The sequence below is a fragment of the Fluviicoccus sp. genome, assembly GCF_030646115.1.
In the GTDB taxonomy this organism is placed as follows: domain Bacteria; phylum Pseudomonadota; class Gammaproteobacteria; order Pseudomonadales; family Moraxellaceae; genus Fluviicoccus.
Genome location: NZ_JAUSMX010000018.1, coordinates 287459 through 344058 on the forward strand (window position 1 = coordinate 287459; position 56600 = coordinate 344058).

53 protein-coding genes and 1 tRNA gene (2 of these 54 running past the window's edge) are annotated in these 56600 nt (G+C 58.2%); 27 read left to right on the top strand and 27 right to left on the bottom strand.

Features of this window, described 5'->3' with window-relative positions; translation table 11 throughout:
* Positions 1–3238, bottom strand: the 5' portion of a protein-coding gene (locus tag Q7T36_RS13235; RefSeq protein WP_304849318.1) for an alpha-2-macroglobulin. The gene continues 2561 nt to the left of window position 1, outside the view; the window shows 3238 of its 5799 coding nt (coding positions 1–3238); its start codon is at positions 3236–3238; its stop codon lies off the left edge, out of view.
* Between the two features lie 94 nt (positions 3239–3332).
* On the opposite strand from Q7T36_RS13235, the gene Q7T36_RS13240 reads away from it, so the two are divergent.
* Both Q7T36_RS13240 and Q7T36_RS13245 read left to right on the top strand, forming a co-directional pair.
* Positions 3333–3869, top strand: coding sequence for a phosphohydrolase (locus Q7T36_RS13240; protein WP_304849321.1), 537 nt, complete (start codon positions 3333–3335; stop codon positions 3867–3869).
* 58 nt (positions 3870–3927) lie between these two features.
* Entirely contained in the window at positions 3928–4929 is a 1002-nt protein-coding gene (locus tag Q7T36_RS13245; RefSeq protein WP_304849324.1) for a class 1 fructose-bisphosphatase, read from the top strand.
* A gap of 78 nt (positions 4930–5007) precedes the next feature.
* Here the strand turns inward: Q7T36_RS13245 and Q7T36_RS13250 are convergent, their stop codons facing one another.
* Positions 5008–7044, bottom strand: coding sequence for a hypothetical protein (locus Q7T36_RS13250; RefSeq protein ID WP_304849327.1), 2037 nt, complete (start codon positions 7042–7044; stop codon positions 5008–5010).
* Between the two features lie 93 nt (positions 7045–7137).
* Positions 7138–8148 (bottom strand): alpha/beta hydrolase, encoded by a 1011-nt coding sequence (locus Q7T36_RS13255; RefSeq protein ID WP_304849329.1) that lies wholly within the window; start codon positions 8146–8148, stop codon positions 7138–7140.
* Between the two features lie 112 nt (positions 8149–8260).
* Between Q7T36_RS13255 and Q7T36_RS13260 the strand changes: the two genes are divergently transcribed.
* Positions 8261–8926, top strand: a complete 666-nt coding sequence (locus Q7T36_RS13260; protein WP_304849332.1) for a sterol desaturase family protein — start codon at positions 8261–8263, stop codon at positions 8924–8926.
* Here Q7T36_RS13260 and Q7T36_RS13265 read toward each other — a convergent pair.
* Entirely contained in the window at positions 8923–9222 is a 300-nt protein-coding gene (locus Q7T36_RS13265) for a ComEA family DNA-binding protein (RefSeq protein ID WP_304849335.1), read from the bottom strand. The genes Q7T36_RS13260 and Q7T36_RS13265 overlap by 4 nt on opposite strands.
* 172 nt (positions 9223–9394) lie before the next feature.
* On the opposite strand from Q7T36_RS13265, the gene pilB reads away from it, so the two are divergent.
* Genes pilB through Q7T36_RS13290 form a run of 5 tightly spaced genes read left to right on the top strand, consistent with a single transcriptional unit; the run spans position 9395 to position 14047 of the window.
* Positions 9395–11125: a type IV-A pilus assembly ATPase PilB gene (pilB, locus tag Q7T36_RS13270; protein ID WP_370690123.1), complete on the top strand. Its 1731-nt coding sequence runs from the start codon at positions 9395–9397 to the stop codon at positions 11123–11125.
* Positions 11126–11140: 15 nt separating this feature from the next.
* Entirely contained in the window at positions 11141–12373 is a 1233-nt protein-coding gene (locus Q7T36_RS13275; RefSeq protein WP_304849338.1) for a type II secretion system F family protein, read from the top strand.
* Positions 12374–12381: 8 nt separating this feature from the next.
* The gene (locus tag Q7T36_RS13280) at positions 12382–13236 is read left to right on the top strand and encodes an A24 family peptidase (protein WP_304849341.1); all 855 of its coding nucleotides are present in this window, start codon (positions 12382–12384) and stop codon (positions 13234–13236) included.
* Between the two features lie 3 nt (positions 13237–13239).
* Entirely contained in the window at positions 13240–13848 is a 609-nt protein-coding gene (gene coaE / locus Q7T36_RS13285; RefSeq protein WP_304849343.1) for a dephospho-CoA kinase, read from the top strand.
* Positions 13841–14047: a DNA gyrase inhibitor YacG gene (locus Q7T36_RS13290; RefSeq protein ID WP_304849346.1), complete on the top strand. Its 207-nt coding sequence runs from the start codon at positions 13841–13843 to the stop codon at positions 14045–14047. The genes coaE and Q7T36_RS13290 overlap by 8 nt, the downstream gene beginning before the upstream one ends.
* Here the strand turns inward: Q7T36_RS13290 and Q7T36_RS13295 are convergent, their stop codons facing one another.
* Both Q7T36_RS13295 and Q7T36_RS13300 read right to left on the bottom strand, forming a co-directional pair.
* A complete protein-coding gene (locus Q7T36_RS13295; protein ID WP_304849349.1) occupies positions 14048–15496 on the bottom strand; it encodes a DUF4403 family protein in 1449 nt (482 codons plus the stop codon). It abuts the gene before it with no gap.
* A gap of 95 nt (positions 15497–15591) precedes the next feature.
* The gene (locus tag Q7T36_RS13300) at positions 15592–16236 is read right to left on the bottom strand and encodes a TetR/AcrR family transcriptional regulator (protein WP_304849351.1); all 645 of its coding nucleotides are present in this window, start codon (positions 16234–16236) and stop codon (positions 15592–15594) included.
* A gap of 287 nt (positions 16237–16523) precedes the next feature.
* Here Q7T36_RS13300 and Q7T36_RS13305 point away from each other — a divergent pair, with 287 nt between their 5' ends.
* Both Q7T36_RS13305 and Q7T36_RS13310 read left to right on the top strand, forming a co-directional pair.
* Complete coding sequence (locus Q7T36_RS13305) at positions 16524–17372, top strand: alpha/beta fold hydrolase (protein ID WP_304849354.1); 849 nt, start codon at positions 16524–16526, stop codon at positions 17370–17372.
* A gap of 72 nt (positions 17373–17444) precedes the next feature.
* Positions 17445–18305 carry a cation diffusion facilitator family transporter gene (locus tag Q7T36_RS13310; protein WP_304849359.1) on the top strand — a complete coding sequence of 287 codons (861 nt, stop codon included), beginning with the start codon at positions 17445–17447 and terminating at the stop codon, positions 18303–18305.
* A gap of 27 nt (positions 18306–18332) precedes the next feature.
* Here the strand turns inward: Q7T36_RS13310 and Q7T36_RS13315 are convergent, their stop codons facing one another.
* Positions 18333–19232 (bottom strand): metal-dependent hydrolase, encoded by a 900-nt coding sequence (locus tag Q7T36_RS13315; RefSeq protein WP_304849362.1) that lies wholly within the window; start codon positions 19230–19232, stop codon positions 18333–18335.
* A gap of 117 nt (positions 19233–19349) precedes the next feature.
* Here Q7T36_RS13315 and Q7T36_RS13320 point away from each other — a divergent pair, with 117 nt between their 5' ends.
* Positions 19350–19994: a TetR/AcrR family transcriptional regulator gene (locus Q7T36_RS13320; protein ID WP_304849365.1), complete on the top strand. Its 645-nt coding sequence runs from the start codon at positions 19350–19352 to the stop codon at positions 19992–19994.
* A gap of 6 nt (positions 19995–20000) precedes the next feature.
* Here Q7T36_RS13320 and Q7T36_RS13325 read toward each other — a convergent pair whose 3' ends face one another.
* Together Q7T36_RS13325 and Q7T36_RS13330 are read right to left on the bottom strand one after the other, a co-directional pair.
* Positions 20001–21023: an NAD-dependent epimerase/dehydratase family protein gene (locus Q7T36_RS13325; RefSeq protein ID WP_304849368.1), complete on the bottom strand. Its 1023-nt coding sequence runs from the start codon at positions 21021–21023 to the stop codon at positions 20001–20003.
* Positions 21024–21139: 116 nt separating this feature from the next.
* On the bottom strand, positions 21140–22156 hold the full coding sequence (locus Q7T36_RS13330) for an alpha/beta hydrolase (RefSeq protein WP_304849371.1): 1017 nt from the start codon (positions 22154–22156) through the stop codon (positions 21140–21142).
* A 280-nt stretch (positions 22157–22436) separates the two neighbouring features.
* Between Q7T36_RS13330 and Q7T36_RS13335 the strand changes: the two genes are divergently transcribed.
* On the top strand, positions 22437–23003 hold the full coding sequence (locus Q7T36_RS13335) for a hypothetical protein (RefSeq protein ID WP_304849375.1): 567 nt from the start codon (positions 22437–22439) through the stop codon (positions 23001–23003).
* Here the strand turns inward: Q7T36_RS13335 and Q7T36_RS13340 are convergent.
* A complete protein-coding gene (locus tag Q7T36_RS13340) occupies positions 23000–23647 on the bottom strand; it encodes an MBL fold metallo-hydrolase (protein WP_304849378.1) in 648 nt (215 codons plus the stop codon). The genes Q7T36_RS13335 and Q7T36_RS13340 overlap by 4 nt on opposite strands.
* Before the next feature lie 121 nt (positions 23648–23768).
* The gene (locus tag Q7T36_RS13345; RefSeq protein WP_304849381.1) at positions 23769–26027 is read right to left on the bottom strand and encodes an alpha-glucosidase; all 2259 of its coding nucleotides are present in this window, start codon (positions 26025–26027) and stop codon (positions 23769–23771) included.
* A 240-nt stretch (positions 26028–26267) separates the two neighbouring features.
* Here Q7T36_RS13345 and Q7T36_RS13350 point away from each other — a divergent pair, with 240 nt between their 5' ends.
* Both Q7T36_RS13350 and Q7T36_RS13355 read left to right on the top strand, forming a co-directional pair.
* A complete protein-coding gene (locus Q7T36_RS13350; RefSeq protein WP_304849384.1) occupies positions 26268–26756 on the top strand; it encodes a YajQ family cyclic di-GMP-binding protein in 489 nt (162 codons plus the stop codon).
* A gap of 42 nt (positions 26757–26798) precedes the next feature.
* Complete coding sequence (locus Q7T36_RS13355) at positions 26799–27284, top strand: DUF4442 domain-containing protein (RefSeq protein WP_304849387.1); 486 nt, start codon at positions 26799–26801, stop codon at positions 27282–27284.
* Positions 27285–27326: 42 nt separating this feature from the next.
* Here Q7T36_RS13355 and Q7T36_RS13360 read toward each other — a convergent pair whose 3' ends face one another.
* On the bottom strand, positions 27327–29081 hold the full coding sequence (locus tag Q7T36_RS13360; RefSeq protein WP_304849390.1) for a cation:proton antiporter: 1755 nt from the start codon (positions 29079–29081) through the stop codon (positions 27327–27329).
* Between the two features lie 12 nt (positions 29082–29093).
* Positions 29094–29303 (bottom strand): SlyX family protein, encoded by a 210-nt coding sequence (locus Q7T36_RS13365; protein ID WP_304849393.1) that lies wholly within the window; start codon positions 29301–29303, stop codon positions 29094–29096.
* Between the two features lie 131 nt (positions 29304–29434).
* Here Q7T36_RS13365 and Q7T36_RS13370 point away from each other — a divergent pair, with 131 nt between their 5' ends.
* From Q7T36_RS13370 to Q7T36_RS13390, 5 genes are all read left to right on the top strand, one after another.
* Positions 29435–31336: an ATP-binding cassette domain-containing protein gene (locus Q7T36_RS13370; RefSeq protein ID WP_304849396.1), complete on the top strand. Its 1902-nt coding sequence runs from the start codon at positions 29435–29437 to the stop codon at positions 31334–31336.
* A 40-nt stretch (positions 31337–31376) separates the two neighbouring features.
* Positions 31377–32087, top strand: coding sequence for a hypothetical protein (locus Q7T36_RS13375; protein ID WP_304849399.1), 711 nt, complete (start codon positions 31377–31379; stop codon positions 32085–32087).
* Between the two features lie 52 nt (positions 32088–32139).
* Positions 32140–32781, top strand: coding sequence for a hypothetical protein (locus Q7T36_RS13380; protein ID WP_304849401.1), 642 nt, complete (start codon positions 32140–32142; stop codon positions 32779–32781).
* Positions 32782–32796: 15 nt separating this feature from the next.
* On the top strand, positions 32797–33741 hold the full coding sequence (locus Q7T36_RS13385) for an alpha/beta fold hydrolase (protein WP_304849404.1): 945 nt from the start codon (positions 32797–32799) through the stop codon (positions 33739–33741).
* A 168-nt stretch (positions 33742–33909) separates the two neighbouring features.
* Positions 33910–34644, top strand: coding sequence for a hypothetical protein (locus Q7T36_RS13390; RefSeq protein ID WP_304849407.1), 735 nt, complete (start codon positions 33910–33912; stop codon positions 34642–34644).
* Positions 34645–34688: 44 nt separating this feature from the next.
* On the opposite strand, the gene hemE is transcribed toward Q7T36_RS13390, so the two are convergent.
* A complete protein-coding gene (gene hemE, locus Q7T36_RS13395; protein WP_304849410.1) occupies positions 34689–35753 on the bottom strand; it encodes a uroporphyrinogen decarboxylase in 1065 nt (354 codons plus the stop codon).
* A 169-nt stretch (positions 35754–35922) separates the two neighbouring features.
* Here hemE and Q7T36_RS13400 point away from each other — a divergent pair, with 169 nt between their 5' ends.
* The gene (locus Q7T36_RS13400; protein ID WP_304849413.1) at positions 35923–37311 is read left to right on the top strand and encodes a sensor domain-containing diguanylate cyclase; all 1389 of its coding nucleotides are present in this window, start codon (positions 35923–35925) and stop codon (positions 37309–37311) included.
* Positions 37312–37370: 59 nt separating this feature from the next.
* On the opposite strand, the gene Q7T36_RS13405 is transcribed toward Q7T36_RS13400, so the two are convergent.
* Genes Q7T36_RS13405 through Q7T36_RS13440 form a run of 8 tightly spaced genes read right to left on the bottom strand, consistent with a single transcriptional unit; the run spans position 37371 to position 44966 of the window.
* Positions 37371–38081, bottom strand: a complete 711-nt coding sequence (locus tag Q7T36_RS13405) for an SPOR domain-containing protein (protein WP_370690133.1) — start codon at positions 38079–38081, stop codon at positions 37371–37373.
* Positions 38081–39184 (bottom strand): 3-dehydroquinate synthase, encoded by a 1104-nt coding sequence (gene aroB, locus Q7T36_RS13410; protein ID WP_304849419.1) that lies wholly within the window; start codon positions 39182–39184, stop codon positions 38081–38083. Before aroB ends, Q7T36_RS13405 begins: the two co-directional genes overlap by 1 nt.
* A 26-nt stretch (positions 39185–39210) precedes the next feature.
* Positions 39211–39738 carry a shikimate kinase AroK gene (gene aroK, locus Q7T36_RS13415; protein ID WP_304849422.1) on the bottom strand — a complete coding sequence of 176 codons (528 nt, stop codon included), beginning with the start codon at positions 39736–39738 and terminating at the stop codon, positions 39211–39213.
* An 18-nt stretch (positions 39739–39756) separates the two neighbouring features.
* Positions 39757–41961, bottom strand: a complete 2205-nt coding sequence (gene pilQ, locus Q7T36_RS13420; RefSeq protein ID WP_304849425.1) for a type IV pilus secretin PilQ — start codon at positions 41959–41961, stop codon at positions 39757–39759.
* A gap of 23 nt (positions 41962–41984) precedes the next feature.
* Complete coding sequence (locus Q7T36_RS13425; protein ID WP_304849428.1) at positions 41985–42515, bottom strand: pilus assembly protein PilP; 531 nt, start codon at positions 42513–42515, stop codon at positions 41985–41987.
* Positions 42516–42517: 2 nt separating this feature from the next.
* Complete coding sequence (locus Q7T36_RS13430; protein WP_304849431.1) at positions 42518–43255, bottom strand: type 4a pilus biogenesis protein PilO; 738 nt, start codon at positions 43253–43255, stop codon at positions 42518–42520.
* A complete protein-coding gene (locus Q7T36_RS13435) occupies positions 43252–43905 on the bottom strand; it encodes a PilN domain-containing protein (RefSeq protein ID WP_304849434.1) in 654 nt (217 codons plus the stop codon). The genes Q7T36_RS13430 and Q7T36_RS13435 overlap by 4 nt, the downstream gene beginning before the upstream one ends.
* On the bottom strand, positions 43905–44966 hold the full coding sequence (locus Q7T36_RS13440; protein WP_370690124.1) for a pilus assembly protein PilM: 1062 nt from the start codon (positions 44964–44966) through the stop codon (positions 43905–43907). The genes Q7T36_RS13435 and Q7T36_RS13440 overlap by 1 nt, the downstream gene beginning before the upstream one ends.
* Positions 44967–45143: 177 nt before the next feature.
* Between Q7T36_RS13440 and Q7T36_RS13445 the strand changes: the two genes are divergently transcribed.
* Complete coding sequence (locus Q7T36_RS13445; RefSeq protein ID WP_304849437.1) at positions 45144–47573, top strand: penicillin-binding protein 1A; 2430 nt, start codon at positions 45144–45146, stop codon at positions 47571–47573.
* Between the two features lie 69 nt (positions 47574–47642).
* Here Q7T36_RS13445 and rpmE read toward each other — a convergent pair whose 3' ends face one another.
* Complete coding sequence (gene rpmE, locus Q7T36_RS13450) at positions 47643–47861, bottom strand: 50S ribosomal protein L31 (protein ID WP_304849440.1); 219 nt, start codon at positions 47859–47861, stop codon at positions 47643–47645.
* A 220-nt stretch (positions 47862–48081) separates the two neighbouring features.
* On the opposite strand from rpmE, the gene Q7T36_RS13455 reads away from it, so the two are divergent.
* A tRNA-Thr gene (locus Q7T36_RS13455) sits at positions 48082–48157 on the top strand.
* Positions 48158–48171: 14 nt separating this feature from the next.
* Positions 48172–48777 carry an RDD family protein gene (locus Q7T36_RS13460; RefSeq protein WP_304849443.1) on the top strand — a complete coding sequence of 202 codons (606 nt, stop codon included), beginning with the start codon at positions 48172–48174 and terminating at the stop codon, positions 48775–48777.
* A gap of 15 nt (positions 48778–48792) precedes the next feature.
* On the opposite strand, the gene Q7T36_RS13465 is transcribed toward Q7T36_RS13460, so the two are convergent.
* Complete coding sequence (locus Q7T36_RS13465) at positions 48793–50412, bottom strand: NAD+ synthase (protein ID WP_304849446.1); 1620 nt, start codon at positions 50410–50412, stop codon at positions 48793–48795.
* Between the two features lie 80 nt (positions 50413–50492).
* Between Q7T36_RS13465 and Q7T36_RS18010 the strand changes: the two genes are divergently transcribed.
* Genes Q7T36_RS18010 through Q7T36_RS13475 form a run of 3 tightly spaced genes read left to right on the top strand, consistent with a single transcriptional unit; the run spans position 50493 to position 53721 of the window.
* Positions 50493–50720: a PP0621 family protein gene (locus Q7T36_RS18010; RefSeq protein ID WP_370690125.1), complete on the top strand. Its 228-nt coding sequence runs from the start codon at positions 50493–50495 to the stop codon at positions 50718–50720.
* A complete protein-coding gene (locus Q7T36_RS13470) occupies positions 50717–52318 on the top strand; it encodes a PAS domain-containing sensor histidine kinase (protein ID WP_304849449.1) in 1602 nt (533 codons plus the stop codon). The genes Q7T36_RS18010 and Q7T36_RS13470 overlap by 4 nt, the downstream gene beginning before the upstream one ends.
* Before the next feature lie 2 nt (positions 52319–52320).
* Entirely contained in the window at positions 52321–53721 is a 1401-nt protein-coding gene (locus Q7T36_RS13475; protein WP_304849453.1) for a sigma-54 dependent transcriptional regulator, read from the top strand.
* On the opposite strand, the gene thiO is transcribed toward Q7T36_RS13475, so the two are convergent.
* Positions 53700–54812, bottom strand: a complete 1113-nt coding sequence (gene thiO, locus Q7T36_RS13480) for a glycine oxidase ThiO (protein WP_304849456.1) — start codon at positions 54810–54812, stop codon at positions 53700–53702. The two genes, Q7T36_RS13475 and thiO, sit on opposite strands and share 22 nt — an antisense overlap.
* Before the next feature lie 74 nt (positions 54813–54886).
* Here thiO and Q7T36_RS13485 point away from each other — a divergent pair, with 74 nt between their 5' ends.
* Positions 54887–55444 carry a GspH/FimT family pseudopilin gene (locus Q7T36_RS13485; RefSeq protein ID WP_304849459.1) on the top strand — a complete coding sequence of 186 codons (558 nt, stop codon included), beginning with the start codon at positions 54887–54889 and terminating at the stop codon, positions 55442–55444.
* A gap of 5 nt (positions 55445–55449) precedes the next feature.
* Here the strand turns inward: Q7T36_RS13485 and Q7T36_RS13490 are convergent, their stop codons facing one another.
* On the bottom strand, positions 55450–55896 hold the full coding sequence (locus Q7T36_RS13490; RefSeq protein ID WP_304849462.1) for a type IV pilin protein: 447 nt from the start codon (positions 55894–55896) through the stop codon (positions 55450–55452).
* Positions 55897–55967: 71 nt separating this feature from the next.
* Positions 55968–56600 carry the end of a pilus assembly protein gene (locus tag Q7T36_RS18015; RefSeq protein ID WP_370690134.1) on the bottom strand. 1680 nt of this gene lie beyond the right edge of the window, so the window shows 633 of its 2313 coding nt (coding positions 1681–2313); the start codon falls outside the window, past its right edge; it ends in the stop codon at positions 55968–55970.

The window sequence follows — 56600 nt, forward strand, 5'->3', positions numbered from 1 at the left end:
TGACGCCGTCACGGACCACAGTCACCAGCGCCGTCGCCTCGCGGAACGGCATGCGCACCTGCAGGCGCGCCGTGTCGCCAATGGCGTACTGCTTCTTCTCGGCAATCACGTCGATACGGTCGTCATTGCCTTGGTCGAACCACCAATCATCGGCCCCGGCCACCCACACGGTGCTTTCGGTGGCGGCGCGCCGACCGTCGCTGTCGGTCGTAATCACTTTCAGCTTCAGCTCCCCGGAACGCTTCAGCGGCAGCTTGCACAGCAGGCGGCCCTGGGCGTCAGTGCGGTTGCCGCACGGCACTTTCACCGCCTCTTCACGGCGAGTGGAATCGTAGGCGTAATAGCCGCCCAGCGTGCGCTTGCGGTGGGAGTCCGAATACATCAGCGCGCCCTGGATTTCCACGGGGGCATTCGCCACCGCCTTGCCGTTGCGGTCTACCACGATCGCTTCCACCACCACCGGACCGTCACCGCCCAACCACGATGAAAGCACGCGTAGACCCGGCAGCACGGCGGCTGGCCACAACTGGGTGCTCGCGCCCACGGTCTGGGTTTCGCCGCTGGGGTCGCGGAATTCCATCTCCATGCGCAAACGGCTGACACGGTCCACCTCTGGCAGCGTCGGCGACAGCGCGTTCAGGCCGCCGGCGTCATCCAGCGTCAGTGCGGTTTCGGGCAGGTCCTTGCTGCTCCAGTCATATTCGTCCGTGTTCTTCGGCGGCACCGCCGGCACCGAGTAGAAGCTGAATTCATCGAATCCGCTCACGGACGGATAGGCGTCCGTTTCAAATTTTCCGCGCAGCGTTACCGGCGCATTGCTGTAACCGCCGCCGTTCAGGTATTGCAGTTGTAATTGCAGCGGCAGGTTCGGCGCAGGCAGCACCGGCGCGGCGGGCAGACCCAGATCGGCCTTCAGCACCGGCAGGCGGAAGGCCGATACTTTGAAGCAACCGCCCTGTACGCTGTTGTCGTCCGGCAGTTGCAGGGAAACGCAATACTCACCCAGCTTGGCCGACTTGGGTATGGTCCAGTCGTTGCTGCCGTTGCCGATGGCGGTAAACGCGGCGGGCAGTTCAAAGCGGGTGTCGCTGGCTCGGTGTTCCACGACTACCGCCTTTACCTTCATCGACGCTTCCGGGGCGCTGATACCGCTCAGCTTGTTGCGGCGCAAAAGGTGACGCATATGCACCGTTTCGCCGGCGCGCAACAGCGTGCGGTCGAAGATGGTATGGGCGACATAATCGCCGGTGCGGGTTTCGCCATTACCGTAGCCGCCGCACTCCCATTCGCAAGCGTAATCATTCTCGCCATACAGATTGAAGCGCCAGGACTCGATGCCGCCGTTCCACTCCGACAAGGCAAAGCTGCGATCCGACCCGCTTGCCGCCATGATCACCCACGGTGATCCTTGGCAATTGCTCTTGTTCTCGATTTCGTTATAAGGCCGCTCGGTAAAAACGCCGCGATCGACACGCACCAATCCCTGCTCGTTGGTCAGGCCGCTCCACAGCAGGCGTTCGTCATAGCAGTCCCAGACGCTGACCGCCGCCGCCCCCACCGGCTTGCCCGCCGCCAGATCCGTCACCCACACCTGGCCGTTCACCTTGCCCATCTGTACATGCACGCCGAGGTTGGTGACCAGGCTGAGCGCATGCACATAGGCCGGTTGCGGTTTCTGCGAAATCCACTCACCCAGATAACGGCTTCCCACTTCATGCAGATACAGCCCCTGCGTCACCGGCAGCCCGATCACCTCGAATTCCTTGGCGGACAGACTGCGCGGCAGTTCCTGCGCGGTCACGCCAGGCTGGCGGGCAATCCACGGCTTGTCCAACAGGCCGTCATTACCGGCGCTGTAGCGCTTCAGCGCCTGGATGAAGGCCTGCTCGCTGTTGTCCATCTTCTGCGTATACAGCGTGACGCCGGTCTTGCCGGGCAACGTGCTTTCCAGATTGCGCACCGTCAGCGGCACCGCGCCGACGGCGGTTTCCACCACCCCGAAATCGGCGGCGAACTTGGCCAGCGGCGGCCAAGTGTCGGTGCGAACAGTCAGCGGGAAGCGGGCGGCGTTGGCCAACGGCCGGTTGAAGGGGTCGACCAGCCCGGCAGGTATCGTCAAAGTGAATGCGGCATTGGCCGGGAACGGCCCCTTGAAACGCACCAGGGTGCTGTCGCCTCCATCATATTCCTCCCGTTCCGACATCTCAGGTGACCAGTTGGTGGTTCCGGACTGCAGCCGGATCGCCGCCAGTTTTTCCGCCGGCACCACTTCAGAGAACCGCACCTGCATGTCGGCCAGCGGCACGCAGGGCGCGGTCGGGCTTTGCCGCGAGCAACTGAAGGCGGCGGTGAAAGGCTTGCGGATATAAAATGACAAGGCTTGATCGGAGCCGCGCTTCACCCCGGCCGTAGTCGCCACCTGCTTGCTGAAGACCAGCCGCAAGCCTTCGCCGCCGGTCAGGCGACGGCCGCAACTAACGGCCCGCCACTCCTTTACCGCTGCGCGACGGACCACCTTGGTGCTTTGATCCCACCAGTCGTGGCCGGTCTCGCGACGCCACCATTCGCGTACTTCCGGAATTTGCTGCTGCACGAAAGCCGTCGTCTCCGCCACGGTCAGGAATCGGGCGGGCAGCCTTTCCGGCAGGTTGCTGGTCAGGCACCAGACATTGCCCGGCAAGGATTTGACAGCGGTGGTCTTGTCCAGCTTCAGCAGGAATATCTGGTCTTCGATCACGGAGTTGTTGTGCTGAGGCCAGGAATCCACGATCCGCACACCGCGCTCGGCGGTGGTGTCATAACCCACCGTCGCAAAGAGACGGTTGAAGTGATACAAGGGGTACGCATTGAGCGGCTTGCCCTGTACGCTCTTGAGATTGGGCGCCAGCCGGAATTCGCAGCGCAACGCCGGCAGGTTGTCGTTGAATTGATAAATCCAGGTGCGCGTATCCAGCCAGCGACCTCGTCCGTAGTCCTTGCAGTTATTGCTGACGATGAACGGGTTACGGACAGCAGGGTCGCCGACCCGCACCATATCTTCCGAAAAGCGCGCCCGGGCCTGATTGACAACCCCCACATCGCCTTGCGGGGAAAAGGACTGCAAGGTCACCGTCTGCCCGACGGCGCGATACGCCGCCCCCTTGGCTTGTGAAACAAGCTCCTTGACAGTCACGGCATGGGTCAGGGAAGAAAGCAGGACAAGGCTCAGGCAGAACCACCTGACAGCAGAGGGTTGCATATCGCCTCCATGGCGAAGAATACTTGCGGTGGATTGTAAATCTTTTGGACGCAACCCGACGTTCCGCTTTTCCCTATTTTTACCGGAGGCCTCCATGGCGCTCATCACCTTCCACCCCAGCCTCGACACCCTGCTCACCGAATGGCGCGACGCCCTCAACCAGGACTTTACCGCCTACCACAACCACTGCTACCGCGTGCTGAATTACTTCGCCGCACTCAGCAACCGGGATGATGCCGAGTCCCTGGACATGGCCGCGATTGCCGTGGTCTTCCATGACATAGGCATCTGGAGCCACAACACCTTCGACTATCTGGAACCCTCCAGCCGTCTGGCCACAGCCTGGTTACTGGATCACGGGCTGGAAGACCGGATTCCCGAAGTCAACGCCATGATCCTCAATCATCACAAGGTCACCGCCTGCCCCGACGACCCCATGGCCGAAGCCTTCCGCCGCGCAGACTGGACAGACGTCACCCAAGGCCTCCGCCGTTTCGGGCTGCCGCTGAAATTCGTGCTGGAAGTGATGCGCACCTTCCCCAATGCCGGATTCCACCTGTTCCTGGTGAAGCAATCGGCGAAACAGCTGCGCGCACATCCGCTGCATCCGCTGCCTATGTTTCGCTGGTGAAGCCGGCCGTTCTTGGCGATAATCCGCCCCCAAGACTGAACACGCGCCCGGAGCCGACATGACCACCCTCACCCTGAGCCGCTACCTGCAACAGAAGCTGGACCTGCCCGGCGTCACCCCCGAACTCTGCGAGCTGATCCGCCAGACCTGCGATGCCTGCCACCGCATCAGCGACGCCATCGGCAAAGGCGCGCTGGCAGGTGTGCTGGGTCAGGCCGGTTCCGAAAACATCCAGGGCGAAGAACAGAAGAAACTGGACATCATCACCAACGACCTGATGATTGCGGCAACGCTGGGCGGCGGCTGTGTCGCCGGGCTGGCCTCCGAGGAAATGGACGAAATCCTGCCGGTGCCGGATGGCATGAAGGAAGGCCGCTACCTGCTGCTGTTCGACCCGCTGGACGGCTCTTCCAACATTGATGTCAACATCTCGGTTGGCACCATTTTTTCCATCCTGGAGCGTCCGGAAGGCAACAGCCCGGTGACGGAACAGGACTTCCTGCAACCGGGCAACAAGCAGGTGGCGGCGGGCTACATCGTTTACGGTCCCTCCACGCTGCTGGTGCTGACGCTGGGCCACGGCTCCGACGGTTTCACCCTTGACCGCGAACAGGGCGTGTTCTACCTGACCGCGCCGGACCTGCAAGTGCCGAAGGACACCAAGGAGTTCGCCATCAACATGTCGAACATGCGCCATTGGGAACTGAACATGCAGCGTTATGTGCGTGAACTGCTGGAAGGCATTACCGGTGTGCGCGAAAAGGACTTCAACATGCGCTGGGTGGCCTCGATGGTGGCTGACGTACACCGCATCATGACGCGCGGCGGCATCTTTATGTACCCCTACGACGTCAAGGACCCCGGCAAGCCGGGCAAGCTGCGCCTGATGTATGAAGCCAACCCGATGAGCTTCATCATCGAACAGGCCGGCGGCGCTTCCACCACCGGCCGCTTGCGGATTCTGGATGTGGAACCGACCAGCCTGCACCAGCGGGTGCCGGTGGTGCTGGGCTCGGCCAATGAAGTGGAACGGGTGACGGGGTATCATCTGGAGGATTGAACCGCTCTAACACAGGCAGACTCCCTCCCTGAACCGGATTCACGACTGACAGACAGCCGTGGATCCGGTCGCCCGTTGTTACAACTCCTTCAGGCTGCGCTGCGCTCCTTTGGGCAACTCAGCCAGCGCCGTCAACGAGGCTCCGAAAGGAATACTCAGCTTGGCCTTGGTGTTCACGGCCCAGCCGTTGGCGTCCAGAATCGGGGCCAGATTGCGCTGGCGCAGCTTGAACCAGGCAATCACCATCGACGGACCGGAAATCAGCAGCAACAAGCCGGCTACCGCAATCGGCATCTGCCACCAGACCAAACTCAGGAAACTGGCAATGAAGGTCGCCAAGGCCGTACCAATGGCCCCCAGCGCCAGTCCGACCATCGCAAACACACCGGCAAAACGGGCGACATCAAACGGCGCCGGCGGGGTCTTCGGTGCATCTTTCGGAGCCGCCGCCGCTTCTTCAAGCTTGCCTTTACCGGCCGTAATGTGCTCGCCGGCCTTGCTTTCAATGGCTTTGTCCTTGTCGGCCGCCATTTTTTGCAGCTGCTCTGACACCATGCGGCCAACCTTGCGATACGGACTCCAGAAGGCCTCGCGCACGGAAATGGCGTTCTCCACCAGCTTCACGACGGTCGCATCCCAGTCATTACCGGCGCGGTCATAGAAAATCCCGTTCCGTCCCACCATCATGTGGCCGGATTCTCCGGCAGTCACCGCCGCGACAATGGTCATTTTTTCCGGACTGCCCCGCCGTGTGCAATCCGCATAAACCAGATAGGTGCCGCTCTGGCCCGCCATTGCGGCATGACGCCCCATATCCTGAACCTTGACGCAGAGGTCACAGCTGCGACCGTCAATGTAAAGCCTTCCGGCCTGGAAGACCGCTTTTGCCCGATGCGAATAAAAATCCGTCATCGACACAAAGTTGTTCAACACCACGCGCAGGTAACGCTGGTATCGCAGCAGCTTGTCCAGATCGACCAAGCTGTCGGCGGCTTCAGCCACGCCCAGGTCGGTCTTCACCAGATCCAGCAGTTCATTTTGCAGGCCCGCATCATCCAGTTCGGCAATACGGTCATCAGCCAGCGCAATCTGCGTCACCGACGGCTTTGCGGCCAGCCACTCCCGGTAAGGCTGGAACCGGGTTTTGATGTCCTGCCACAGGGTCGGATCCAGCCATTGGGCATCCAGCCCCAGCAGCGGGTCCGCCACCAGCGCCTTGAAGGCGGCCAAGCGGTCCTGCCAGGCCGGGTTAATCCCGGAAACCATCGACAGGGACTGGTTGGCAGCCACCTGCATCAACGGCAAGGCCGCCATTTCCGGACTGGACAGGGACAACTGCTGCCCGCCCAAGCGGGTGAAGTCATCTTCAGAGCCGTTCATGGCGCTTAAAGCGCGACTATCAAAAGCAGACAGGCGGGCTCGGGAAAAATAATCATCAATCTTAGCTTCCACGGCGGCCAGAGCATCAAACGCGGCCGGAGTCGCCTCACCCAGCGGCTCGTTAACGCGGGAATTCCGCCAGCCGGTCACAATGGCGAGGTCAGCGTAAAACTGGCGGATATGGTGTTCGGAAACACCGGCTTCGCCGCTGCGGTCAGGCCCGGAGCCCGTGCAGCTGATAATGTCGAGGATGGCATCCGCTTGCGCCTGCGTGGCCGCCATGGTCGCCGGAACCAGCCCGTCGCCGTTGGGTATGGCGGGCGGAAACACTGTCGACAGGTCATCCGTATCCGCAATGGTCAGGCTGGTTTCCTGCGGCTTGCCCAGACGGGTCAGCAACTCACCCGCACCGGCCACCAGCTTGCGGCCGGCATCGGTCGAAGCATTGATGGCCAGCAATGGCAGCGCCTCCCCGGACAACAGCACAGAGGGGTCCTTCAGGTGATCCAGCGCCCAGCGCACGGCGGCCAACACCTCCGGCACGCGGATGCGGCCGTCCTTGTCGGTATCAATGTAGTCGAGAGTGCGGCTGTCCAGCTCCAGCCCGCGCGTCGGGCATGCCAGCGCTGCCCACAGCTTTTGGTCCAGTTCAGGCAGGTTTTCCAGATCCTCGACCCGGTTCAACAGCACCTGATCGAAATCGCCATACCTCATGAAACGCCAGTTATGAGCCATAATCACTCCATTACCCTTGAAAAAATAAGAAAACCGGGGCCTTGCAGCAGTCCGGCGACGAAGCGGAAGCCATATTGCCATCCAATAAATGCATTAACGCAAAAAATCCGTTAACAAGCCGTCAACCGGAGCCCGCACATCGTCCCGCTCATTGGCCAATTGGTGCGAAGCTTCCGCCAGCTTCAGGCTGACCCGTACATCAAAGCGGCGGCGCAGGAAGCGGATGTTATAGGGTCCGTTGACAGTTGTGTCACGCTCACCCTGCACCACCCAGACCGGAAAACCGGACGGCGGATAACGATGGACACGCGTCACCCAATGCTTCATCGCCGTCACCCAGTCCAGTGGAATCCAGCGGGCCTGCAACGGGTCTTCCCGACGGATGAAATTCAGGAAGGCATCATCACTGCTGTTGCGGCGGAAACTGCGCGGCATCACGCTGCGCAAGGAACCGTACAACCAGAAAGCGCTGCGGATCTGCCACCACTGCAAGCGTGTGGGCAACACCAGTGGCGCCAGCAGCAGCAGCCGGTCAAAGACGGGCTTGCGGCCCGACTGAACATCGGCCAGCACCTGCTCCATCAGGATCGCACCGCCGGTGCTTTGCCCCAACCCCAACCACGGCGCAGGCAAGCTCTGGCTCTGCGCCTGAACCGCCCGCAATACCTGCTGGTATTCCTCAAAATCACGGATGCTGACCCGGGCGCCGGATGACAGGCCGTGGCCGGGCAGGTCGTGCATCACAACCGCATAACCCGCCCGCAAAATCTGCGGCAACAACTTGGGGTAGAGACCGCTGTGCTCCAGATAGCCATGGACAATAAAGAGCGTGCCGCGACAGTTCCGGGGAATGAATACCTGCATCAGCACCCGGTATCCGGCCGCTTCGATCCACCCACCGGCGTGGCGCAGGCCCGGAAACCGGCGCTCCTGATCCAGGGCGTAATACCGGCTGTACCCGTCCAGGGGGCCGGAAGCGGGCCAGACGGAATCCATCCGGAAATCCGGGATCGCGGCAATGACGGCTTCCGGCTGGAACATGGGGCGACCTCGACAGGCATCTCCGGAAATCCAGAGGGAAGGCAGGTGGGTTTTTTGGCGCATCAAGTCAAGTCAGTACGCCAGCCGGTGCTATTCTGAAATCAGTACGAACGTACCCGATTTCGGCGACACTGGAGCGTCCGGTTTCCGCAAGTATAGTCACACAGGTGAAGTTATGATTGGAATCCCCTTGGGTCTTCTCGCCTCCAACGCCACAGAATGGTATCTCCATAAGTATGCCCTGCACGGCATTCCGCAACCGGAAGGCGGCCGCAAGTCCATATCCGAAGCGTTCATGAAGCGGCACTGGGGACACCACCGCCGTGTGCGCCTGCAAAAATACCGCGATGACGACCTCTACGCGGACTTTGACAACAGCCCCGACGCCAAGGCCGAAGTGGCTGCACTGCTAAAGCTTTGCGCCGCAACAGGCGTGGTGTTCCCGGTCGCTCCCTTCTTTACACTGACCACTTGGTATTGCGCCTGGAACTACTGGCATGTGCACAGCCAGTCCCATCTGGACACCGAATGGGGCAAGAAGAAAATCCCCTGGCACTATGACCATCACATGAACACCAATCAGGATGCCAACTGGTGTGTGACCAAGCCTTGGTTTGACTACATCATGGGCACCCGGGTCATTTCATCGGAAGACCTGCAGGAGTCCAATCCGCTGGGTATCGCCTTGCCCCGGTTCATTGAGGACAGGCTCAACACCCTGGCCCGCAAGTATGCACCCCGCGCCTTCGAGAAGCTGGACGCCAACCTCGCCGAAGAAGCCCGTAAACGCGCCGTTGGTCTTGAAGAAGCGATGCCGGACTTTGTCCGCGAAGTCGCCTAGTCCTTGAAGACAATGCGGTCCCGGTTCTTTTCCAGAATACCGGGGCCGATACCTTTGACTTCATCCAGTTGTTGCAACGACGAAAACTTCCCTTTGGCCTGACGCATGGCCACTATGGCCTCCGCCTTACGAAGCCCAACCCCCTTCAGTTTATCAGCCAAGGTCGCCGCATCCGCCGTATTGATATTGACCCGGGCGTCGCCGGCAACTGCCGCAACCGTGCAAACCGGCTCTCCGGCCAGCGCAAAATCCCCGAAGCAAACGATAAAAATGACAATAACGCACATTCTGGACATCTGGCTCTCCATGCCGTTGGCTCTTTCCGTCTACAATAATACTTCACGCATCCCGGCGTCCCGGTGATAATTACCGGCTAACGCTTGGCGGGTATGCAGGATTTGATTTATATTCCAGAATCTTAGCATTGTTTCCTCACCAAGAAATACAACAACGGCAGCAGGTACCCGCATGGCAGTGACACCCTCCTCTTCCGCCCCCTCATTCGGCGGCCTGGCCAAACGCCTGGTCCTGGAGGGTGTTGTTGAAGCCAGCACCATGCAAAAGGCGCTGACCGAATCACAGCGTGAACAGGTTTCGCTGGTGTCCTATCTGGTCGCCAACAAGATTGCCAAGGCTTCCCAGGTCGCCTGGATGATGGCTGACGAATTCGGCGATCCGCTGATCGACCTGGACATGATCGATACCGACCACATCCCCAAGGATGTGCTGGACGAGAAAATCATCCGCAAGCACAACGTGTTGCCCATATTCAAACGCGGCAAGCGGCTGTTTGTGGCAATGAGCGATCCGACCCGGGTGGAAGTGATCGACGCCATCCGTTTCAACACCGGTATGACGGTGGAAACCATAGTCGTCGAGGAAGACCGGCTGCTGAAGCTGGTTGAGCGCATTCTGGAAAGCACCAGCAACGCCAGTTTCGACGGTCTGGATGACGATCTGGAAAACCTGGACATTTCCTCCGGCGATGAGGCGGCTGCCCGGGACTCTGGCAGTTCCTCCATGGGTGAAGACGACGCCCCCATCGTCAAGTACATCAACAAGATCCTGCTCGACGCCATCAAGATGGGCGCCTCCGACTTGCACTTCGAGCCCTACGAAAAATCCTACCGCATCCGCTTTCGTGTGGACGGCGTACTGCGCGAAATCACCAGGCCGCCGGTGCAACTGGCCACCAAGCTTTCCGCCCGCCTGAAAGTCATGTCGCAAATGGATATTTCCGAACGGCGGGTGCCTCAGGACGGCCGGATCAAGCTCAAACTTTCAAAAACCCGGGCCATCGACTTCCGGGTCAACTCCATGCCCACGCTGTTCGGCGAAAAACTCTGTCTGCGTATCCTGGATCCCTCCAGCGCCTCTCTGGGCATTGACATGCTGGGTTACGAGGCAGATCAGAAGGCGCTGTTCATGGGTGCCCTGGACAAGCCCCAGGGCATGCTGCTGATCACCGGCCCCACCGGCTCCGGCAAAACAGTGTCGCTGTATACCGGGCTCAATATCCTCAACACGGTTGAAAACAATATTTCCACCGCCGAAGACCCGGTGGAAATCAACCTCGAAGGCATCAACCAGGTCAACGTCAACGCCAAAGTCGGCCTGACCTTCGCCTCGGCGCTGAAAGCCTTCCTGCGTCAGGATCCGGAAATCATCATGATTGGTGAAATCCGGGATCTGGAAACGGCGGAAATTGCCGTCAAGGCCGCGCAGACCGGTCACATGGTAATGTCCACCCTGCACACCAACAGCGCCCCGGAAACCCTGACCCGCTTGCGCAACATGGGGGTCCCCTCTTTCAATATCGCCACCTCGGTGAATCTGGTCATCGCCCAGCGTCTGGCACGGCGGCTGTGCAGCGCCTGCAAGAAGCCCATGGATGTACCTCGCGCCAGCCTGCTGGAGTTGGGGTTCACCGATGCTGACCTGGCCACCGGATTCACCATCTATGAGCCGGTGGGCTGTGATCAGTGCCGGGATGGCTATAAGGGCCGGGTCGGCATTTACGAAGTCATGAAAGTAACCCCGAAAATTGCACGCATTATCATGGAAGAAGGCAATTCCATCGAGATTGCCGAGGCTGCCAAGGCCGAGGGCTTTCCGGATTTGCGACGCTCCGGGCTGAAAAAAGCTATGGCTGGCGTTACCAGCCTGACCGAAATCAACCGGGTGACCGGTGTTGACTAATCGAGTGTGACGGAAATGGCAACCAACAAAGCGGAAGTACAGCTCAACTTTGCCTACGAAGGCACGGACAAGCGCGGCCAGAAAACAAAAGGCGAAATCTCCGGCAAGAATATCGCATTGGCCAAGGCACAGTTGCGCAAGCAAGGCATCAATGTCGCCAAAATTCATAAAAAGAGCAGCGGCTTGTTAGGCGGCGGTGCCCGAAAGAAAAAAATCAGCCCCATGGACATCGCCTTGTTCACGCGTCAGCTGGCCACCATGATGAAAGCCGGCGTTCCGCTGGTGCAATCCTTCGAAATTGTCGCCGAGGGCCTGGACAACCCCTCCATGCGTGACGTGGTGCTCGGCATCAAGGCCGAAGTCGAAGGCGGCAGCAATTTTGCATCATCACTGCGCAAGTACCCCCTGCTGTTTGACGATCTGTTTTGCAGCCTGGTCAATTCCGGTGAGCAATCCGGTGCCTTGGAAACCATGCTTGACCGTGTGGCCGAGTACAAGGAAAAGAGCGAATTGCTCAAGATGAAAATTAAAAAGGCCATGAAATACCCCATTTCCGTGGTCGTAGTCGCTGTGATTGTGACCGTAATCCTTTTGCTGAAAGTGGTTCCGGTATTTCAATCCCTGTTCTCCGGCTTCGGCGCCGAGCTGCCTGCTTTCACCATGATGGTGGTGCATATGTCGGAATGGATGCAGAAATGGTGGTTCATCCTGCTGATCATCATAGTCGGCACAGTCGGGGGGTTTGGCGAGGCCAAGAAACGATCCGTGGCCTTTAATAACTTTCTGGACAGAATGTCACTGAAGCTGCCCATTTTCGGCGACCTGGTTTTCAAGTCCACTATTGCCCGCTTTGCCCGCACCCTGTCCACGACTTTCTCGGCCGGGGTGCCCTTGATTGACGCACTGGTGTCCTGCGCCGGTGCTTCCGGCAATGTGGTTTACCGCGAAGCCATCCTCCGTATCCGCGACGACGTCGCGACCGGCCAGCAATTGGGCTTCGCCATGCGGCAATCGGGCATTTTCCCTTCCATGGCCCTGCAAATGGTTGCCATCGGCGAAGAGTCCGGCGCGCTGGACTCCATGCTGGACAAGGTTGCCAGCTATTATGAGAGCGAAGTGGACAATGCCGTTGACGGCCTTACCTCAATGATGGAACCCATTATCATGGCCATTCTGGGCGTCCTGATCGGCGGCTTGGTCATCGCCATGTACCTGCCAATCTTCCAGATGGGTGCGGTGGTAGGCTGATAAGACCCATGATTGAACTATTGGCAACCAGCCCCCTGTTCGCAGGGGGCATGATATTCCTGCTCGGGCTCTGTATCGGCAGTTTCCTGAACGTGGTCATTTACCGCGTACCGGTGATGCTGAACCATGAATGGCGCATTCAGGCCTCGGAAATCCTGGAGTTGCCGCGTCCGGAGTTTCCCCGGTTCAACCTGGTGCTGCCGCACTCCCGATGCCCTCACTGCGGGCATCGGATTACCGCCATCGAAAACATCCCGGTGCTGAGCTGGCTGTTCCTGCGAGGCAAATGCAGCGCCTGCCGGGCTCCGATATCACCCCGCTATCCCAGTGTCGAATTGGCCACCGCACTATTGTCGCTGCTGGTGTTCGCCATCTTCGGCCCCACCGGCAAGATGGTGGCCGCTCTTGGTCTGACCTGGGCGCTGATCGCCCTGACCATGATTGATTTTGACACCCAGTACCTGCCCGATGTCATCACCCTGCCGTTGATGTGGGCGGGACTGATAGTCAACATGCAAGGGCTTTGGGTTCCACTGGATCAAGCCGTTCTGGGAGCAGCCTTCGGTTACTTGTCCCTATGGAGCGTTTACTGGCTGTTCAAGCTGGTGACCGGCAAGGAAGGCATGGGTTATGGTGACTTCAAGCTGCTGGCGGCCTTGGGGGCCTGGCTGGGGCCATCCCAATTGCCGCTGATCATCCTTCTGTCCTCGTTTGTCGGTGCTGTTATCGGTGGCATCTACATAGCCGTCCGCAAGCAAAACGCCCCTTTCGCCTTCGGCCCTTATCTGGCCATCGCGGGGTTCATTGCCATGCTGGGCGGACCGGAGATCGTCAACTGGTATCTGGGCACCTGGAAGCACTGAACCATGCTGATTGTTGGATTAACGGGCGGTATCGGCAGCGGCAAGACGGTGGCCAGTGACTGGCTGGCCGAACAAGGCATTGAAGTGGTGGATGCCGACCAGGTTGCGCGGGAAATTGTAGCTCCCGGTGAACCGGCCCTGAACGCCATCAGCCGCCACTTTGGCCCCGGCATCCTGCTGTCGGACGGGTCGCTGAATCGCGCCGCCCTGAGACAACGCGTATTTTCAGATCCTGCCGAACGCGCCGTGCTGGAGTCCATTACACACCCCGCCATCCGTGAACGCATTCTCCGGCATCTTCAGGCCGCCGCCTCCGCTTACACTGTGCTGGTTTCTCCCTTGCTGTTTGAAACCGGCCAAGCCGGTTTTTGCGGTCGCACCATCGTCATCGATGTAGAGGAGGCCACCCAGAAGGCCCGTGCATCAACGCGCGACGGCGTCAGCGAGGCGCAGATTGCCAGCATCATGGCTGTACAAATGTCACGGGAAGAACGGCTGAAGCGGGCTGATGACATTATCGTCAACCAAGGTGACCGCGAGGACCTGTACCTGCAACTGGAGCACCTGCACCGCCAATATCTGGCGCTGGCCGACGAGATGAATCATGGCTGAAAACACCCCTGCGTCCACGCCCGCCTTCCCCTGCCCCCGCTGCGGCAAACCATCCCGGTGGAGCGGCAACCCCAGCCGTCCTTTCTGCAGCGAGCGCTGCAAGCTGATTGATCTGGGGGCATGGGCCGCCGAAGAATACCGGGTCCCGCTGAAGCAGGGCCGGGACTTCACGGATGAAGCCCCGGATTACGAGGACTGACTAGAGTGTTCCCGCCGGGGACACGGCGCGGGAAGCCGCAGGCACGGTTCCCTGCACCTTATCGGGAGTCGTTTCCAGCGCAAGCTTGCCATCCACCAGCACCAGCGCCTTGAGGTCGGTTGGCGTAAAGAACACCCCTTGCGGCTTCACCGACGCCACCTGCACCCGCAAGCTCATGCCATATCCCAGATCCTGCCGGTAATCCCTGAAGTCCTTCAACGTCTCCGCCAGATCCTTGTCGAAGTTGAAGCGGGCGTTCTGCTGGATCGCGTCCTTGAACGTACCATGCAACATCCAGTTGGCGGTCCGCGCCAGAAAACTGCTGGTGGATAACTCAAACTCCACATCTTCCAGACGCATTTCATTGGCCGCCACATCCAGCACCGGGCGGCCCAGCATATAAACCTCGGCCACAATCGGCTTTTGCAGCTTCAATCCCAGCACCGCCTTGTCACCGCTGCCATAGAGGCGGATGGATTCAATCAGCACTTCCCGTCCACCGGCGACAAAAGGCTTGCCGGCCAGCCTCTCATTGAGCAGGGTATTGGCGGTGTCCAGGCCGATATCACCGCGCAGTGCCAGACTGAAACTGTCAACGGGAGCGGTCAGCCGCTGCGGCTTCGGCAAGGGTGGCGCCGGACGAACCGGCTTGGGTCCGGTAACGATTTGCGGGCGCGCCATGACACTGACCGCCGTTGAAACGGACCGGCCGGAGCCCTTGATGTCGGCTAACCCCACCCCTTCCGGCTGCATCAGCAGCCAGACGCCCGGCTGGATTTCCCTCGGCTCGTTCAGTTCGGGCCATGCCTTGGCCAGCATGGACTTCAAGTTGAACTGCTTCAGATTGTCCGTTATCGCCTGTGTCACCAGCCCTTGCACCTTGTCGCGAACAATCGGCAGGTTCAGCAGTTTTTCCACCGGCAGGTTAAGCTTGGTAATATTACAGGGCTTCAACCACTTCAATTGCCATGGGTCCGGTTGCAGCGCCAGATCTCCGTCTTTGGTCCAGTAGAGGCTGCCGGGCAGGATGAATTCGATCCTCGGCATTTCCTCGCCATTCATGCCGCAACTGACGCCGCCCATGCTGAAACCGGCGCTGCTGATTTTTGAGTCCAGCGCGAAATCCAGTTGCGTGGTCGCCAGAAACTGAGTACCGGCAATAGCCAGCTTGACGTCACGCAGAAAAACCTGATGCGTGACATCGGCCTTGCCGATGCCAATGGATTGCGTCGAAGTGGAGGCCGACAACGGCTTGGGCGACTGGCGCAGCATTTCCGCCCGCAAGGCCTCCAGATCCAGCGTCACCGGCAGGTTGATCACGGACTGGCTGACGGGGGGCATGATATAAGGCAGAGGGTTATTCGGCGGCGGCTGGATCTGCGGCGCCGAGCAACCGGCTGCCAGCGCGAAACTGGCAGCAAGGACAGGCCATACGGTTACGGTACGCATAGGAATTCTCTGGGAATGGGGTGGATCTTCAAGCCGGGATTTTGCCACAACCGGGATGCCGGTGTCCTCCCGGTGTCCAACAGGGACCAGCCTTTTCAGGGTTTGCCGAAAGCCGGTTTCATCAGGTCCAGAATGTGGCCCGCCAGGATATCGGCCTGCACTTCCGGTTCGGCGCCGTGCCGGCCGAAGGCATGGGTAAAATTCCCCTCCAACCACAAATGGGCGAAGCCATGCACCACGCTCCAGGCCAGCATGCTGTAGAGAAAGACCTGATCCTGCCGCTCAGGCGGGGTCAAATTACCCACCACATCCGCCAGCAATGCAAAACATTCGTCACCCGCTTCCTTCAGCATCGGATTTTCCTTGTCCAGGGCCTCACAACGGAAAACCAGTCGGAAAGCCCCCGGACGCCGGATGGCGAAGTCTATGTAGGACAAACCCACCGCCTTCAAACGTGCATAAGGGCTGGCGCCTGCCGCCTCAATACGGACGCGACCTTGGGCGGTCATGTCGCGGAATACACTGCCGGCATAAGCGGAGAGTAAACCGGCGCGGTCTCGAAAGTGATGGGCGGGCGCGGCATGCGAAACCCCCGCACGACGGGCGCAGGCGCGCAGGGTGAAGGACTCCAGCCCCTCCTCCTCAATGAGGTCTCCGGCAGCCTGCAACAAGGCGCGCGCCAGATCACCGTGATGATAGGGCGGGCGCGGCTCCGGAACTGCCTGAATTTTCACTGTCATGTCGATACCTTACCGGACAAAGGGCCAAACGTCTTTACAGTGTAAAGTTTAGCCTGTTTTCCGGTCAAATGCACGAGGCTTCACACACCTAACGTGGCGCAAAACATAGCCCCCTGCTCCTGATGAAGCATTGTATTCGATCATGGCCTGCGTCATTATCGGCGCATTGCCCCCAACCGGTCTTGGGGGTGAAAACCCGCCTTTGGCCGGGCATTATCCTGCCCTTTAATAATGACAACACGCTTCGAAGACAGACCTGCTTCTCACCCGGGTCACAAGGAGAAACCATGCCCCGCTCCGGCACTTGGCACGTACAGCATGTGCAGACTTCCGCCGGCCACCTTTTTGTCCGCCGCCGTGACGGCGCCGGTATTCCGCTGCTGCTATGGCCATCCATTTTTTTTGACCACTCCCTGTATTTGGGGCTCTGTGAATGGCTCGATAATCCGGTGATCCTGCTGGACGGCCCCGGCCACGGCCGGAGCGAAGGCTGCCCGAGTCCATTGACACTGGAATTATGCGCCAAAGCCCAGGACGACATCCTGACTACACTGGGAGTCCGTGAGGCGGTGCTGGTCGGCACTTCGTGGGGTGGACTGGTGGATGTGGTGCACGGCCTTAATGATCCTTCCGGGCGCATCCGCGGCCTGATCCTGGCCAACACCCCTTTCGCCATGGAGTCCCGGCCCAAACTGTCCACCTTGGCCGTAGTGGCCATGAGCCGTTTCATTCCCACCCTGAAAGTGTTCCGTGAAGGCATCGCCAAGGCCTTCTTTTCACCCCAGACCCGCCTCCGCCACCCGGAAGTTTTGCAGAATTTCCTGGAGCAAAGCGACACCTTCGCCCATCCTGAACTGTATCCGGTCATCCGCTCGGTGTTGCTGGACCGTCCGTCACTGCTGCCACGGCTGTGCAGCCTGACGCAACCGGTGCTGGTCATTGCCGGTGAAGATGACGCCAATTGCCCCGTGGCGGACATGAAAGCTGCCGCTGCAGCCATTCCCGACCACACACTGGAAGTGATTCCCGGCAGCGGCCATATCTCACTGGCCGAACGCCCCCATGAATCCGCCATGCGCATCCGGAAATGGCTTGCGGAGCATTTTGACTCGCCGGCACCGGCTTCTGACAGCTAAGCCCGGCTTAAGCCGGGGCCGATGCGGATTGTGCTACGATGCCGCATCAGCCCTTATCAACCGTACATGTCCATGACGCTGCCTTCACTGACCCGCTTTGCCTGGCTGTCGATTGCCGCCGCACTCATCACGCTCAGCCTGAAAATGCTGGCCTACGCCCTCACCGGCTCGGTCGGCCTGCTGTCGGATGCGTTGGAGTCGCTGGTCAACCTGGCCGCCGCCATCATGGCGCTGGCCATGCTGCATGTCGCCGCACAACCCCCCGATGACGACCACGCCTACGGCCACAGCAAGGCGGAATACTTCTCCAGCGCTCTGGAAGGCCTGCTAATCCTGGTGGCGGCGGGCGGCATAGCCTGGACCGCTTTTCCCCGCTTGTTCGACCCGCAGCCGATTGAGCAGGTAGGGTTGGGCATGGCGATTTCAGTGGGTGCGTCGCTGGTGAACCTGTGGGTGTCGCGGGTGTTGTTCAAGGCGGGCAAGCAATACCACTCGATTACCCTGGAAGCCGATGCCCATCACCTGATGACTGACGTCTGGACCTCCGCCGGGGTTCTGGCGGCGGTGGCGCTGGTGGCGCTCTCCGGCTGGTATATTCTGGACCCGATCATTGCCATGCTCGTGGCAGCCAATATCGTCTGGACCGGCATCCACCTCATGTACCGCTCGGTAACCGGACTGATGGACACCGCCCTGCCCCCGGAGGAACTGGCGGTGATCCGCAAGATACTGGACAGTTACAGCAGCAAGGGCGCCCGTTATACGGAACTGCGCACCCGGCAATCCGGGGCCAGCAAATTCATTTCCGTGCATGTGCAAGTGCCCGGCGAATGGTCTGTGCAGGCCGGGCATGACCTGCTGGACGCCATGGAAGCCGAGATCGACCAAGCCCTGCCCAACACCCATACCCTGACACATCTGGAGCCGCTATAGCTGGTTGAGACCGGCCACGGCATGGCTTCAGGCCGCCAACGCTTCGCGGTTGCGGAACGCCGCATTCAGCATGCCGTTTTCCCCGAACAGCTTTTCCCGCCACTCTTTTTCCAGGGCGGCGGTGTGATGGCGGTCAGGATGGAAATCCTTGCGGGCAAACAGCCCCATGCGCGGCAGGATGCGTGTTACGAAACCCTTGCGCCCCAGCAGCAGCGTCAGCCCGCGGCGGTTTTCCTTCCAGTTCAGGGCCTGCCCGTCCTTCGCCACCATCCACAGCCAACTGCCCAGAATCGGCGGCAGCAAAGCCGCCACCACTAGCGGATAGCTCAGCAAACGTTCGGTCCGGCTGTTGCCGATCAGCTCATAGACCTCATAAGCCACTGACTTGTGCTCCAGCTCCTCCAGCGCATGCCATTGCCATAACCCGATCATTTCCGGATCGGCCTTGGCCCGGAACCCCTCATCAATCAACAGGCGTTCACCCAGCAAGGCGGTGAAATGCTCCATGAATGCCGTGCATGCCAGTTGCTGGCTGGGTGGCAGCTTCGACAATAGCTTCAATCCCCGCTCCACCCCTTTTTGCGCCACCATCACATCAAAGCCCCGCGCTGCCAGCAATTCGTTCAGCCGTTCATGTTCACGGGTATGAATGGCCTCCTGGCCGATGAATCCGGAAATTTTGGCCTTCAGTACCGGGTCAGTGACCCGGTCACGGTAATGCCGCACCGTGTCCATGAAGAACAATTCTCCCGGCGGAAAAATGGCCGACAGCATGGCGAAGAACAAAGTGGCGGTGGCGTTGTTGTCGTAAAAATAGCGGGCGCCCTCCGCAGAAAGCCTGAAATCCATCTGGCGTGGCGGAATGCCGACCGTGGCTCCGGCGAGTTTGCGGGGCTTGGTGGAAATCGGGGTGGCGGGCATGTTCATGGCATGTGGCTCCGGTGGCATCGGGTTGGAGGTGGTTTTTCAGTCTACCATTGACTGTTACATCCATTGATGACACATTAATCCGAATCATTGTTCGGATTCAATTCGGAAATCATCATGCCCAGAAAGCCCCGCCAGCAACGCTCCCGCGCCACGGTTGACGCCATCATCGAGGCCGGGTTCATATGTGTCGCCGAATTCGGGATGACGGGTACGACGACACGGCACATCGCCGAACGCGCCGGCATCAGCGTCGGTTCGCTTTACGAGTACTTCACCAATAAAGGCATGGTATATGAAGCCATGAACCAGCGGCTGGTGACCGATGTGGTGGCCATGATCCAGCCACTGCTGCCGCAATTAATGCGCATGGAACTGACCGAAGCCGTGCGCATTCTGCTGGCGCATTTCGGGGAATTCCTGAAGCGGAACGATGAGCGCTACCTGAAGTGCGCCCGGCAGGCGATGCGGGTGGATATCAAGGGCTATCTCGACCCGATCATGAAAATCCTGTCCGAACTGGTGATGAACCACCTGATGCATCATCCGGAAAACATGCGGCTGCGCAATATTCCGGCCATGAGCTACGTCTTCATCAACGGCGGGGTGTTTGCCGTGATCCGGCATTTGTCCGACCCCAATCCGCCGGTCAGCTTTGAGGAGCTGACGGAGGGACTGGCAAACATGGTGGGGCATTATGTGGCCTATGAACGGCTGCTGGCGGGGCTTGCCGCACCGCCGTCACCGCTTTCAGGAAGCTAACGACATTCACCGCGCGGGGATATAACCGTTCTCTGCAAACCATTTCACGGCATCGCGAATGCTGAGGTCCACCGGCCGCACCACCAGCCCCAGTTCCTGGCGGGCCTTGGATGCGTCGCACTTCAGCCCCTTGCGGGTTACCTCGACTTCAACAGGCGTAAAGAACGGCGCCTTGTGCGTCACATGGTCCGCCAACCAGGTAGCCAATACCGTCAACGGCTTCAGCGCCCTCAGTGACATCGGCACAATGCGCTTGTTCATGCCCGTCATCAGCGCCAGACGCATCATGATTTCATGATGATCGTAATTCTGTCCGCCCAGGATATAACTTTCGCCGGTGCGCCCCTTTTCCATCGCCAGCACATGGCCCATGGCGCAATCGCGCACATCAATGTAGCAGCCGGGACCGGTATCCATGGCGATCAGCAACGGTGACTTGAAGGCTTCGGTAATGATGCGACCGGTAGGCGTCGGGCCCACATCCCCCGGACCAATCGGCATCGCCGGGCAAACGATGACGACGTCCAGACCCAGCTTCACGTATTGGCGCGCCAGCACATGCGAGTCGTATTTCGACCGGCAATAGGCGCTCTCCCAGAACCGGAACGGCGACGCCTCGGTAGCGGAGTTTCCTGCTCCCTGCCCCGCAAACACCGCAATGGAGCTGGTGTGCACCACCCGCTTCACCCCGGCTTCAAGGCTGGCCTGCAACACCCGCCGCGTGCCCTCCACGTTCACCCGGTCCATCAGTGCCAGGTCGGGTAACCACAGCGCGTAGATGGCGGCCAGATGGAACACCACGTCGCACCCGGCCACGGCACGCACCACATCCGCCTGCCGGGTGACATCGCCCGCCATCAATTCAACGCCATCGACATCACGCAGGTTGAACAGGTTTTCCTTCGGCAAATGCAGCACGCGCAGCTTCGCCTGCGGATAACGCGTGCGCAGGGTTTTAACCACATGGGAACCGATGAAACCGGCGCCGCCGGTCACAAGAATCTGACGGGGATCCTGAACAGTCGTCATGACAACGCCCCTCCGTATATTGAGGCTGTTATTGTTTTTGAAAAGACTCTATAGCATGTCCCGGAGCCGTCCTGCCACCCCCCTGCCGTAGGGGGTGGCTCGTTACCGACAGCCGGTCAGTGATCAGAATAGCCGTCGGCGTGATACTTCTCCAGATCGTGCACAAACCGGGCGATGTGCTTGTAGGCGCGGCGTCCTTCCGGCAGGAAAAAGGCAAACAGCGGAAAGACATGCGGCATGGCCGCCCATTCCTCATACACCACCGGCACCCCGGACGCCCGGGCGCGGTCGGCCAGTCGCAAGGCATCATCACGCAGTACTTCAGTGCTGCCCACAATCAGCAGCAAGGGCGGCAAGCCGGTCAGATCGGAATGCAGCGGCGACACCCACGGATGCCAGGTGGACGCCCCCTTGGCGTAGTGCGCTCCCAGCGCCTCCACCGCCGCTGCCGCAAACAGCGGATCATGGTCACGGTTGGTGTGCATGGAATCGCCTTCGCAGGCAATATCGGTCCACGGCGAAATACAGATACAGCCGGAGGGAAGCGCAATGCCGGAAAATTTCAGCGCCTGCATCAGGATCAGCGTCAGGTTGCCGCCCGCCGAATCCCCGGCGACGATGATGTTCTCCGACTTGAACCCCATGTCCAGCAGGTAGGTATAACCGGTCACGGCATCATCCAGCCAGTGGTGGAACTGCCAGTCCGGAGCCTTGCGGTAGTTCATGGCGAACACCGGCCGGTGCAGGGAGCGCGACAAGCGCCAGGTGAGGGGACGATGCTGCTCAATCGAGGAAAAGAAATAACCGCCGCCATGCAGGTAGTAAATCACCTTTTCTTCCTTCAGTCGCTTGCCGGAGCGTATCCACTCCCCATAGCAGTTCTCGAAGGAAACCGGAGTGATTTTCACAAAATCAGGTACATGACTGGTGAACGGGCTGGTCAGCCGGTATATCTGGTTGACGACGTTCATGGTGTTGTTGGTGACGGCGGCGTATTGCAGCACCGGCTTCACAGTCAACTTGGTGACCAGATTGAACATCCGCGCCTGCCAGCTCAACGGGTAATCCACCTGGCGGTGAAACGACGGATGATGAAAATGCGGATCGGTGGCGAAGGCTAGTTGCTGGGTCATGGGGGAAACGGCTCCGCTCCGGTGCAGGCATGGATCTCGTTGACTGCCCGGTTTGTCTGGGGGACCGGAAATCCCGCCGGCCCGAATGTGGTTAGTGTTATATCCCCCGAGCTTATCGCCACTCCTGTCCGGTTGTCATCCCTTTATCCCGGCAATAATCCGGTAATTCACACCGTCCGGCGGGTTGTCGGCCCCACCCGCCCCTACCCGGCCCGATTCCACTCTCCGGCGCATTGAAGTCATTGTATGATGTCAGCCTGTGCCCGGATTCCGACCCATCATGTTCAGACTGTTGATGCTGTTTCTCGCCTGCCTGTGCTCCCTGCCGGTTATTGCTGGCGAAAACGACGCCAGGCTTCGTTTCAGCGCCTCCCTGATTGGCGAAGGACTGGTGCTCAGTGATGTGGATGAAGATGAACTGGTGCCGGACGCCTACCGCCAGTACGGCTTTTCGTCCGGCAGCGGTCATGAGGTCAAACTGACGTTTCCAACCGCAGCGGGGCTGTACCTTAATCTGGCGCAAATGCGCACCGTGACCGAAGGCGGGGCCATGACCAATCGTTTTCGTCACGCCTCGGTGGGAGCCTCGTTGCGCGGCAACCCCATGGCGTCCAATCCGGCGGTTTATGGCCTGGTGGAAGCCGGGGTAGGCGGCTGTGAGTTTGAGTCGCCGTCTCTGGACCGGCCCCGTCACTTCGGGCTGGCGGAACTGGGGCTGGAAATCGGGGTACAAACGGAGGCCGGGCCGTTTATAGGGGCCGGGGTGAAATGGGTGGTGATCGGCTACCCCACCGAAACCGTCGCCAACAGCCTGATCCCGAAACTGGTGATCGGCGTGGCGTTCTAGCCGAAACGACCGCCGACAAAGGGGTTGGTGGCTTTTTCCTGCCCGAAGGTGGACATGGGGCCATGGCCGGGAATGAAACGGAAGTCATCGGCCAATGTAAACAATTGGCTGCGAATCGACCGGATCAAGGTTTCATGATCACCGCGCGGGAAGTCGGTGCGACCAATGGAGCCTGCAAACAGCACATCGCCGACGATGGCCAGCTTTGACGCGTGGTGGATGAAGACAATATGTCCCGGCGTATGACCCGGACAAAACCGCACTTCCAGCTCCTGATTCCCCACTTGCACAGTATCGCCCGGCTCCAGCCAGCGGGTCGGCTCAAAGGCGCGGGCGGGCGGGAAGCGGAACATCATCGCCTGTTGCGGCAACATGTCCAGCCAGAATTTCTCCTCCCGCTGCGGCCCTTCAATCGGCAACTGCCGGTCTTCCGCCAGTTGCAGCACGCCACCGACATGATCCAGATGGCCATGCGTTACCAGCAGCTTCACCAGCTTGACCCCGGCCTTGTCCACCGCCGCCAGCAGCTTGGGCAGGTCACCCCCGGCATCCACCAGCGCCCCCTCCATGGTTTCATCGCACCAGAGCAAAGTGCAGTTCTGTTCATAGGGGGTCACAGGAATGATGCGGAATTGCAGGGCCATGGGGGACTCCGGGATGTCAGGTTGATTGGCGGGAATTATGCCCGAATTTCCCTCCCCGATTCGCCATAAAAAAGGGCCTGCATGCGCAGGCCCAAGAGCTACATCATTTTTTCAACCGGGCTTATTTCACACCCAGACTGCGCAGGTTGGCTTCAAACTGCGCACCCACGGTCGAACCTTGCTTATAAAACGCGGCCGGTGAGCCGAGGGGTGCGTACACCCATTGCCAGCTACCTGAAGCGGGGTTGGCAATGCGCAGCCACAGCGGCGCTTCCGGGGCATTGCTGTTCTTGCCATAGGTATAACCGGTAAAAGCATGCACCCAGGTTGTTCCGGCCTTGTTCGGGAAATACACCTTCTTCCAGCCATAGTTGTAGTCATTCTTGTTAACGACCGGCGCCATCAGGATTTCGCTGCCCAGCAGGAACTCATCGGTCAGGGTCGCCAGTTCCGCCTCATTCGGGTAGTGCAGCATCGGGTGCCGCACCAGCGGCCAGCCCTTGGCCGTCACATCCGCAAACAGCTGGGTCCGGTAGAAGGCCAGCGCCTTGTAGACCTTGGCGAATTTGTCAAAATGGCCATAAGTGGTCGCATTGTCGTAGAACTGGGCATTATCTTCCGGCTTCAGGCCTTCATGGGTGCGATAGGCGGAGGTGAACGCGGCAAACTCCATCCAGCGCTGCAGCAACTCTTGCTCACGGTTATAGCCAATACCGCTCCAGGAGGCATTGGTGTAGCCGCCAATGTCGCTGTGGCTGAGGGCAATGCCCGAGAAACCGCCGGTCATCGTGGCCAGGATCGCCGTCTTGAAACCGTCGTACTGGTCCCAAGTGACCAACTGGTCGCCTTGCCAGACCAGGGTGGAGTAGGCCGGGGTGCGGGCCGCACCGGAGCGATTGAAGAACACCACATCGTTGCCCAGCCCGGCTTCGTTGATAGCCTCGCGGGCAATACGCGCCCAATCGACCGGATACTGGTTGTGGTACCGTTCGGCGTTGACTCCGGACCAAAGCGCGGCATCCAGCGGCAGGGCTTCGGCAAAATCATGCATCCAGCCCCGGCAACGCCCTTCCCCAATCAATTGCGTCTTGATCACGCCTTTAATCCACGTCACCGCCAGCGGGTTGGTCAAATCCACCATACCGGCATCAAAGTCGGTATTGGTGACTTTGTAGATGCTGCCATCCGGATGCTTGACCAGATAGCCGTTCGCCACCGCTTCCAGGTAAAGGTTGCGGCGCACGTTGCCCTTGGCGGAAGCATCCACCAGAAACGGATTGATGTAGCAAAGCATGTGGCCCTTGCCCGCTTCCACCCGGTCTGCCAGCGCATTCCAGTTCGGGTAGCGGCTCTGGTCCAACTCCCAATTCCACCACAATTGCGAACCGAAACTGGTGGTGCGCTTACCCACCCAGTCCTGCAGCCAGACACCGGCCACAGGCGTTCCCCGGCGCTTCAGTTCATCCAGCACCGCCGTTACCTTGGCGGTGCCGCCCTGCATGCCGACAATGGCGCCCTGATTGAACCAGTCCGGAAGCGCGCGCATGCGACCGCTGTATTCAGTAAAACGGGTAATCAGGTCCAGCATGGAATTGCCCGCCAGGATGCGACCGGTCATGCGGCAGTTGAACAGGCGGACCCGCACCCGGGCGGCGTCCGTCAAATCAAAGACCGAATACTGGGTATCTTCCAGAAACAGCGACTTGGCCGTATTGGTGATGTATTGCGGCACCGCGTAATAGGTCGTCAACGGCCCGCCTGCGGAGCCGGGCGATCCCAGGCTCACCGCCCCGCTGATCGGCTGATGCCCCCGTCCCACCCCACCTTCCTGCGACAGCACAGGCACCGCCTGCCCTTTCAGATCCAGTAGGGAAAACTGCTCGCCAAAGCCATGAAAGCGTTCGCCCGCCACGGAGGCATAGGCCAACTCACTGTAATTGACGGCGGCATTGTCAAAGCTCAGGGTGAATTGCAGATGCCCGGCCAGCGGTTGGCGGAAGCTCAAGGTATAACCGCTGGCGCACAGTGCGTTACCCGTCAATCGCCCCTTGAAAACGACTTCAGAGGTGCTTTGCGTGAACGAGGTGATGGTCTGGTCGGTGCACTGGCTCTGGATATTTTCGGTAACCGTGAAGGATCCCCGATTCTCGGTAGCGAGCATGGCCTGGGTACCGGCGCGTACAAAACTTTCACCGGAATTGCTTTCCCAGACCACGCGCGCGCCACTCTTCACCTGCAGCTTGCTGCCCGTCCAGTACACGGTAAAACCGCCTACGGAACTGGTCGTCGCGCCCGGAGCACTCAGAACAGCATTGGCGGCCTGCGCCCCGCTACCCACCATCGCCAGTGCGATTACCGCACCCAGATACCCTTGCTTCATGGATGTCACCCGAAATTGAATCAGCCGGCCGGTCGGGAAGCGCCCTACCAAAACACCAAACTGTCGGACAATCCTACTTGTTTATTCCCGTCAGGGATTGCTGAAAGGCGTCATTATCGCTGTGAGAAACGGACAACCCGCACAGAAGCGAAAACCGTCTCAGGGGTCCTGGCCCGGGATGTTCCGGCCATCCCCCGTGCGTGCTAGACTTCGCGCCAATTTCGTATGCCGAGGTGCACCATGCCTTCTTTTGATGTCGTTTCCGAACTGGAAATGTTTGAAGTGAACCACGCGGTGGGTAACACCACCAAGGAAATCGCCACCCGCTTTGACTTTCGCGGCTCCAACGTCAAGGTGGAACTGAACGAGAAAAACAAGGAGATCAAGCTGACCGGGGAGTCCGACTTCCAGGTGGAGCAGGTTTTCGCCATTTTCGAAAACCACATGCTGAAGCGCAAGATGGATCCGCAATGCATGGACCCGCAAAAAATGACAGCGTCCGGCAAGGAAATGCACCAGATCATCAAGCTTAAGGACGGCTTGGACAGTGATACCGCCAAGAAGATCGCCAAGGCCATCAAGGAATCCGGCATCAAGGCGCAGGCCAGCATCCAGGGTGACAAGGTGCGTGTCAGCGACAAGAAAAAGGACACCCTGCAGGCGGTGATGAATTTGCTTCGCGAACAGTCATTCGGCCTTCCGCTGCAATTCAATAACTTCAAGGACTGAGTTAGCCTAGGTTTTCCAGCCTCACTCACAGGACTTTTCCACATGACCAACCAGATCCAGAAACTCGTCAACGCCACCCAGTGGCTGCCCGCCAACCTTCGAGCCAAGGCTATTTCCAAAATTTTCGGCTCGGTGGTGCCCCTGGTCGGTACGGCCGGTCTGGTTTATGAAGAGTTGACCCCCGAGCGTGTGGTAGTCAGCATCCGCAACCGCCGCAAGGTGCAGAATCACATCAAGAACGTGCATGCCGCCGCCATGGCGCTGCTCGCCGAAACCGCCACCGGTTTCTGCGTGGGCATGAACCTGCCGGACGACAAGCTGCCGCTGATCAAGAGTCTGAAGGTGGATTACCTGAAGCGTTCGCAGGGCGACATGGTGGCCGTGGCGCATTTGAAGCCGGAAGATATTGTCCGCATCCAGACCGAACCCAAGGGTGAGCTGCTGGTGTCGGTGACGGTGACGGATGAAAGCGGCAACGAGCCGATCAAGTGTGAGATGTTGTGGGCGTGGGTGCCGAAGCAGCGCTAAGGCAACACCGGCCTGACGGACGAAAACCGTCAGGCCTGAACCCTATTCCCCCTTCTCCTCCAGCGTCTCCATCAATGCAATCTGCAAACGCGAATGCAGGCGTACAAAGCGTTTCCACAGCAAGGGCAGCATCAGCCCCATGCCCGCCAGCACCGCCAGCAGCAACGGCGCGGGCGGCAAAATGCTGGCGCTCAAGGCCGCCACCAGCAACACCATCACCAGCATCGCCACGATCGGAATCAGTTCCGACACTACCTTGCGCGCCTGCACCGTATATTGCCCGGCCACTTCCGGCTTCACGCCCATCTCCGCCAGCAGCATGCTCAGTGCCTTCAGCTTGCGATACGCCGCAATCAGGAACGGCAGGGACAGGAACAAGGCTCCGGCCCATACCGCCGCCATTTCCAGACCTTCATGGCGAATCAATTGCGGCAAATACACCTTCACCCCGTCAAAAAAAGCTGCCGCCGAGACAAAGATGGCAATCACCAGCGCAAGATTGACAAAGGCATGCACCAGAATCCGGCGGATCATCTTTGCCAGCATTTGCTGGTCTTCGTCCTGCGGACTCAGGCTCTGCAGCCACAAGTCGTAGGTTTCCCACACCCGCACCAGCCGTTTCGGCATCACCTTCGCCAACCCGCGTGACAAGGGGTCGGCTCCGCGCATCATCCACGGGCCGAAAAACGCGGTCAGCGTGGACACTGCCACCGCAATCGGAAACAGGAAATCACTCGTCACCTTCAAGCTGACGCCCAGACTGGCAATAATGAAGGAAAACTCCCCGATCTGCGCCAAGCCGAAACCCGCCCGCAACGCGGTGGAACCATTCTGACCCGCCAGCAGCAGCCCGAAACTGGCGCCGGCCACTTTCCCCACAATCACCGCCAGCGTGATCACCAGCACCGGCAAGGCATAATCCACCAGCACCTGCGGATTCAGCAGCAAGCCCACCGCCACGAAGAAAATGGCGCTGAACGTATCGCGCAGCGGCTCAATCAAACGCTCAATCTGCCGCAACTGCCGGGACTCGGCAATGATCGCCCCCATCAGGAAGGCTCCCAGCGCCATGCTGTAATGCAGCTTGGTCACCAGCAGGCAAAACCCGAAACACAGCCCCAGCACCGCCACCAGCAGCGTTTCCTGACTGCGGAACCCCGCCACATAGGTCAGCAGGCGCGGCACCAGCAGGATGCCCACCACCAGCGTCACCACCATGAACAACGCCAGTTGCGCCAGCGTCTCCGCCACTGACCCAACGCTGATAGCGCCAGACCCGGCCACCCCGGACAGCAAGGCCAGAATGGCAATTGCCAGGATGTCCTCCACGATCAATATGCCGAAAATATATTGCGCAAATTTCTGGTTCTTCAGCCCCAACTCCCCCAGCGTTTTCACAATAACAGTGGTGGAGGAAATGGCGATCATCGCTCCCAGGAAAACCGCATCCATGGTTTGCCAGCCAAAGTACCGGCCGATCTGGTAGCCCACCCAGATCATCACCGAGGTTTCAATGGTCGCCGCCACCAGCGCCGACGCCCCCACCCGCGCCAGCTTCTTCAGGTTGAATTCCAGCCCCAGCGAAAACAACAGGAACACCACGCCCAACTCGGCCAGGGTATGGATGGTCTGCTGGTCATGGATCAGGGCGAAAGGCGGGGTATGCGGGCCGATAATCAACCCGGCCAGGATATAACCGGGCACCACCGGCAATTTCAGCCGGTGGAACAGCACCGTAACCACCCCCGCCACCATCATGATCATGGCGAGGTCCTGGATGAACAGGTCGGCATGCATGCGCGGCAATCCTCAATAATGGGGGGGAATATCGTCTTCCGGCGTGGAGGACGGCTCGCCTTCAGGCTTCAGGTCGCGGATCTGCCGATACAGGTAGCGCACTTGTTGCTGCAGCAAATCAATGTCCTGTTGCTGCCGCACCACGACGGTGTTCAGCGCCTCAACCAGTTCTTCCTGGAAGGCCATCTTGATTTCCAGTTCGTCCAGACGCTCGGAAGACATCGGCTTTCCTCGATTTTCAGGGGTTTTCGGCAAGTATAGCGGCAGTGGCGGCCACTCGTCCGACATTATCCCTCACGATCGGGGTCCGGCTTTGCTACTATGTCGGCCTTCATTTTCCCGGTACACCCGACATGGCCCTGCTGACCCTGCGTTCCCTCTCCCTTAGCTTTGGCGGCCCGCTGTTGCTGGACAAGGCCGACTTCAGCCTGGAACGGGGTGAACGGCTCTGTATCCTTGGTCGCAACGGCGAAGGCAAGTCCACGCTGATGAAGATCCTGGCGGGCGAATTGCAGCCGGACTCCGGGGAGGTGGTGCGCCAGCAGGGACTGACCATCGCCACCATGCCTCAGGAAGTACCTAAGGGGCTGGAAGGCGACGTCTTTGACATCGTCGCCAGCGGCCTGGGTGAACCGGCCAAGCTGCTGCAACGCTATCACCACCTCAGCCATGCCTGCGAGCACGGCGATGCCAAGGCCTGCGAGCTGATGCTCGATATCCAGTCCGACATGGACGACCATGACAGCTGGTCGCTGCAACAGCGCGTGGAAGAAGTGCTCAGCCGCATGGAGCTGGATGGCGACGCCCCGCTCGACAGCCTCTCCGGCGGCCGTAAACGCCGGGTGCTGCTGGCGCAGGCGCTGGTGCAGCAACCCGACATCCTGCTGCTGGACGAACCCACCAACCACTTGGATGTGGCCAGCATCCAGTGGCTGGAAAACTTCATGGGCAACTATAACGGCACCGTCGTCTTCATCAGCCACGACCGGGCCTTCCTCGACCGCGTCAGCACCCGCGTGGTGGAACTGGATCGCGGACGTTTGCGCAGTTTTACCGGCAGTTATTCGCAATATATGGCCGAAAAGCCGCAATTGCTTGAAGCTGAGGCCAAGCAGAACGCGCTCTTCGACAAGCGACTTGCCGAGGAAGAGGTCTGGATTCGCCAGGGCATCAAGGCCCGCCGCACCCGCAACGAAGGCCGGGTGCGCGCCCTGATCGAATTGCGCCGCGAGCGCGCCGACCGCCGCGAGCGCGTCGGCAACGCCAGCATCAGCATCCAGGAAGCCGAAAAGTCCGGAAAGCTGGTGCTGGATATCCACGACATTACCGTCAAGGCCGGTGACCGAGAACTGGTCAAAGGCTTCAGCGCTGCCGTGATGCGCGGCGACAAGATCGCCCTGCTCGGTGAAAACGGCGTCGGCAAGACCAGCCTGATCCGGGTATTGCTGGACGAAGCACCGGCTGCTGCCGGAGATATCCGTCGCGGCACCAAGCTGGAAGTCGCCTATTTCGACCAGTTGCGAAACCAACTGGATGAAGAAAAGTCCGTGCTGGACAACATTGCCGGCGGTTCCGACTTCATCGATATCAATGGTGAGCGCAAGCACGCCCTCAGTTACCTGCAGGACTTCCTGTTCACCCCGCAGCGCGCCCGGACCCCGGTCAAGGCCCTGTCTGGCGGTGAGCGCAACCGGGTGCTGCTGGCGCGGCTATTCAGCCGCCCGTCCAACCTGCTGGTCATGGACGAACCCACCAACGACCTCGACATCGAAACCCTGGAACTGCTGGAAGACAAGCTGGACGCCTATCAGGGCACCCTGCTGCTGATCAGCCACGACCGCGCCTTTGTAGACAACGTTGTGACCGGCTCCTGGGCATTCATGGGCAACGGTCAAGTAGAGGAATTCGTCGGGGGCTACACCGACTGGCTGCGTCAAACCGCCAGCCGGACCTCCGCCGTCGCCAGCGCCAAAGCCCCGGTGAAGGAAAATTCACCCGCACCACTTGCCGAAAACAAAGAAAAACTCTCAATTCCCAAAAAGAAATTGAGCTACAATGACCAGCGCGAATTAGCGGCGCTGCCCGAACAAGTGGCGGCGCTGGAAGGCGAACAGAGTTCCTTGCAGTCTCTTCTGGATGATGCCGGTATTTATACCCGTGACCCCGATGCAGCCCTGAAAGCCACTCAACGCCTGGCTGAAATAGAAGAAAAACTGCTGATGTTGCTTGAGCGCTGGACCGAACTGGAATCATAGGATTTGCCGGCGCGTGCTGACCCGTATTGAGGAGAAAACAATGATTCGTGGAAGTCTTGCTGCCGCTTGTCTGGTGCTGGCCGGTTTGGCCGGTTGTGCATCACACGGGCCCACCCCCCAATTGCAGGCCACCTACAATGCTCCGGGTGGTGCTTACTCGGTCAGCCTGAGCAGCCAGGCTTTTCAGGGCAAACCAGAACTCACAGAGCAATGCGAGCCCTACGGCGGCAGCCTGAATATCTGGGACAGCAAGAACCGCTTCTTCCGCATCGACTATCTCAATCTGATTGAACACCCCACCGTCCGCCCTCCTAACTTCGCCAGCGACCGCACCCTGAACGATATGGTGATGGGTTATTATCTGGGCGACGTGCTCGACAAGGAAAAATCCATCCTGGAACGGAAGATGCTGTTCAAGGACACGGTTAACAGCGCCGCCGGCGAAGGACTGCTGGCCATCATCAGCATGAAAATGGCCTTGGGCAGCCTGCCCCCGGAAGCATTGGATGATACGGTGTACTACGGTTTCTTCGTTATCCGTCGCGGCGACTTCTCCTATATCGTCCAGCACCGTCAGGAAATCTACCAGCCGGAACGCATGAAGGCGATGCTGGTGACCTTGGCTACGGACATGACTATTCCCGGCAAAGGCTACGAACAGCGCATCGTGGATAACATGGGGGTTGTCGATCAGGTATTCGGGTCCCAATCCGAAATCGATGCATGGAAAAAAGCCCAGAACTGCATCTGAACCGATGAAAATGATGCTCTGCCGGCGCACGCGATTGAACGCCTGTTCCATCATGTCATGCAGGCGTCGGCTGTGGATATTGATGGCTGTGCTGGGCATGACCTGCCTCAGTACGGCATCTGCAGCACTCTCCGCCAAATCTCCCGCCTATGCCGTCATGGGTGAGCGCCTGCAAACCCTGAATCACCAAATCCTTGCGGATCGCTCCCGTCTGTCCGGCGTCGCTGAACAATACCTGTCCAGCGGCGACCTTTCCGAAGAAGACTTCAACTGGCTGAAGATCACCGCTGAGAAATACGGCTTGCAACCCCGCCGCCGGGGTGATGAAAACTTCTTCAAAGCACTGTTGAGCCGCATCGATGCAGTCCCGCCTTCGCTGGCGCTGGCGCAAGGCTGGCTGGAGTACGGTTGGCTGCTGCCAAAGAACTCCGCCGAAGCCACCCCACGCTCAGGCGCTGCCCGGATGCTGCCTCCGGAGGACATGCATGCGTGGGTGCACGCCCTCAATACCGAAGACCGCTATGCCGCTTTCCGCCGCCTGCGGGAAGACTTGCGCCGCCGTCATAAACCGTTGACCGCGAAGGCCCTGGCCCCCGCGCTGGAGCCGATTACCAGTGAAGGCCCCCGCTACACCGCACGCATCAACACCGTCATCCACCGGCTCCGCCTGGATCGCTGGGACCCCAAGACCTAAATCCGAGCGCCCGCCATGCCAACATCCAACCACACCATCATCGTCTACAACCGGAATGTCCGGCTGAATGTCCGCATCTGGGGTGCGTTTTCGCCCGAGCGTCCGGTACTGGTTCTGGTGCACGGCTTTCCGGACAACAGCCTGGTATGGAGCGACATTGCCGAACGACTCATGGGACGTTACTGCATTGTTGCGCCGGATGTGCGCGGTGCCGGAGGCTCCGATATTCCGGTCCGCACCCGTGATTACCACCTGGAATATCTGGTCGAGGATCTGGCCGCCGTTATCAACACCGTCAGCCCGAACCAACCGGTGCATCTGGCCGGGCATGACTGGGGCTCCATCCAGTGCTGGGAAGCAGTCACCACGCCGCTGTTGCAAGGGCGCATTGCTTCATTTACATCCATTTCCGGCCCCAGCCTGGACCATGCCGCCTTCTGGATGCAGCAAACCTTCCAGGGTCCGCATGACCAGGCCCGCCGACAGCGGGTGCTGAACCAGTTACTGCACTCTTGGTACATTGCCTCTTTCCACCTGCCGCTGGTTCCGCGTCTGACCTGGCGGCTGGCTTTCAACAAATGGCCTGAAAGCGTGGCAACGCTTCACTCCGCTCTGCAGCGCGAACAATTTCCCACTCAGGCCAGTGACGGCTTGCACGGCATCAAACTGTATCGCGCCAATTTCCTGAAACGGCTGTTTCGTCCCGAAGGCCGCTGGACGGATGTCCCGGTGCAATTGGTGGTGCCGACTGAAGATATCTTTGTGACCCCCGGCCTGTTTGACGATCTGGCGGGTTGGGCGCCCAACCTGTGGCGGCGTGACGTCCGGGCCGGGCACTGGGTCCAGCTGAGCCACCCTGACCTGATTGCCGGTTACTTACGGGAATTCATCACTTTGCTGGAGTCCGGCGAGCCATCCGCCGGTTTGCTGAACGCACGCATCAAACCCGCAACGGACTGACCGGAAACCACCGTGCGCGATCTCTGGCGCAAACTACCGAGTCTCTGGCGCTGGATGGCGATATATTAGCCGACAACCCTGCTTAACTTGCCGTCCTGATTGGCACGGCCGTTCCTGATACATAACCGTCGCGCCATGACCCGACTTTGCATGTACAGGAGTTCCGCTATGCCCCGATTTCGCTTGATCATCACCCTGCTTTGTATGGGCTTCCTGTTCACCACCCTTCCGGCCCGCGCTGACAGCGACGATGACCTAGCCGAATTGCGGGGAAAACTGGGCAACGAATGGGTGGAAGTCCGCAACGACCGCAAGCGTAACATTCGCACCTGGATCAAACAGGAGGACCAGAAACGTTTCCGCTCGTTTAAGGTTGAGGCCACACTGGAAGGCTCACTGGAAAACTATGTCCACATCATGCTGGACTTTGACAATTACCATAAATGGTACTGGGAGGTGCTGGAGTCACGCCTGCTGAAAAAGGTATCGGCCACGGAGTACTACCTCTATTTCCGCCACCGGACACCGCATGGCGTCCCCCCGCGTGACGCCGTGCTGCATGCCACCGTGGAGCCCCAAAGCCGCTCCCGCAACAGCATTACCATGACCGTCAAGGCCGAACCGGAGTTCATTGCCCCCAAAGCCGGAACGGTGCGCATGGTTGCCGAGGACATGACGGTGCGTTTCACGCCTCTGCCGGGCAACCGCGTCAAGGTGGATGCCGAAGGCTATGTCGATCCGGGCGGCCTCATTCCGGCATGGGCAAACAATTACGTGCAGCGCGCCGCCCCATACAGCATCATGGTCGGCATGCAACGCATGCTGGAAAACCGTGACCCGGCCGCCAATCGCACCCCCCTGCCATTCCCGGTGCTGAACTACGGAGACCTGAGTTTCCGCTGAGGAACAGCCGGCTGGTCAACCACTCACATCCAGGCCAAGCCGGTTCAGCGATGGTACTGGCCGCTGAACTCATGCACCGCCTCAATAAAGGCCCCGGCATTGACCGGGTCCACATGCTGGTCAATGCCGTGACCCAGATTGAAGACATGCCCGTCACCCGGCCCGAAAGATGCCAGAATCCGCTGCACTTCCTGACGAATTTGCGCCGGTGAAGAGAACAGCACGGACGGGTCCATGTTGCCCTGCAAGGCCACACGACCACCCACCCGTTGCCGGGCCGAGCCAATGTCAATGGTCCAGTCCAGACCCAAGGCATCGGCGCCGGTATCCGCCAGGCTTTCAAGCCACAAACCGCCACCCTTGGTAAACAGGATCACGGGAACCCGACGGCCGTCGTGTTCGCGAATCAGGCCATTGACGATTTTGCGCATGTACGCCAGCGAGAACTCCTGATAAGCCGCCGCTGACAAGGCTCCGCCCCAACTGTCGAATATCTGCACAGCCTGTGCACCGGCGCGAATCTGGGCATTGAGATACAGCGTCACCGAGTCCGCCAGCTTGTCCAGCAGTTGGTGCATCAGTTGCGGCTCACGGTACAACATAGTCTTGGCGGCACGAAAATCACGGCTGCCGCCACCTTCCACCATGTAGGTCGCCAGCGTCCACGGGCTTCCGGAAAAACCGATCAGCGGCACACGACCGTTCAAAGCACCGCGAATCGTCTTGACGGCGTTGATCACATAATCCAGGTCTTTTTCCGGGTCAGGCACCGGCAGCGCCTGGATATCGGCCTCCGTCCGCACGACCTTGCGGAAACGCGGCCCCTCCCCCGTCTCAAAATACAACCCCAACCCCATCGCGTCTGGAATGGTCAGGATATCGGAAAAGAGGATGGCGGCATCCAGCGGGTAACGCTCCAACGGCTGCAAGGTAACTTCGCAAGCCAGATCGGCATTCTTGCAGAGCGCCATGAAATCACCGGCCTGTTGACGGGTAGCCCGATATTCCGGCAGATACCTCCCCGCTTGCCGCATCATCCACACGGGAGTGACATCAACAGGCTGGCGGGCCAGCGCACGCAGGAAACGATCATTTTTCAACGGGGTCATGGCGACTCTCACAAGCAGCAAGGCGGAAATGGGTAATATTGTACCTGCTTTTACCTTCCGGCGGATGGCGCGGCAATTTATCGTCCGCTACTGGATTTTTTCCGCCGGTAGTGCAAACTGAGAGTCAAAATCCGCCACAACAATTAAAAACAGCTTACGGCCCTTCTCCATGGACAGTCCCGCCACTATCGGTTTCCACCAAGCAGTCGCCACGACGCCGGACTGGGAGCGCTCAATGCTGCGCGCCTTGCCGTGGATGGCCATTGCCACCGATGTCAATGGCGTCATCCGGCATGCCAATCCCGCTGCCTGCCATCAATTGGGATTCACGGAGCAGGAGTTGCTTAACCGCACCACTATACTGTTGCTGCATGATCTGGGTCAGGTTCAACAACGCGCTGTCCAACTGACTGCCGAATGGGAGAAGCCCGTACGGCCTGGGCTAGAGGCCCTGACGATGGTGGCGCGGTCACGGGGCGGTGATCAATTTGATTGTGACTACCTGCGCAAGGATGGCAGCACCCTGCCGGTCCAATTGAACGTCACGCCGCTGATGGCTCCGGATGAGTCCTCGATGGGGTTTATGTTTACGGCCCGTGAAAGGGATCTTAAACCCGCCGCCCCTGCAGACCTACCGGAAAGCCCGGAAAACAGCTTCCGGGAGTTTCTCGACGGTACCCATGATCTGGTGCAAAGCATCACACCGGACGGGCACTTTCTCTATGTGAATCGCGCTTGGCTTCGCACCCTGGAATATCTAGTAGACGACCTACCGCAACTAACGCTGGTCGATGTCATCCATACCGCCAGCATGGGTCAACTGGCTTTCCTGTTCAAGCAAGCGCTGTCCGGGCATCGTCACAGCCGACAGGAACTGATCCTGCGCACCCGCAGTGGCGCAGAAATTATTGTCGAGAGCAGCAACAGCTTTTCCTATGAAAACGGCCGCCTTACCGCCATTCGCTCAATTTTTCACGACATCACCTCCCGCAAGCAGCAAGAGCAATTACTGGCCGACCACCAGCGCCAGCTTTCCAGCGCGAATGTCAAACTGGCGATGCTGGCCACCACCGATGCCCTGACCGGCCTCAAGAATCGCCGGGTGTTCGATGAGCGCATGGATTATGAATGTGAGCGCGCCATGCGCCAAAAGACGCCGCTGTCGCTGCTCATGCTGGATGTAGACCACTTCAAGGATTTCAACGACGAATTCGGCCATCCGGCCGGTGACCGCGTCTTGCAGCAGTTAAGCCTGCTAATGTTGCAGAACAGCCGCAGTATCGACTGTGTCGTGCGTTACGGGGGTGAGGAATTTGCCTTGATTCTGCCTAATACGCCGCTGGATGGAGCGCTGATCGTCGCCGAACGGTTCCGGGAAACGGTCATGAAACAAGACTGGAAAGGCAGCGGCATCACCGTCAGCGTTGGTGTCGCCAGCCTGCTTCCTCAAAGCGATGCCGATATCCAGACCTTGATTGACACGGCCGACCACTGTCTTTACGAGGCCAAACACGCAGGAAGGAATCGTATATTCCCGGCCATTGGCTCTGTATCCTGAAGTGAGCCTTCCCGAAAGCTCGCGACAAGGCTAGCCATACACAGATATACGGCACTGCGTCAAGGGCTTGGAGCAGCGAACGGATCAAATGCATCTGTTTTTCCCGTAGGCTGCTCAGACAGACCATCGGTGGCGGACACGCCCTCCGGTGCGGCTTCGGGCATTGACAGGTCAGGTTCGGGAGCCAACTCTGGTACATCGCCATACCGTGCCGGCGGCGGAGCATCAATGGCTGGCTCCAGAACTGGAACCTTGTCCACGTAATCAAATAACTTGGCGGGACCGGGCAATCCCTGCGGCAAGCTGAAGTCCTTGGTGGCGGCCTCCCCCATCGCCAACTCCCGGGTAACATAATTTCCAAATACCACAACGTATTGGGTCTTCCCGTCATTTCGCTGGGCAAAGTAGGCAAACAACTCTTTGTCCGGACGCTTGGCCAGATATTCCTTGACCACCTCCTCGTCGTCAGACTGCATGACTTGCAGGGTCCAAGCCATGCCGCCTTGGGCGCGAAGCCAGTCTGCCGTACGGTATTGGGGGCCATGCGACTCCGGCGTCGTCGCTACATAATCCGTGGGAGGGACCAGCGTCAACAATTGGCCAAGATCCGGCGTAAACTGCGGTTTTTCCTTGAGAAAAACATCCTGGATGGCCGGCTCTGCGGTTGTTTTCCGGCTTTTGAGGGCAATGGCTGAGATATCCAGCACCAACAGCAAAGCTAAGGCGGTGAGCGCCACGCCCCATGCCCTCGAATCGACGCCGGTATTCATCACGAGGGTCTTCCCAAATCAGCACCCGCCGCCAGTGTTTCCATTAACAACTCCGGAGAATAATCAGCGGATACTACGGCATGTCCCATCCCCATCATCAGGACAAGCCGTAATTGACCGGCCTGAACTTTTTTGTCTACCGACATCAACTCCAGAAACTGTCCGGGCGATATCTCCGCAGGCGGCACGACTGGCAAACCGGCGGATATCAGCAAATCCCGAATGCGTGCCACCTCAGGTTTGGACAGCCATCCCAAGCGGCAAGAAAGATCGGCGGCCATCAACATCCCGGTCGCCACCGCTTCGCCATGCAGCCACACCCCATAACCCATGGCGGTTTCAATGGCATGGCCGAAAGTATGCCCCAGATTCAGCAAGGCTCGCAGATCAAGACTTTCAAACTCGTCGGCTACCACCACTTCAGCCTTATGCCGGCAAGAACGGAAAACAGCTTCGGCCATCACGGATTTCTGACGCCCCTGCAACGCCGCCATGTTTGATTCCAGCCAACCAATAAATTCCTGATCCCGGATCAACCCATACTTGATAACTTCGGCCAGTCCTGCCGAATATTCCCGGTCACTCAGGGTGTCCAGCACCGTCATGTCAGCCAGCACAACTCGCGGTTGCTTGAACGCACCGATCATGTTCTTGCCCAGCGAATGGTTGACGCCTGTTTTGCCGCCCACTGACGAGTCCACCTGCGACAGCAAGGTGGTGGGTATCTGAATAAAATCCACTCCGCGCTGATAACAGGCAGACGCAAAACCCGTCATATCCCCCACCACTCCGCCGCCCAAGGCAATAATAGTGCAGTCCCGGTTAAACCGGTTTTCCAGCAGCGTCGTGAAAATGGCGTTGATTTGATCGAACGTTTTAAACTGCTCACCATCCGGAAGGATATGCTCACGGATTTGCTTGCCTGCCTTAGCCAGAGCCTCAGTGACCACCCGTAAATACAATGGAGCGACCGTGGTGTTGGAGACAATCAGAACCTGCAGGCCCCGGATAAAGGGAAGCAGGAGATTGTCTTTCTCCAGCAAATGCTCACCGATATAGATGGGATAACTGCGATCGCCAAGATCAACCAGAAGTGTTTGCATGATATGACGCGACAAGTGACGGAGATTTATTTTACCGGAGTCAGGCCAAGTGTCTGCAGAATTTTTAGTGCCAATTCCCGTGCAGAACCATCCGAAGTGGCAATAATCAGATCGGCAACCTGTCTGTAAAGCGGGTCGCGTTGCTCGAACAGTTCTTTCAACCGTTTTTCGGGATTCTGCGTTTGCAGCAAGGGGCGGTTTCGGTCGTGCGCTGTTCGCTCGATCTGCATGGAGACAGGGGTATACAAGTAAATGACGGTGCCACGGGACTGAAGAGCCTGACGATTGGGATGGCGCATGACGCTGCCGCCCCCGGTTGCCAAAACAATATTCCGGACTTGGGTTAATTCGGCAATCATCGCCTCCTCACGCCGCCGGAAACCTTCCTCACCTTCCTTGTCAAAAATCCAGGGAATGCTGGCTCCGGTCCTGACCTCGATCTCATGATCGCTGTCCACAAACCTCCACCCCAGCATTTCAGCCAGATAACGTCCAATGGTTGTCTTGCCGGCCCCCATGGGGCCGACAAGAAACAGGCTGGCTTCGGTACGCAAGCTGAACTCCGCTACTGCTTACTTGCCTGCAACCGTATCCGTCATCAAACGAGGTGTCACGAAGATCAACAACTCAACCTTGTCACTTCGCTTGATCTCCTGTTTGAACAAACGGCCCAGATAAGGAATATCGCCCAGCACCGGCGTCTTGATCACGCCTTTGTTCGACGACTCCTTGAAAATCCCGCCTAAAACCACGGTCTGACCATCATCCACCAGAATATTGGTAGTCACCCGATTGGTATTGATCGTTACGGCACCGTTGGCAAGTACTTCACCCAGACTGTCGTTATTGACAAAGAGTTCCATATTGATGCGACCGTCGGGTGTAATGCTGGGCGTTACTTCCAGCGACAGCTCGGCATTCACAAACTTGACCGATGTCGCACCACTCGATGTGGACTCCTGATAAGGGATTTGCTTACCCGTGGCTACACGGGCTTTTTGCTTGTCTGCCGTCAATACACGCGGTGTGGCGATTACCTCTCCGTGTCCATCGGATTGCAAGGCTGACAACTCCAGATCCAGCACAATATTGTCGGAGTCCATGATCCCCAGCGCCAGAGAGCTGGCACCAGCTTTATCAATCCCCAAGTCCACCGCTAAATCCTTGGGTTTAGTAATTTCATAAGTTCGGAGCCCAGTGGTTGTGTCGATGGCCACCTTGCGCAGATCATCCAGAGTCGTGGTTGACCCCCCTGCCATCAACCGCTTGTTGGAGCGGAAGTTGTCATGGGCGACCCCCCACTTGACACCCAGTTCCTTGGCAAAACTGCTGTCAGCCAAGACAATCCGAGCCTCAATCATCACTTGTTTGACCGGAACATCCAGTTTGGCGATCAGCTCACGGATTTCATCAATTTTCTTGGCCGTGTCCTGAACAACCAGCATATTGGTTCGGGCATCAACCGAAGCACTTCCCCGGGGGCTCAGCAAGGAATTGGTACCTGACTCCGAACCGGCACCCGCAGTGCCTGAAGAGATCAGCGACTGGATATCCGCCGCTTTGGCATAATTCACCTGGATAAATTCAGTTCGCAAAGGTGCAATTTGCTCGGATTGAGTCTGACTTTCAATTTCCAAGCGTTCACGGGCCGCAATTTCATCCGCAGGCGCCACCAGCATCACATTACCGACGGTGCGTTTATCCAGTCCTTTGGTCTTAAGTATCAGATCAAGCGCCTGATCCCAAGGCACGTTTTGCAAGCGCAAGGTAATACGACCCGATACGGTATCACTGGCCACCAGATTCAAAGAGGTGAAATCAGCGATCAACTGCAGAACCGACCGAACTTCAATATCCTGAAAATTCAGGGAAAGTTTTTCACCGGTATAGACAAATTCCTTCCGGCGGCGCTCTTCTTTAAGAACCGGTTTGACGCTGATGGTCATTTCGGTATCTGTCTGATAAGCCAGATACTCGAATTCGCCTTGCGGCTGGATAACCATGACGCCGTTATTGCCTTCGTTGTAGGACTCAATCAATTTAACCGGTGTGGCAAAATCCGTGACATCCAGCCGGCGGCGCAGTTTCTCAGGCACCTTGGCGCCCAGAAAACGCACAAAAATCTTATTGCCCTGTTGCATGACATCAACGGGTATCGAGGATTGCGACAAACCGATCAGCACTTGGCCGTCACCTTGCTCGCCTCGGCGGAAGTCCACATTCTCTACCTGCAGCGCGGCTGTCCTGGAGGCCTTTTGTGCGGCAACCGGAGCCTGTGCGGTGACAGGAGTAGAGGACGGAGATAAAGTCTGGTTACCAACTGCAAGAGCGGAAGCCCCTTGCTGCTCACCTTTCCCAATACGGACAACGAGATTGTTACCCTCGACGCGCGTTACGTATCCGCTTGTCTCACCCAAATTAACGACAAGGCGAGTTCTTTCCTGATTATCAATCACCGTCAGGCTGCGAGCATTACCATTTCCAAGAGAGAGATATCGAGAGGGCAGCCCGTTACGCGTATTGGGCAAATCAAATACCAGTCTCGCAGGCTTATCGATTTTGTAAGATTGCAACTGCGGCGGCGTCTGGTCAAAGGCCAGTTTAACTTCGATTTCGTCGCCGGGGAGCGTCACAAAATCAATCTGCTTGAGGAGCATACGCTCGGCGGCGGCGGCAAATTGCACCAGTGACATCAAACCAAGGCCCAACACCAAACGGCGTACCTTGAAGCCAGCCCCTGCAACCTTGTTATTGTTCATGTTGATCCGATTGATCATTTCATTCTCCTGGCCGAATTGGCTCATTTGTCGGCCATAACGATACTGCGAGGACGCTCGACCCAACCGTCGCGCCCATCCGGGACAATTTCCATCAGACTAATCTGACTTTGTGTAATCTCGGTAATGCGGCCATGATTTTTGCCAGCATAACTACCTACTTTTACACGCTGCACACCGCCATCACCGTCTTCGATCAAACCGTAGAGCAGAGAACCCGGTCGTTGCAAGGTTCCCCGCATCCGCAGTGACTCCAGATTGAATTTCTCCAGATACTCCTGCGGACGGGAGAAGTCAGGCACAACAGGCTTGTCGCCCTGCCTCACCTTGATCATCATCTCGGTTTCAGGAGGCGTAAACGGGCTTCGCAACTGGTGAGCCGCATAGGTAAAGGAAGGCATTGGCGTAAATTCAGGAGGAGGCTCAACCCGGCCGCGGGGCTGTTTGCGAATGGCGTCCATACGCGCCTTGACTTCATCAAACCCCGTAGAACAACCTGTCATTCCGGATGACGCCACTATCAACAGCAGGGCTGACACTAAAGTTTTCTGCATGATCACGCCCCCCCCTTAGCAGTGCCTTTGGCTCCGGCGTCCTTTTTACTTTTCGCACCGGAAGAATCATCCTCCGCACCAGCCTCTTTATATCGATAGGTTTTCGCCGTTATTTCCATCGCCAATACAGGAGCACCACTATCAGCCAACCGGTTTTGCAGCGTTGATATCTTGTAGTCATGGAGTGTGACAATTCGCGGCAAAGCAGACACACCACTGATAAACGCACCAAATGCATGGTAGTCGCCGTGAACCTTGATATTGATTGGCAGTTCAGCATAAAACTCTTTGGAGGCCTCGGTTCCCAAATCAATACCGTCAAACTCAAGCCCGCTGCCCAAGCCGGTGTGCGTAATGTCCTCCAGCAAACCAGGTACTTCGGTATCCTGAGGCAATTGACGGAGCAGGGAACCGAAAGAATCCTCCATGTCCTTCAACTGCTTTTTATAGACGTCCAGATTGTTCGCCTTAAATACCTTTTCTTCAAAATCCTGCAACAACTGCCCTTGTTCTTCCTCACCGCGCGCAAGAGTTTCGCGAAGGCCAGATATATCAAAAACGTAGCCAAGAATCAGGACAACAACAAAAACGATGATGTAGATCAAAACCTTGACAGCTTGGGGCCATGACCCGATATTTTCGGGATCCAAGGTGTTCAGCGTGTTGATAAACTCCTGCAAATCAAATTTCTTGGAGTTCTTGCCGCCGGCCTTTTCCAGGCTTATGCCCTTAAGTTTCATTTGGCCGCCTCCTTCTTGGCTTTATTGCTCTTCTTCGAGGAAGCCGATGTTTCATCCAGTCCCGACTCAGGCGCCTCCAACTCTACCGTCAAGGTAAAGTCACTGGTCTTGGGCTTGTCAGACGCTCCCTTGGTGCCTGCTTGCTTGGTGCCTGCTTGCTTGGTATCGCTGGAGGTCACACTGGCCAGCACCGGGTTTTTGAACCAAGCGGACGCATTGAGGTTACGCAAGAATGTCGCCACCTGATTATTGCTCTCGGCCACACCCGTGATCGTGAATTTATTTTCCTTTCGCTCAATCAGCTTCAGGAACAGTTTATCCGGCACCGCCCGAACCAGATCATCAAAGACCCTCACGATAACCGGCCTGCGGCCCTGCAAATCCTGAATAACCTTCATCCGCGCCAGCAATTCATCCTTGCGTTTTTGAAGCTCGTCAATTTCGGCAATCTGCTTGTCAAGCACCACAATTTCAGACTTGATGAAGGCCTTCTGCTCTTCCTGATCCCCGATCTGAGAACTGACCAGCATGTGAAAGAAGAGCAGTAACACCAGTGCTACCAAGGCTACCGCCATATTGATGACTAAAAACTCCTGCTTGCGCTGGGTTCGGAGTTCCTGCCGCCACGGTAATAGATTGATCTTCGCCATCAGTCAAAACTCCTCAGTGCCAAACCGCAGGCAATCATGAGCGCCGGCGCATCATTACTGATGGCCGCTGCGCTGATTTGCGGAGCGAAAGACATATTGATGAACGGATTGGCTACCGTCACGGGAGTTCCGATCTTTTCCTGCACCACTTGCGAAAGCCCGGCTATGGATGCCGAGCCACCAGCCAGCAGGATATGATCAACATCATTGAACTGGCTGGACGAGAAGAAGAACTGCAGCGAACGCGTCACCTGCTGAACAACCGCCTCCTTGAACGGCCGCAATACTTCCGGCTCGTAATCATCTGGCAGCCCGCCTTCTTTCTTCAGACGCCCCGCTTCTTCAAATGAGAGGCCGTAACGACGCTGAATCTCTTCAGTCAACTGCCTGCCACCGAACAACTGTTCGCGGGTATAAATGATCTTGCCATCATTCACCACGTTCATGGTGGTCATGGTGGCTCCGATATCGATGATTGCGACCGTACCCTCCCGACCGCAGGGAAGACTGTCCACCAGCAGGCTGAACGCCCGCTCCATGGCATAAGCCTCGACATCGACAACCTTGGCAGTCAATCCCGCAATAATCAGGGAGTCAACCCGCAACTCGATGTTCTCGGTTCGCGAAGCTGCAAGCAGCACACTGACCCTCTCCGGATTTGCCGGCGAGGGCCCGACCACCTCAAAATCAAGATTGATTTCATCAAGCGGATACGGAATGTACTGATCCGCTTCGAGCCGAATCTGCGATTCACGCTCGTCATCGGACAGGTCCGCATCCATTTCAATGGTTTTGGTAATGACTGCGGAACCGGCAACCGCCACAGCCGCATTGCGGCTTTGGGGCTTGGCACGGGCCAGGAGCCGTGAAACAGCTTCACCGACGCCCTCGACATCCGCAATATTTTTTTCGACCACTGCATTTTGCGGCAGTGGTTCGACCCCATAGCTCTCCACCCGGTAGCGGTCACCCTGGACGCTCAGTTCCAGAAGCTTCACCGATGTAGAGCTGATATCCAACCCGAGAAGGCTGGCGTTCTTTTTCATCAGAAAGGGCAGCACGGCATTGGTTCCCTTTTATTTTTTTAGTGAAAATGTGGACTTACGCCACATTCATACCCAAAAGCATTAAGTAGTAGTCTTAACACGACTGCAATTGCCGCACAAGTGCTTCTTGCGGCTATAATCCCCCATCGCTATGTGGTTCTCACTAGACCTGACTGGATTCCCTGATCTGCAATGAATCATTCCGAAGCTTCCTCCAGCCGCACGCGCACCCTTGCCGCGGCCATGTTTGCGGGTATGCTAAGCCTAATACTATTGGGCTGTGGCGTCTATTTATATCTCAGCCCGCAATTGCCAAACGTTGAGCAACTCCGGGAAATTTCTCTCGAAACCCCCCTGCAAATTTACAGCCGCGACGGAAAACTTATCAGTGAGTTTGGCGAGAAGCACAGCCGCCCCCTGAAGTTTGATGAAATTCCCCCGCTTTTTGTCCAGGCCTTCCTGGCAGCCGAAGACGACAACTTCTTCAATCACAGCGGCATCAGCCTAAAGGGGCTGGCGCGGGCCATGGCGGATATTGCCCAAACCGGCTCCATCCAGTCCGGAGGCTCCACCATCACCATGCAGGTTGCCAAGAATTACTTCTTGTCATCCCGTCGCACGTTCAGCCGCAAATTCACCGAGATCCTTCTGGCCAGAAACATTGAACATGCCCTGACCAAGCAGGAAATCATGGCGTTGTATGTCAACAAGATCTTCCTGGGACAACGGGCCTACGGCATCGGGGCTGCCGCTGAAGTTTACTATGGTAAAAATGTTACGCAACTGTCTCTTGCCGAAATGGCGATGATTGCCGGGTTGCCCAAGGCACCCTCCAAATACAATCCCGTGGTTAACCCAAAGCGCGCACTTGAGCGCCGCGACTGGATACTGGGGCGCATGTTGCGCCTCAAATACATTGATCAACTTCAGTACGATGCTGCCATCGACGCTCCCGTTGGCCTGAACTTCCGCCCTCCAAAGACCGAGGTTTACGCCCCTTGGCTGGCTGAAATGGTTCGTGCGGCACTGGTGGCTCGGTTCGGGGAAAAAATTCAGGGCGCCGGATACCGCATCTATACCAGTGTCCACTCCGATAACCAGAATGCAGCCGTCCGCGCCGTTATAGACGGGCTGAGTGCTTACGACCGCCGCCATGGCTGGCGTGGCGCAGAAGCGAATGATGTACCGCTGGCAGGCTTTTATGAAGCGGGGGGGCTGACGCCAGCCAAGGTCACCGGTATCGAGAAGCGCGCCGTCACCGCCATCCTCAAAAACGGCGCGACGATTCGCATTGAGTGGCCTGGCCTCAGCTGGGCAAGACCCTACAAAACTGTGAACAGCCTAGGCGCTTCGCCCGGAAAAGCGGGCCAGATTGTCAAGCTCAACGATATTATCCGTGTACGGAAATCCGGCAACGCTTGGCGTTTGTCACAAATTCCGGCAGCACAGGGACAACTGATCGCCCTCAACCCGGATACGGGCGCCATTGAAGCGCTGGTTGGCGGCTTTGATTATGGGCGAAGCCAGTTCAATCGCAGCCTGCAGGGGTGGAGGCAAGCTGGCTCGACATTAAAACCTTTCATTTATACCCTGGCGCTGGAGCGGGGCTATACCCCGCAGAGCATGATCAACGATGCGCCTATGACGGTCGGCAACTGGTCGCCCAGCAACTCGGATGGCGAGTACATGGGCCCCATCACTCTCCGCCGCGCCCTTTATCTGTCGCGCAATCTGGTTTCAGTGCGGCTGTTGCAAGCAGTTGGTGTTGACCGGGCCCGATCCTATCTGGACCGCTTCGGTTTCATGGATGACCAACTTCCCAAAAACCTGACCCTGGCCCTCGGTACGGCGCAGGTTGTGCCGGTGCAAATGGCTACCGCCTACGCCGTGATTGCCAATGGCGGTTATCGCATCAACCCCTACTTCATTGAGCGTATTGAAGACGCACGCGGCAATGTCCTGTTCCGGGCCACTCCGGAACAAGTATGCCGGGAATGCGAACATCCCGTTATCACTGCGGAACCGGCCGGCCCGACTACGCCGACCGCCGAATCCGATGCGCCGGTCGAAATTACCGGCCAAGGCTCGGACATCACTGTCACCCCTCCTCCGACTCCGCCCGTTGCCGTCATTGCCTCGGAACTTCCCGCTTATCCGCCGGCCCGCCGGGTCATGGGGGCCAAATCCGCGTACCAGATGGCCAATATTCTCCGCGATGTGATTCTGCATGGCACTGGACGGGGTGCTTTGAGCCTGGGGCGCAGTGATATCGCCGGAAAGACAGGAACCACCAATGACGCCAAGGATGCCTGGTTCGCCGGTTTCAACCCGCGCATGGTGGCAGTAGCCTGGGTCGGCTTTGACAATCCTGCCCCTCTGGGTCGTCTGGAGTATGGCGGTTACGCGGCCTTGCCGATCTGGAACGATTTCATGAAGGTGGCATTGGCCCCCCTCCCCGACCAATGGCTGACTCCGCCGGGCGGCATGAAAGCAGCTACACCCGCATCGGGCAGCGGCAGCGCCCCGGTAACACCTGATGCTGATCCGGCCGCCACTGACCCGAACGAAGCCGTCACCCCTGATACCCCGCCCGTGCAAACATCTCCCGACGAGATTTTTTGACCCCCATAAAAAAACCCGCCTCACGGCGGGTTTTTTTATACAGCACAACCGGAAATCCGGCAGCGGGTCTTACTTCTTGACCACACCGCGAACGCCGAAACGCTGCTTGAACTTGTCGATACGGCCGCCGGTGTCAACCACCTTCTGCTGACCGGTATAGAACGGGTGGCACTTGCCGCACACGTCCAGATGGATGTTCTTGCCCAAGGTGGAACGGGTCTGGATGATATTGCCGCACGAACAGGTGGCGGTGATTTCTTCGTAACGCGGATGGATATCGGCTCTCATGATGCACCTAAAAAAAAGAGTGGTGGATTGGGTGTCGCCCCCCTGCGCTTTTCAGGAGTATTCCGGCAGGAACGACACGCGACCATTCTTTTGGCCTACCCTGACAGTCTCTTCGTCAGAGCCAGACACAACAAGGAGGCGGAATATAGCAAAAATGAGTGGCGGACACACTTGTTTTTTGGCGTGTCGTCGTTAGAATTGCGGACTCATTAACGGTCATGCCGAAATAGCTCAGTCGGTAGAGCAACTGATTCGTAATCAGTAGGTCGGAGGTTCGATTCCTCTTTTCGGCACCATGCGCCCTCCTCCCATGTCCAGATCCTCCAAAAAAAAGTCCCGCTCCCCGGAGTTACCGGCTGAAGACCCTCGCCCGTCCGTCGAATTGGCTGGCATGGGTGTACGCTTGATGTGCGCTGTCTATGACGCCTTGCTGATCATTGCCCTCAATGCGGTGGTCGGCGCCATCCTGATCGGCATCGCCACGCCGGACGAAGCCTCGGCCCGCCATCAAGCCACGGTCTTGTCCGGCGATTTCCGCCGCTTGGTGCTGTTTCCGGTCATGGTGCTGACGACCTGGCTGTTTTACGGCTACTTCTGGCGGAAACAGGGGCAGACCCTGGGCATGCAGACTTGGCGCATCCGGGTCATTCGCCCGGACGGCAGCCTGCTGGGGTGGGCCGACTCTTTCGGGCGCTGTGCTGCCGCCATGATCTTGCCGGCGGTTTGCGGCCTCACCGCCTACGTACTTTACCGCAGTCCCGGCCTGTTCATAATCAGCCTGCTCTTCGGTTTTGCCGGCAACTATCTGTGGGCTTTCCTCCATGGGCGCGGGGTCGCCTGGCACGACATGCTGTCCAGAACCGTCGTCATCCGCGTCCCGTCGGAAACCGGCCCCAAAAAAGATTCCCCGGACTGATTTTCCGGAAATGAATCAGTGTCCGGGCCTCCAGCCGTTCACCAGCGGATAGCGGCGGTCACGACCAAAACCACGCGTGGTAATGCGTGGACCAATTGCCGCCTGCCGTCGTTTATACTCGTTGAAATCCACCATTCGGATGACCCGATAGACCGTCTCACGATCAAAACCGTCGGCAATAATCGCCTCGGCGCTTAAATCCTGCTCTATGTAGCTCTCCAGAATGGCATCCAGCACCGGATACGGCGGCAGGCTGTCTTCATCTTTCTGGTCCGGCGCCAGTTCAGCGGACGGCGGACGGTCAATCACCCGTTGCGGAATCACTTCCTGCCCGTCACGGGCGTTGCGGTATTCAGCCAGCCGGAAGACCAGGGTTTTGGGCACATCCTTCAGCACATCAAACCCACCCGCCATATCCCCGTAGAGTGTGGCATAGCCTACCGCCATCTCGGACTTGTTGCCGGTGGTCAGCACCAGCCAGCCCTTCTTGTTGGAAATAGCCATCAGTAACACGCCACGGGCGCGTGCCTGAAGATTCTCCTCGGTCTTATCCTTGGCCAAACCGGCAAAAACCGGCTGCAGAATTTGCTGGAAGGACTCAACCGCCGGAGCAATTTCCAGCACTGAGTAACCCACCCCCAGCGTGGCGGCCTCTGCCGCTGCATCTTCCAGACTCATCGACGAGGTATAATGGAACGGCATCATCACCGCCTGCACCCGTTCCGGCCCCAACGCATCCACGGCAATGGCCAGCACCAGTGCGGAGTCGATGCCGCCGGACAATCCCAGCACCACGCCTTTGAACCCGCATTTATTGACATAGTCACGGACCCCAACCGTCAATGCCTGATACACCGCTGACTCAACGCCCTGCGGACGCGCCCGAACACCAGTCTCAAAACACAAGTCATCCAGACGGAATCTGACCAGCTCCAACTGCGCGGCGAACAAGGGCAACTCCACCGCCACGCGGCCATCTGCATCCATGGCGAAAGAGCCTCCGTCAAAGACCAGTTCATCCTGTCCGCCCGCCAGATTCGCGTAAACCACCGGCAAACCGGATTCCCGACACCGGTCACCAACAACTTGCAGGCGCTCTGCCTGTTTACCGATATGGTAGGGCGAGGCATTGAGGTTCAGCACCAGTTGCGCCCCCGCCGACTTCAGCGCTGCCATTGGCCCGGCGTGCCAGATGTCCTCGCAAACGGTAAGGCCCAGCCGCACGCCCTTGAAATCGAAGACAACGCTTTCATGGCCCGGCTCGAAATAACGGCGCTCATCAAATACCTGATAATTCGGCAGTTTTTGCTTGGCATATTCGACCAGGCAGCGGCCATCCAGCCAGGCGCCCGCCAAGTTATAGAGATCACCCTTTCGCCGTTGCGGATAGCCGATGACGACCAGAATGCCGCGTATGCCCGCCACCAGTTCAAGTGCAGCATTGACTCGCAGCTCCAGGCTGGGCCGCAGCAACAGGTCTTCGGGGGGATAGCCGGTCAGGGACAGTTCGGGGAATACAATCAGATCCGCCCCCATCGCACGGGCGCGGTCGGCCAGTTCAACGGCTTTACGGGCGTTCCCTTCAATATCACCCACCCAGAAGTCCTGCTGAGCAATCGCAATCGACAATGACATATCCAAATACCGGCTTGCAGCGGAAAGCGCATAGGATAGACTAGCGCGATTCCCTGCAAAAGTCCGAAAACGAGGCGTCGATGATTCGTTTGATAGTTGTGGCAGCCATTGTCTGGCTGGTCATCTCCCTCATCCGCCGCAGCCTTGCCGGCCCATCGTCCCAAGAACCGGCTCCACCGGCCGCCACCGCCATGCATGCCTGCCGCTATTGCCGGGTCAACATTCCTGAAACCGAGTGTGTCCGTTCCCAGGGACATTATTTTTGTTCGGAAGCCCACCGGGACGCGTGGCATCGGGACAACCCATGACTGCGGCGTCTACCTTTCATGCCGGTGACGATAACGACTGGCGGCTGCTGCGGGTCTATGTTTACTACCGGTTGGTGCTTGCGATTTTGCTGGTCGGACTTTTCGCCATCCGGCCGTCCACGCCCCTTTTGGGCGCCGACAACCCCTTTCTGTATCTGATCTCCAGCACGATTTACCTGCTGATCTGCGCCGCCAGTTTGGTTCTGACCGGCAAGCTGCGCACCGAGCCGCGTTTCCAGGGATTAATGCTGACGCTGCTGGATATTGTCGCCATCACCCTGATCATGCACGCCAGCGGCGGACCCAGCATCCAGCTGAGCATGTTCTATCTGGTGATTGTCGCGGCCGGGAACATTCTGCTGCCCGGCAAACAAGGGCCGCTGATTGCCGCTGTCGCCACGGTTGCCGTGCTGTATGAACAGTTTTACTCCATTCTCAGCAATGCACAAACCATAGACCTGCAAACCCTGGTGCAGTCATCGCTGCTCGGCCTGAGCTTTTTTGCCGTGGCCCTGTTCAGCCAGATGATCAGCCATCGTTTCCGGCAAATGGAAGCGCTGGCGTGGGAAAGGTCTGTCGAAATCGCCAATCTGCAACAACTCAACGAGCAGATCGTGGAGCGCATGCACACCGGCATTCTGGTAGTGAATGAAGGCCGCCGCCTGATTTTGATTAACAATGCCAGCCGCCAGTTACTGGGTGTGGAAAGCGTTTTTACCGGAGTCAACCTTCAGGAAATATCCGCCCCGCTGGACGAGGGCTTGGTGGCCTGGCGCCGCCACCAGATGATCCGGCCACTGATTTTCAAGAACCAGCCCGGCTACCCTGAACTCAGTGTCACCTTCATGAGCCTGGGCAAAGGTCGGGGCGCCAGCTTTACCTTGATATTCGTGGAGAATACGGCGCAAATGACTCAAAAGGCCCAGCAATTGAAACTGGCGTCGCTGGGCCGGCTGACGGCCAGCATTGCCCATGAAGTCCGGAACCCGCTGGGGGCCATCAGTCACGCCGCCCAGTTACTGGCCGAGTCACCGGTGATTGAGGGCCCGGACCGCCGATTGCTGAACATCGTCCAGCAACACTGCGTGCGGGTAAACGGCATTATTGAAAGTGTGCTGCAACTGTCACGCCGGGACAAGTCGCTGCCAGAGCTGATCCTGCTCAGCCAGTGGCTGGATATTTTCCTTGAAGACATGCGCCACATTCATCCGGACATTGAGATCGAAAAGGAATGTGACTCCGGACTGACTGTCCGTTTTGATCCGCAGCAACTGTATCAAGTGGTCACCAATCTGGTGTCCAATGCCATCCATCACGGAAGCCTCAACGATAACCGTACTGTCAGTATTGTCTGTGACGAGGATATCGTCAGCAAACTGCCGTTTCTTGAGGTTCGCGATCACGGCCGTGGCGTTCCGTCGGAACAAATGCGGCACTTGTTTGAACCGTTTTACACAACCGGCAATAACGGCACCGGACTGGGGCTGTATATTTCCCGCGAGTTGTGTGAAGCTAATCAGGCGCATCTGGACTATATCCCCCAGGAGTCGGGGGCCTGTTTCCGGATTACTTTCTCGCACCCTAACCGATTGATATAAGCATGAAGCCCCTCGCCCTGATCGTTGATGACGAACCCGATATCCGAGAGTTACTGGAAATCACTCTTAATCGTATGGATATTGATTGCCTGCCTGCCGACACTGTGGCGTCCGCCATGCGGATTCTGCAAACCCAACCGATTACGCTTTGCCTGACGGACATGAACCTTCCGGACGGGAGCGGTATTGACCTGGTGCTGAGCATCCAGAAAACCTGGCCGCACATTCCGGTTGCCGTCATTACTGCCTACGGCAGCATCGAAACCGCGATTATCGCCCTGAAAGCGGGCGCTTTTGATTTTGCGTCAAAACCGGTGGAATTGAGTCGCTTGCGCGATTTGGTGCGGAATGCATTGGAGCTGTCGCGCCCCATGGAGCCGACTCCGGCTGCTGAAGAGGACGCCCGGTTGCTGGGACAGTCTTCCCCCATGCGGGAGCTCAAGGAAACTATCCGAAAGTTGTCGCGCAGCCAGGCGCCGGTTTACATAAGCGGCGAATCAGGAACCGGCAAGGAAGTAGTAGCCCGGCTGATTCATGACTGGGGTCCCCGCGCCCGAAAACCTTTTGTTCCGGTCAACTGCGGCGCCATTCCATCAGAGTTGATGGAAAGTGAATTCTTCGGGCATAAAAAAGGCAGCTTTACCGGAGCCACTGAGGACAAGCAGGGGTTGTTCCAAGCCGCCCATGAGGGCACGTTGTTTCTGGATGAAGTGGCTGATCTGCCATTAGCCATGCAAGTCAAACTGCTGCGCGCCATTCAGGAAAAAACCGTACGCCCCATCGGCCACGCCAAGGAAATTCCAGTGAACGTGCGCCTGCTGAGCGCCACTCACAAGGATCTGGCGGCGGAAGTGGCCGCCGGACGCTTTCGTCAGGATTTGTTCTACCGCATCAATGTCATCCAGATCCGCATACCGGCATTGCGGGAGCGTGGCGATGACATCATCTACCTGACCGAAACTTTCCTCAAACGACTGAGTGATGACTGGGGTATCGTCAAACCCTCCCTGAGCCCAGCCGCCCGGAATTTGTTGAAATCCTACACCTTCCCCGGCAATGTCCGGGAATTGCAAAACACGCTGGAACGCGCGCTGACCTTGTGCGAAGGCGGCTCCATCCTGCCCGAACATTTGCAATTGCCGGACGGAGCGATAACCTCATCCGATATCGCCGAGTCCACCAGCCTGACGGTTCCATCCATGCCGTCGTTGTCCATGCCCGGCGACAGCCTTGAGGACTATTTGATGACGGTCGAAAAAAACCTGATCCTGAAGGCGCTGGATGAAACTCGCTGGAACCGGACGGCCGCCGCCCGCAAACTGGGCATGACCTTTCGTTCCCTGCGCTATCGCCTGAAAAAGCTTGGACTGGATGACGACACTCAGGACGAAGAAGAAGCCTGATCCTCGGCACGCATGTCCAGCATGGCATAAGGTGAGGCATCCAGGACGGGTTTGCGTCCCAGCATCAAGTCCCCCAGCAGTTGTACGGATGCCGGCGCCAGCACCAGTCCGTTGCGGTAATGCCCGGTATTCACCCAAAGATTGTGCGCCTCCGGATGGCGGCCGATAAAAGGAATGCCATTGGGCGAGCCGGGACGCAGGCCGGCCCAGTGAGCCACCGGAGGCATGGCCCCTAACGAAGGGACCAGTTTTGCCGCTACCGCATGCAAGTCAACCGCCGCTTCTGCCGTGATGCTTTTGTCAAAACCGGTTTCTTCCAGGGTTGAACCGCACAAAATATGGCCGTCCCGACGTGGAATAACGTAATGCCCTTGGTGCAGCAGGATATGTCTCAAACCGGCATCGGGGGCATGGAACAACAGCATTTGTCCCTTTACCGGACGCACTGGCATTGGCCCCGCCAAAGTTGAGGACAGGCCCGCTGACCAAGCGCCAGCGGCCAACACAAACTGATCAGCCTCTATCGTTTCTCCGCCTGCCAAACGGACCGCCCTCATCCGGTTGCCAACCCGCTCCCACGACACCACTTCCCGGCCACCGTCCACCGCCACACCGCGTATTTCCAGCGTTCTGCGCAAGGACTGCAATAATCGTGGGTTGCGGATATTGGCAACATCCGGTAACCAGATGCCGTCGTTAAACTGCGCCAGCCCATCACCCATGGCCGCCAACGCATGGCCTTGCAGCAAGTGAATGCGCCGCCCATACTTGCGGCTCCAGACCATAGCATCCCGGGCGTCATCGGCCCCCAGCATTAACATCCCACAAACCGTCAGTTCGGGATCAATACCTGAATACCCGGTCAATTCAGCGGCCAACGCCGGATACAGCTCTTGCGCCATGACTGCCAGCGCCGATACCGCCGGTGGATAGCGCCAAGGGTATAGCGGCGACACAATACCACCGCCCGCCCACGACGCCTCCGTTCCCGGATGACTTTTATCCAGGACCCTCACTGCAATACCCGCCTTGACCAGTTCCAGAGCCGTCAACATGCCGATGATGCCGCCGCCGATTACCACCACCTTCATGCCCTTGACTCCGCAAACAAAATGGATAGAATACCGCGCTTGCTAGGATAGCATTGAATATAAAGGGAAATCACATGAAAGATCAAGGAATGACCTTATTTGAAATGCTGGTCGTCATTATACTGACCGGCATACTTCTCGCCTTCGCCGTTCCCCGCTTCAAGGATCTCTTTGCCCGCATACAGGCTTGGCGGATCACTTCGGAAATTGCCCAAATGACGAATCAGGCCCGGCTGGCTGCCATTGAGCGCGGCTATCCGGTGGGCCTTTGCGGCAGTTCCAGCGCAGTGGACTGCAATGGCCGGTGGGTAGACGGTTTACTGCTGTTTGTGGACAGCAACCGCAGCCGCGACAAGGATGTCGGGGAAGAAATCCTGCACTTCACTCCATTGAACGCAAGCCCTTCCGTAGTTGCCTGGCAGGGGTTTGGCGGCAACGGAGCCTTGCTGGTGGAGGCCATGGGAACCCCCTATGCCGGAAACGGCAGCTTTACCTATTGCTCTGCCGATGCGGAGCCAGCCTATCGCCGCCAGGTGATTGTCAACCGCGGTGGTCGCGTGCGGCTATCCCGTGACACCAACGGTGATGGTGTTCATGAGTCTACGACCGGCGGAGCCATTAGCTGTCCTTGACAGGTTTACCAAGCCCTATCCGTACCATAAGTACAAGTAGCGGCGCCGGACTGCGACCAGCAGGTTTGACCGGCGCTGTTCAGAAAAAGGGCGCCATTACCCTTTTGCGGGCCACCCGCGTTAGGAACGGCCCGTAACTCCCAAGTCGTGCTTGGCGCTACAGTAAAAGAAAGATCATAAAGCACCCTGCTGCCGGTAGCGTCTTTGGGATAAACCGAAGAGCCGTAAACCGAGCCCGGCCCGGCCGCCAGCGTGGCGTTGGTATACGTCATTTGCAGAGCCTTGTAACGCTCCAGCGCCGAAGCAATCTGCATCATCTCCGCTTGCGCCCCGGTGCGGTTGCCTTTGGTGACATATTGCCGGTAACTGGGAACGGCAACGGCAACCAGGATGGCCAAGATAGTGACCACCGCCATGATTTCCATCAGGGTAAAGCCCTTGTTCTTTTTCATGTTTCTCACTCCCGACATGTCAGGAGGCCGTTACCGGCCTCCTGGTGTTGCATGGTGGACTATTGAACCGCTTACTGGCGGGTCTTCTCGCGCCAGCGACGCAGGTTTTGCAGTTGCTTCTTCAGGCCGGCTTCCTCTTCTGACAGTTTTGTGCTGATCAAAACCTTCAGTTTATCGCATGGCGGCTCGGCACAACTCGCGGTGGTATCGGCGACGTTCGAGGACTGATAAACCAATTGCGGCTCACCCCCCAAACCCGGAATGATGCCTTCACTCTTCCGCGGTGTAGCAGCATCACACTTGTTACCGTACGGCATGCACATCTGGTAGAGGTTGGTGTAACCCACCACCACCGAACAACCGGTCTGGGAAGCCAGCGGCAGATAGGTAGTAAACATCAGCTTCTTCAGGAAAATGATGCCCGGGGACAGGCTCTTTTCCCCGCCACTACTGAGGTTGACATACCAGCCATAACTGTTCGGCGTGTATTTGCCTGCCGCCAGCGTATATGTGGGCGTGCCGGTACTGGTGTCGGTGGCGAGATCCAGCGATATCAGGTTTGAAAACTTCAGTGTGCCCTGCAGACTGGCTGCCGTCGCCGTCAACAGATCGGAGCGGCCCATATCATAGTCAAAGAGCACGGCAAAACGATCCTGTGTCGCCATATTCAGCGGGCGGCTGCGGTTACCCGTGCCTACCGCCAC

What these genes read in the sequence shown, in the direction of transcription:
- Q7T36_RS13240 (WP_304849321.1), top strand. Translation starts at nt 3,333, where the DNA reads ATGGCGCTCATCACCTTCCACCCCAGCCTCGACACCCTGCTCACCGAA.
- Q7T36_RS13245 (WP_304849324.1), top strand. Translation starts at nt 3,928, where the DNA reads ATGACCACCCTCACCCTGAGCCGCTACCTGCAACAGAAGCTGGACCTG.
- Q7T36_RS13250 (WP_304849327.1), bottom strand. Translation starts at nt 7,044, where the DNA reads ATGGCTCATAACTGGCGTTTCATGAGGTATGGCGATTTCGATCAGGTG.
- Q7T36_RS13255 (WP_304849329.1), bottom strand. Translation starts at nt 8,148, where the DNA reads ATGCGCCAAAAAACCCACCTGCCTTCCCTCTGGATTTCCGGAGATGCC.
- Q7T36_RS13260 (WP_304849332.1), top strand. Translation starts at nt 8,261, where the DNA reads ATGATTGGAATCCCCTTGGGTCTTCTCGCCTCCAACGCCACAGAATGG.
- Q7T36_RS13265 (WP_304849335.1), bottom strand. Translation starts at nt 9,222, where the DNA reads ATGTCCAGAATGTGCGTTATTGTCATTTTTATCGTTTGCTTCGGGGAT.
- pilB (WP_370690123.1), top strand. Translation starts at nt 9,395, where the DNA reads ATGGCAGTGACACCCTCCTCTTCCGCCCCCTCATTCGGCGGCCTGGCC.
- Q7T36_RS13275 (WP_304849338.1), top strand. Translation starts at nt 11,141, where the DNA reads ATGGCAACCAACAAAGCGGAAGTACAGCTCAACTTTGCCTACGAAGGC.
- Q7T36_RS13280 (WP_304849341.1), top strand. Translation starts at nt 12,382, where the DNA reads ATGATTGAACTATTGGCAACCAGCCCCCTGTTCGCAGGGGGCATGATA.
- coaE (WP_304849343.1), top strand. Translation starts at nt 13,240, where the DNA reads ATGCTGATTGTTGGATTAACGGGCGGTATCGGCAGCGGCAAGACGGTG.
- Q7T36_RS13290 (WP_304849346.1), top strand. Translation starts at nt 13,841, where the DNA reads ATGGCTGAAAACACCCCTGCGTCCACGCCCGCCTTCCCCTGCCCCCGC.
- Q7T36_RS13295 (WP_304849349.1), bottom strand. Translation starts at nt 15,496, where the DNA reads ATGCGTACCGTAACCGTATGGCCTGTCCTTGCTGCCAGTTTCGCGCTG.
- Q7T36_RS13300 (WP_304849351.1), bottom strand. Translation starts at nt 16,236, where the DNA reads ATGACAGTGAAAATTCAGGCAGTTCCGGAGCCGCGCCCGCCCTATCAT.
- Q7T36_RS13305 (WP_304849354.1), top strand. Translation starts at nt 16,524, where the DNA reads ATGCCCCGCTCCGGCACTTGGCACGTACAGCATGTGCAGACTTCCGCC.
- Q7T36_RS13310 (WP_304849359.1), top strand. Translation starts at nt 17,445, where the DNA reads ATGACGCTGCCTTCACTGACCCGCTTTGCCTGGCTGTCGATTGCCGCC.
- Q7T36_RS13315 (WP_304849362.1), bottom strand. Translation starts at nt 19,232, where the DNA reads ATGAACATGCCCGCCACCCCGATTTCCACCAAGCCCCGCAAACTCGCC.
- Q7T36_RS13320 (WP_304849365.1), top strand. Translation starts at nt 19,350, where the DNA reads ATGCCCAGAAAGCCCCGCCAGCAACGCTCCCGCGCCACGGTTGACGCC.
- Q7T36_RS13325 (WP_304849368.1), bottom strand. Translation starts at nt 21,023, where the DNA reads ATGACGACTGTTCAGGATCCCCGTCAGATTCTTGTGACCGGCGGCGCC.
- Q7T36_RS13330 (WP_304849371.1), bottom strand. Translation starts at nt 22,156, where the DNA reads ATGACCCAGCAACTAGCCTTCGCCACCGATCCGCATTTTCATCATCCG.
- Q7T36_RS13335 (WP_304849375.1), top strand. Translation starts at nt 22,437, where the DNA reads ATGTTCAGACTGTTGATGCTGTTTCTCGCCTGCCTGTGCTCCCTGCCG.
- Q7T36_RS13340 (WP_304849378.1), bottom strand. Translation starts at nt 23,647, where the DNA reads ATGGCCCTGCAATTCCGCATCATTCCTGTGACCCCCTATGAACAGAAC.
- Q7T36_RS13345 (WP_304849381.1), bottom strand. Translation starts at nt 26,027, where the DNA reads ATGAAGCAAGGGTATCTGGGTGCGGTAATCGCACTGGCGATGGTGGGT.
- Q7T36_RS13350 (WP_304849384.1), top strand. Translation starts at nt 26,268, where the DNA reads ATGCCTTCTTTTGATGTCGTTTCCGAACTGGAAATGTTTGAAGTGAAC.
- Q7T36_RS13355 (WP_304849387.1), top strand. Translation starts at nt 26,799, where the DNA reads ATGACCAACCAGATCCAGAAACTCGTCAACGCCACCCAGTGGCTGCCC.
- Q7T36_RS13360 (WP_304849390.1), bottom strand. Translation starts at nt 29,081, where the DNA reads ATGCATGCCGACCTGTTCATCCAGGACCTCGCCATGATCATGATGGTG.
- Q7T36_RS13365 (WP_304849393.1), bottom strand. Translation starts at nt 29,303, where the DNA reads ATGTCTTCCGAGCGTCTGGACGAACTGGAAATCAAGATGGCCTTCCAG.
- Q7T36_RS13370 (WP_304849396.1), top strand. Translation starts at nt 29,435, where the DNA reads ATGGCCCTGCTGACCCTGCGTTCCCTCTCCCTTAGCTTTGGCGGCCCG.
- Q7T36_RS13375 (WP_304849399.1), top strand. Translation starts at nt 31,377, where the DNA reads ATGATTCGTGGAAGTCTTGCTGCCGCTTGTCTGGTGCTGGCCGGTTTG.
- Q7T36_RS13380 (WP_304849401.1), top strand. Translation starts at nt 32,140, where the DNA reads ATGTCATGCAGGCGTCGGCTGTGGATATTGATGGCTGTGCTGGGCATG.
- Q7T36_RS13385 (WP_304849404.1), top strand. Translation starts at nt 32,797, where the DNA reads ATGCCAACATCCAACCACACCATCATCGTCTACAACCGGAATGTCCGG.
- Q7T36_RS13390 (WP_304849407.1), top strand. Translation starts at nt 33,910, where the DNA reads ATGCCCCGATTTCGCTTGATCATCACCCTGCTTTGTATGGGCTTCCTG.
- hemE (WP_304849410.1), bottom strand. Translation starts at nt 35,753, where the DNA reads ATGACCCCGTTGAAAAATGATCGTTTCCTGCGTGCGCTGGCCCGCCAG.
- Q7T36_RS13400 (WP_304849413.1), top strand. Translation starts at nt 35,923, where the DNA reads ATGGACAGTCCCGCCACTATCGGTTTCCACCAAGCAGTCGCCACGACG.
- Q7T36_RS13405 (WP_370690133.1), bottom strand. Translation starts at nt 38,081, where the DNA reads ATGAATACCGGCGTCGATTCGAGGGCATGGGGCGTGGCGCTCACCGCC.
- aroB (WP_304849419.1), bottom strand. Translation starts at nt 39,184, where the DNA reads ATGCAAACACTTCTGGTTGATCTTGGCGATCGCAGTTATCCCATCTAT.
- pilQ (WP_304849425.1), bottom strand. Translation starts at nt 41,961, where the DNA reads ATGATCAATCGGATCAACATGAACAATAACAAGGTTGCAGGGGCTGGC.
- Q7T36_RS13425 (WP_304849428.1), bottom strand. Translation starts at nt 42,515, where the DNA reads ATGCAGAAAACTTTAGTGTCAGCCCTGCTGTTGATAGTGGCGTCATCC.
- Q7T36_RS13430 (WP_304849431.1), bottom strand. Translation starts at nt 43,255, where the DNA reads ATGAAACTTAAGGGCATAAGCCTGGAAAAGGCCGGCGGCAAGAACTCC.
- Q7T36_RS13435 (WP_304849434.1), bottom strand. Translation starts at nt 43,905, where the DNA reads ATGGCGAAGATCAATCTATTACCGTGGCGGCAGGAACTCCGAACCCAG.
- Q7T36_RS13445 (WP_304849437.1), top strand. Translation starts at nt 45,144, where the DNA reads ATGAATCATTCCGAAGCTTCCTCCAGCCGCACGCGCACCCTTGCCGCG.
- rpmE (WP_304849440.1), bottom strand. Translation starts at nt 47,861, where the DNA reads ATGAGAGCCGATATCCATCCGCGTTACGAAGAAATCACCGCCACCTGT.
- Q7T36_RS13460 (WP_304849443.1), top strand. Translation starts at nt 48,172, where the DNA reads ATGTCCAGATCCTCCAAAAAAAAGTCCCGCTCCCCGGAGTTACCGGCT.
- Q7T36_RS13465 (WP_304849446.1), bottom strand. Translation starts at nt 50,412, where the DNA reads ATGTCATTGTCGATTGCGATTGCTCAGCAGGACTTCTGGGTGGGTGAT.
- Q7T36_RS18010 (WP_370690125.1), top strand. Translation starts at nt 50,493, where the DNA reads ATGATTCGTTTGATAGTTGTGGCAGCCATTGTCTGGCTGGTCATCTCC.
- Q7T36_RS13470 (WP_304849449.1), top strand. Translation starts at nt 50,717, where the DNA reads ATGACTGCGGCGTCTACCTTTCATGCCGGTGACGATAACGACTGGCGG.
- Q7T36_RS13475 (WP_304849453.1), top strand. Translation starts at nt 52,321, where the DNA reads ATGAAGCCCCTCGCCCTGATCGTTGATGACGAACCCGATATCCGAGAG.
- thiO (WP_304849456.1), bottom strand. Translation starts at nt 54,812, where the DNA reads ATGAAGGTGGTGGTAATCGGCGGCGGCATCATCGGCATGTTGACGGCT.
- Q7T36_RS13485 (WP_304849459.1), top strand. Translation starts at nt 54,887, where the DNA reads ATGAAAGATCAAGGAATGACCTTATTTGAAATGCTGGTCGTCATTATA.
- Q7T36_RS13490 (WP_304849462.1), bottom strand. Translation starts at nt 55,896, where the DNA reads ATGAAAAAGAACAAGGGCTTTACCCTGATGGAAATCATGGCGGTGGTC.